General features: G+C 43.3%; 55 protein-coding genes (1 of these 55 cut by a window edge). 15 read left to right on the top strand and 40 right to left on the bottom strand.

Annotated features, from left to right (window positions below):
• Positions 1 to 114 carry the final stretch of a bifunctional 2-polyprenyl-6-hydroxyphenol methylase/3-demethylubiquinol 3-O-methyltransferase UbiG gene (locus LZG73_RS22725; RefSeq protein WP_233854812.1) on the top strand. The gene continues 657 nt to the left of window position 1, outside the view, so only the last 114 of its 771 coding nucleotides appear in the window; its start codon lies beyond the left edge, outside the window; the stop codon is at positions 112 to 114.
• 11 nt (positions 115 to 125) lie between these two features.
• On the opposite strand, the gene LZG73_RS22720 is transcribed toward LZG73_RS22725, so the two are convergent.
• Positions 126 to 1004: a PIG-L family deacetylase gene (locus LZG73_RS22720; RefSeq protein WP_233854811.1), complete on the bottom strand. Its 879-nt coding sequence runs from the start codon at positions 1002 to 1004 to the stop codon at positions 126 to 128.
• 54 nt (positions 1005 to 1058) lie between these two features.
• Between LZG73_RS22720 and LZG73_RS22715 the strand changes: the two genes are divergently transcribed.
• The 3 genes from LZG73_RS22715 to LZG73_RS22705 all read left to right on the top strand — a co-directional run bounded on the left by LZG73_RS22715 (position 1059) and on the right by LZG73_RS22705 (position 3569).
• The gene (locus tag LZG73_RS22715) at positions 1059 to 1853 is read left to right on the top strand and encodes an SDR family NAD(P)-dependent oxidoreductase (protein WP_233854810.1); all 795 of its coding nucleotides are present in this window, start codon (positions 1059 to 1061) and stop codon (positions 1851 to 1853) included.
• 85 nt (positions 1854 to 1938) lie between these two features.
• Positions 1939 to 2517 carry a TetR/AcrR family transcriptional regulator gene (locus LZG73_RS22710; protein ID WP_233854809.1) on the top strand — a complete coding sequence of 193 codons (579 nt, stop codon included), beginning with the start codon at positions 1939 to 1941 and terminating at the stop codon, positions 2515 to 2517.
• Positions 2518 to 2567: 50 nt separating this feature from the next.
• On the top strand, positions 2568 to 3569 hold the full coding sequence (locus LZG73_RS22705) for a quinone oxidoreductase (protein WP_233854808.1): 1002 nt from the start codon (positions 2568 to 2570) through the stop codon (positions 3567 to 3569).
• 2 nt (positions 3570 to 3571) lie between these two features.
• On the opposite strand, the gene LZG73_RS22700 is transcribed toward LZG73_RS22705, so the two are convergent.
• From LZG73_RS22700 to LZG73_RS22635, 14 genes are all read right to left on the bottom strand, one after another.
• A complete protein-coding gene (locus LZG73_RS22700; protein WP_233854807.1) occupies positions 3572 to 4957 on the bottom strand; it encodes a sodium:solute symporter family protein in 1386 nt (461 codons plus the stop codon).
• Between the two features lie 9 nt (positions 4958 to 4966).
• Positions 4967 to 5938: a hypothetical protein gene (locus LZG73_RS22695; protein WP_233854806.1), complete on the bottom strand. Its 972-nt coding sequence runs from the start codon at positions 5936 to 5938 to the stop codon at positions 4967 to 4969.
• Positions 5939 to 5970: 32 nt separating this feature from the next.
• Positions 5971 to 7380: an MBOAT family protein gene (locus LZG73_RS22690; RefSeq protein ID WP_233854804.1), complete on the bottom strand. Its 1410-nt coding sequence runs from the start codon at positions 7378 to 7380 to the stop codon at positions 5971 to 5973.
• Positions 7381 to 7387: 7 nt separating this feature from the next.
• On the bottom strand, positions 7388 to 8581 hold the full coding sequence (locus LZG73_RS22685; RefSeq protein WP_233854802.1) for a cytochrome P450: 1194 nt from the start codon (positions 8579 to 8581) through the stop codon (positions 7388 to 7390).
• A 45-nt stretch (positions 8582 to 8626) separates the two neighbouring features.
• Positions 8627 to 8875, bottom strand: coding sequence for an acyl carrier protein (locus tag LZG73_RS22680; RefSeq protein WP_233854800.1), 249 nt, complete (start codon positions 8873 to 8875; stop codon positions 8627 to 8629).
• 108 nt (positions 8876 to 8983) lie between these two features.
• A complete protein-coding gene (locus LZG73_RS22675; RefSeq protein ID WP_233854798.1) occupies positions 8984 to 10627 on the bottom strand; it encodes a fatty acyl-AMP ligase in 1644 nt (547 codons plus the stop codon).
• A 75-nt stretch (positions 10628 to 10702) separates the two neighbouring features.
• On the bottom strand, positions 10703 to 11002 hold the full coding sequence (locus LZG73_RS22670; RefSeq protein ID WP_233854796.1) for a hypothetical protein: 300 nt from the start codon (positions 11000 to 11002) through the stop codon (positions 10703 to 10705).
• Between the two features lie 221 nt (positions 11003 to 11223).
• Entirely contained in the window at positions 11224 to 11523 is a 300-nt protein-coding gene (locus LZG73_RS22665; RefSeq protein WP_233854794.1) for a Dabb family protein, read from the bottom strand.
• Positions 11524 to 11552: 29 nt separating this feature from the next.
• On the bottom strand, positions 11553 to 12644 hold the full coding sequence (locus LZG73_RS22660) for a cell wall metabolism sensor histidine kinase WalK (protein ID WP_233854792.1): 1092 nt from the start codon (positions 12642 to 12644) through the stop codon (positions 11553 to 11555).
• A gap of 205 nt (positions 12645 to 12849) precedes the next feature.
• Positions 12850 to 14124: a Glu/Leu/Phe/Val dehydrogenase gene (locus tag LZG73_RS22655; RefSeq protein WP_233854790.1), complete on the bottom strand. Its 1275-nt coding sequence runs from the start codon at positions 14122 to 14124 to the stop codon at positions 12850 to 12852.
• Positions 14125 to 14414: 290 nt separating this feature from the next.
• Entirely contained in the window at positions 14415 to 16229 is a 1815-nt protein-coding gene (gene typA, locus LZG73_RS22650; protein WP_233854788.1) for a translational GTPase TypA, read from the bottom strand.
• Positions 16230 to 16551: 322 nt separating this feature from the next.
• Positions 16552 to 16878 (bottom strand): hypothetical protein, encoded by a 327-nt coding sequence (locus LZG73_RS22645; RefSeq protein WP_233854786.1) that lies wholly within the window; start codon positions 16876 to 16878, stop codon positions 16552 to 16554.
• A gap of 170 nt (positions 16879 to 17048) precedes the next feature.
• Entirely contained in the window at positions 17049 to 18146 is a 1098-nt protein-coding gene (locus LZG73_RS22640) for a T9SS type A sorting domain-containing protein (RefSeq protein ID WP_233854784.1), read from the bottom strand.
• 22 nt (positions 18147 to 18168) lie between these two features.
• Positions 18169 to 20544 carry a hypothetical protein gene (locus LZG73_RS22635; RefSeq protein WP_233854782.1) on the bottom strand — a complete coding sequence of 792 codons (2376 nt, stop codon included), beginning with the start codon at positions 20542 to 20544 and terminating at the stop codon, positions 18169 to 18171.
• A 575-nt stretch (positions 20545 to 21119) separates the two neighbouring features.
• Here LZG73_RS22635 and LZG73_RS22630 point away from each other — a divergent pair.
• Positions 21120 to 24677, top strand: coding sequence for a histidine kinase (locus LZG73_RS22630; RefSeq protein WP_409014353.1), 3558 nt, complete (start codon positions 21120 to 21122; stop codon positions 24675 to 24677).
• A 30-nt stretch (positions 24678 to 24707) separates the two neighbouring features.
• A complete protein-coding gene (locus tag LZG73_RS22625) occupies positions 24708 to 25100 on the top strand; it encodes a hypothetical protein (RefSeq protein ID WP_233854778.1) in 393 nt (130 codons plus the stop codon).
• A gap of 37 nt (positions 25101 to 25137) precedes the next feature.
• On the opposite strand, the gene LZG73_RS22620 is transcribed toward LZG73_RS22625, so the two are convergent.
• Entirely contained in the window at positions 25138 to 25680 is a 543-nt protein-coding gene (locus LZG73_RS22620) for a T9SS type A sorting domain-containing protein (RefSeq protein ID WP_233854776.1), read from the bottom strand.
• A gap of 167 nt (positions 25681 to 25847) precedes the next feature.
• On the bottom strand, positions 25848 to 27341 hold the full coding sequence (locus tag LZG73_RS22615) for a tail fiber domain-containing protein (RefSeq protein WP_233854775.1): 1494 nt from the start codon (positions 27339 to 27341) through the stop codon (positions 25848 to 25850).
• 323 nt (positions 27342 to 27664) lie between these two features.
• On the opposite strand from LZG73_RS22615, the gene LZG73_RS22610 reads away from it, so the two are divergent.
• The 4 genes from LZG73_RS22610 to LZG73_RS22595 all read left to right on the top strand — a co-directional run bounded on the left by LZG73_RS22610 (position 27665) and on the right by LZG73_RS22595 (position 31318).
• A complete protein-coding gene (locus tag LZG73_RS22610) occupies positions 27665 to 28432 on the top strand; it encodes a hypothetical protein (protein WP_233854774.1) in 768 nt (255 codons plus the stop codon).
• Between the two features lie 7 nt (positions 28433 to 28439).
• On the top strand, positions 28440 to 28664 hold the full coding sequence (locus tag LZG73_RS22605) for a DUF2158 domain-containing protein (protein ID WP_233854773.1): 225 nt from the start codon (positions 28440 to 28442) through the stop codon (positions 28662 to 28664).
• A 183-nt stretch (positions 28665 to 28847) separates the two neighbouring features.
• On the top strand, positions 28848 to 30440 hold the full coding sequence (locus LZG73_RS22600; protein WP_233854772.1) for a M28 family peptidase: 1593 nt from the start codon (positions 28848 to 28850) through the stop codon (positions 30438 to 30440).
• 14 nt (positions 30441 to 30454) lie between these two features.
• A complete protein-coding gene (locus LZG73_RS22595) occupies positions 30455 to 31318 on the top strand; it encodes a TraB/GumN family protein (RefSeq protein WP_233854771.1) in 864 nt (287 codons plus the stop codon).
• A gap of 2 nt (positions 31319 to 31320) precedes the next feature.
• Here LZG73_RS22595 and LZG73_RS22590 read toward each other — a convergent pair whose 3' ends face one another.
• Entirely contained in the window at positions 31321 to 32778 is a 1458-nt protein-coding gene (locus LZG73_RS22590; protein WP_233854770.1) for an NADH-quinone oxidoreductase subunit N, read from the bottom strand.
• Positions 32779 to 32880: 102 nt separating this feature from the next.
• On the opposite strand from LZG73_RS22590, the gene LZG73_RS22585 reads away from it, so the two are divergent.
• Positions 32881 to 33546: a hypothetical protein gene (locus LZG73_RS22585; RefSeq protein WP_233854769.1), complete on the top strand. Its 666-nt coding sequence runs from the start codon at positions 32881 to 32883 to the stop codon at positions 33544 to 33546.
• 80 nt (positions 33547 to 33626) lie between these two features.
• Here the strand turns inward: LZG73_RS22585 and LZG73_RS22580 are convergent, their stop codons facing one another.
• The 7 genes from LZG73_RS22580 to LZG73_RS22550 all read right to left on the bottom strand — a co-directional run bounded on the left by LZG73_RS22580 (position 33627) and on the right by LZG73_RS22550 (position 39342).
• Complete coding sequence (locus LZG73_RS22580; RefSeq protein ID WP_233854767.1) at positions 33627 to 34127, bottom strand: hypothetical protein; 501 nt, start codon at positions 34125 to 34127, stop codon at positions 33627 to 33629.
• A gap of 42 nt (positions 34128 to 34169) precedes the next feature.
• Positions 34170 to 35492, bottom strand: coding sequence for a signal recognition particle protein (gene ffh, locus LZG73_RS22575; RefSeq protein WP_233854765.1), 1323 nt, complete (start codon positions 35490 to 35492; stop codon positions 34170 to 34172).
• Between the two features lie 132 nt (positions 35493 to 35624).
• Positions 35625 to 35954 (bottom strand): DUF6787 family protein, encoded by a 330-nt coding sequence (locus LZG73_RS22570; protein ID WP_233854763.1) that lies wholly within the window; start codon positions 35952 to 35954, stop codon positions 35625 to 35627.
• A 142-nt stretch (positions 35955 to 36096) separates the two neighbouring features.
• Positions 36097 to 37227 (bottom strand): cytochrome-c peroxidase, encoded by a 1131-nt coding sequence (locus LZG73_RS22565; protein ID WP_233854761.1) that lies wholly within the window; start codon positions 37225 to 37227, stop codon positions 36097 to 36099.
• Positions 37228 to 37242: 15 nt separating this feature from the next.
• Positions 37243 to 38061, bottom strand: coding sequence for an MbnP family protein (locus LZG73_RS22560; RefSeq protein ID WP_233854759.1), 819 nt, complete (start codon positions 38059 to 38061; stop codon positions 37243 to 37245).
• A 172-nt stretch (positions 38062 to 38233) separates the two neighbouring features.
• The gene (locus LZG73_RS22555; protein ID WP_233854757.1) at positions 38234 to 38875 is read right to left on the bottom strand and encodes a hypothetical protein; all 642 of its coding nucleotides are present in this window, start codon (positions 38873 to 38875) and stop codon (positions 38234 to 38236) included.
• Positions 38872 to 39342, bottom strand: a complete 471-nt coding sequence (locus LZG73_RS22550; RefSeq protein WP_233854755.1) for a hypothetical protein — start codon at positions 39340 to 39342, stop codon at positions 38872 to 38874. The genes LZG73_RS22555 and LZG73_RS22550 overlap by 4 nt, the downstream gene beginning before the upstream one ends.
• Before the next feature lie 264 nt (positions 39343 to 39606).
• On the opposite strand from LZG73_RS22550, the gene LZG73_RS22545 reads away from it, so the two are divergent.
• Together LZG73_RS22545 and LZG73_RS22540 are read left to right on the top strand one after the other, a co-directional pair.
• Positions 39607 to 40287 (top strand): MotA/TolQ/ExbB proton channel family protein, encoded by a 681-nt coding sequence (locus LZG73_RS22545; protein WP_233854753.1) that lies wholly within the window; start codon positions 39607 to 39609, stop codon positions 40285 to 40287.
• A gap of 97 nt (positions 40288 to 40384) precedes the next feature.
• Positions 40385 to 40777 (top strand): biopolymer transporter ExbD, encoded by a 393-nt coding sequence (locus LZG73_RS22540; protein ID WP_233854751.1) that lies wholly within the window; start codon positions 40385 to 40387, stop codon positions 40775 to 40777.
• 3 nt (positions 40778 to 40780) lie between these two features.
• Here the strand turns inward: LZG73_RS22540 and LZG73_RS22535 are convergent, their stop codons facing one another.
• The 12 genes from LZG73_RS22535 to LZG73_RS22480 all read right to left on the bottom strand — a co-directional run bounded on the left by LZG73_RS22535 (position 40781) and on the right by LZG73_RS22480 (position 52275).
• The gene (locus tag LZG73_RS22535; protein WP_233854749.1) at positions 40781 to 41806 is read right to left on the bottom strand and encodes a Gfo/Idh/MocA family protein; all 1026 of its coding nucleotides are present in this window, start codon (positions 41804 to 41806) and stop codon (positions 40781 to 40783) included.
• 135 nt (positions 41807 to 41941) lie between these two features.
• Positions 41942 to 43036: a M56 family metallopeptidase gene (locus tag LZG73_RS22530; RefSeq protein ID WP_233854747.1), complete on the bottom strand. Its 1095-nt coding sequence runs from the start codon at positions 43034 to 43036 to the stop codon at positions 41942 to 41944.
• Complete coding sequence (locus tag LZG73_RS22525) at positions 43033 to 43308, bottom strand: hypothetical protein (protein WP_233854745.1); 276 nt, start codon at positions 43306 to 43308, stop codon at positions 43033 to 43035. The genes LZG73_RS22530 and LZG73_RS22525 overlap by 4 nt, the downstream gene beginning before the upstream one ends.
• A gap of 24 nt (positions 43309 to 43332) precedes the next feature.
• Positions 43333 to 44640, bottom strand: coding sequence for a M56 family metallopeptidase (locus LZG73_RS22520; protein ID WP_233854722.1), 1308 nt, complete (start codon positions 44638 to 44640; stop codon positions 43333 to 43335).
• A 14-nt stretch (positions 44641 to 44654) separates the two neighbouring features.
• A complete protein-coding gene (locus LZG73_RS22515; protein WP_233854720.1) occupies positions 44655 to 45026 on the bottom strand; it encodes a BlaI/MecI/CopY family transcriptional regulator in 372 nt (123 codons plus the stop codon).
• Between the two features lie 143 nt (positions 45027 to 45169).
• Positions 45170 to 45748 carry a Uma2 family endonuclease gene (locus LZG73_RS22510; protein WP_233854718.1) on the bottom strand — a complete coding sequence of 193 codons (579 nt, stop codon included), beginning with the start codon at positions 45746 to 45748 and terminating at the stop codon, positions 45170 to 45172.
• A gap of 212 nt (positions 45749 to 45960) precedes the next feature.
• Positions 45961 to 47400 (bottom strand): pyruvate kinase, encoded by a 1440-nt coding sequence (gene pyk, locus LZG73_RS22505; protein ID WP_233854716.1) that lies wholly within the window; start codon positions 47398 to 47400, stop codon positions 45961 to 45963.
• A gap of 26 nt (positions 47401 to 47426) precedes the next feature.
• The gene (gene priA, locus LZG73_RS22500) at positions 47427 to 49919 is read right to left on the bottom strand and encodes a primosomal protein N' (protein ID WP_233854714.1); all 2493 of its coding nucleotides are present in this window, start codon (positions 49917 to 49919) and stop codon (positions 47427 to 47429) included.
• Between the two features lie 17 nt (positions 49920 to 49936).
• Positions 49937 to 50404 (bottom strand): type II toxin-antitoxin system VapC family toxin, encoded by a 468-nt coding sequence (locus LZG73_RS22495; protein WP_233854712.1) that lies wholly within the window; start codon positions 50402 to 50404, stop codon positions 49937 to 49939.
• Complete coding sequence (locus tag LZG73_RS22490; RefSeq protein WP_233854710.1) at positions 50404 to 50631, bottom strand: hypothetical protein; 228 nt, start codon at positions 50629 to 50631, stop codon at positions 50404 to 50406. Before LZG73_RS22490 ends, LZG73_RS22495 begins: the two co-directional genes overlap by 1 nt.
• 65 nt (positions 50632 to 50696) lie before the next feature.
• Entirely contained in the window at positions 50697 to 51299 is a 603-nt protein-coding gene (locus LZG73_RS22485; protein WP_233854708.1) for an aminotransferase class IV family protein, read from the bottom strand.
• Positions 51277 to 52275, bottom strand: a complete 999-nt coding sequence (locus LZG73_RS22480) for an aminodeoxychorismate synthase component I (protein ID WP_233854706.1) — start codon at positions 52273 to 52275, stop codon at positions 51277 to 51279. Before LZG73_RS22480 ends, LZG73_RS22485 begins: the two co-directional genes overlap by 23 nt.
• 124 nt (positions 52276 to 52399) lie before the next feature.
• On the opposite strand from LZG73_RS22480, the gene LZG73_RS22475 reads away from it, so the two are divergent.
• Complete coding sequence (locus LZG73_RS22475; protein WP_233854704.1) at positions 52400 to 53407, top strand: YpdA family putative bacillithiol disulfide reductase; 1008 nt, start codon at positions 52400 to 52402, stop codon at positions 53405 to 53407.
• On the opposite strand, the gene LZG73_RS22470 is transcribed toward LZG73_RS22475, so the two are convergent.
• Entirely contained in the window at positions 53408 to 54532 is a 1125-nt protein-coding gene (locus LZG73_RS22470; RefSeq protein ID WP_233854702.1) for a YCF48-related protein, read from the bottom strand. It lies immediately after the preceding gene.
• A 57-nt stretch (positions 54533 to 54589) separates the two neighbouring features.
• On the opposite strand from LZG73_RS22470, the gene LZG73_RS22465 reads away from it, so the two are divergent.
• Positions 54590 to 54892: a YtxH domain-containing protein gene (locus tag LZG73_RS22465; RefSeq protein WP_233854700.1), complete on the top strand. Its 303-nt coding sequence runs from the start codon at positions 54590 to 54592 to the stop codon at positions 54890 to 54892.
• Positions 54893 to 54955: 63 nt separating this feature from the next.
• On the opposite strand, the gene LZG73_RS22460 is transcribed toward LZG73_RS22465, so the two are convergent.
• Positions 54956 to 55504 (bottom strand): DUF4136 domain-containing protein, encoded by a 549-nt coding sequence (locus LZG73_RS22460; RefSeq protein ID WP_233854698.1) that lies wholly within the window; start codon positions 55502 to 55504, stop codon positions 54956 to 54958.
• Positions 55505 to 55528: 24 nt separating this feature from the next.
• Entirely contained in the window at positions 55529 to 57535 is a 2007-nt protein-coding gene (gene dnaG, locus LZG73_RS22455) for a DNA primase (RefSeq protein WP_233854697.1), read from the bottom strand.
• Between the last annotated feature and the right edge of the window lie 136 nt (positions 57536 to 57671).

The raw sequence follows: 57671 nt of genomic DNA, 5'->3' as shown, positions 1-57671 counted from the left end.
CCAGGTGCGTTAGTCAATTCTGTTTTGAAAGGCATCACAAAAGCCGAACAATTGCTCATCCCGAAAGCGCCTTTTGGCAGCTCCTTGTTCATGACAATGACGCCTGAAAACTGATCGGAACAAGTCTATTTTTTTGAAAATCCGGAGTTATTTATTTTATCAAACAACTCTTTTACTTCCCCAATCCGTGCGGCGCCATTCATGTCGAAATAGATGAATGTTTCCAGATCGCCGCGGTGCATGGCCTGGTTCATATCGCCGCTCTGCGACTTGTGACAGGCTTTGACCCAATCGGCAACGATCATATAACTGTGCTTTTTATCTTCGCCAAAACCATAAGTCCGGTCAAATTCAAAAATGGGCGCTGTCAAATTTACGGCCGTTTCTGGATAACCGTCTAGCCGAGTGAAGCCGGGCGTGTAACCTTTGTTTTGTGCTTGGCCACCGAGAATGATCGGCTTTTTTGCACCCTTATAACGTTGCACTGCCCTAATGGCGCTGATGGAGGCGGTTTTGTGGTGTGCATGCTGGCTCTCGCTTGGGATCAGACAAAAGACAAAATCGTAATTTCCGCGTTCCAGAATTTCGTCCAGCCGACTTTCTACGAATTTAATGTTCCAATTTCTCCCTTCCAGATAAGGCTTCTCGTTTTTGTTATAATAATCGTCGCGCTGGTCGAGGAAGAAAAAGTTGCCAATGCCGAGCACGTCGCCCGCTGCTAAAATTTCCTTTTTCCGGATTAAAGGCAAATGCTTGCGACCCACAACAGAATCAACTAGGTTCATGCCATAATAGGACGAGGCAACGAGCCCATTATAACCGCCCGAAGCGTCGGTGATCAGGGCAAGATCGGCTGAACCTTTGAGCTCGTGCGTGATTTTGAAAATGGTGACCGGGAACATTGTTTCATCGTCAGGATGCGCGGTAACAATCAGAATTCTTGGACTTTGGGCAAACGTTGACAGAGAAATGATTAAAAATGCGAGAAGATAAATGTTTTTCATGCGGACGATTTTTTAAAGTGGTGTGTTATAATGCCATCAAACATTTATAACCATATGGATTTACAGCTTAAAGGGAAAACCGCATTCATCAGCGGTTCTACCCAGGGAATCGGGTTTGCCATTGCCCAAAATTTATTGAAAGAAGGCGCAAGCGTTGTAATCAACGGCAGAACCGCCTCCAAAGTGGACGACGCCGTAAAACGCCTCCAAGAAAGTGTCCCCAATGCTAACGTATCTGGCATAGCGGCAGATTTTTCCAAAGTTGAAGAAATTGATGCATTGCTGCAAAAGTTGCCGGAAATTGACATTCTCGTTAACAATGCAGGAATATTTGAGCCCAAGGCATTTACCGAAATTGCTGATGCAGATTGGTTCAAGTTCTTCGAGGTCAATGTGTTAAGCGGCGTGCGTTTGTCGAGACATTATTTTCCAAAGATGCTTGCAAAAGATTGGGGCCGCATCATCTTCATTTCGAGTGAATCGGCGGTGAATATTCCGGAAGAAATGATTCATTACGGCATGACAAAAACGGCGCAATTGTCCATCAGCAGGGGATTATCAGAGCTGACCAAAGGTTCAAATGTAACAGTTAACTCGGTATTGCCCGGTCCAACCAAGTCGGAAGGCGTGGCGGATTTTGTGAAACAGTTGGGTGAGGCTAATCAGGTTACTGCGGAAGAAGCCGAAAAGGATTTCTTCAAAAACGCAAGGCCAAGCTCATTGCTGCAACGTTTTGCGTCTGTTGAAGAAGTCGCAAACCTAGTCACTTATGTTGCCAGCCCGCTATCATCCGGGACCAATGGCTCCGCATTGAAAGTAGACGGAGGCGTCGCCAAGTTTATTCTTTGACGGTTCAGATCTCTTGTCTTTTCAAACTCAATGCACAAAAGCACGTTTTCTGGAACATTCATTCTGAAATAATTGTCTGGTTACTATGGCACGAAGCAAATCATTTGAACCGGAAGAAAAGCTTGAAAAGGCAAGAGATCTTTTTTGGCAAAAAGGCTATCAGGCAACCTCCATGCAGGATCTGGTGGATACAATGGGCCTGAACCGCGGGAGCATTTATGACACATATGGCGACAAACACAGCCTGTTTCTCAGGTGTTTGAAAAGTTATGCGGACGATCTGCTTGAAGAATATGTAAAAGCAGCGGATGCAACCAAGTCGCCATTGAAAGCCATTGAAAAAATTGTAAAACGGGCAGCGCTTCGGACCATTGAGGAAGGGAAAACCTGCATGGGCGTGAAATCCGCCTTTGAATTGGCTTCGGTGGATGAAGAAGTGCACACAATTTTGAAAGACAACACGACAAGCATTGTGAGCGTGTTGAAGGAGTTGATCAAAAAAGCGCAAAAAGCAGACGAGGTCAGCGCGAAACGTGATCCCGCCATGCTTGCGAATTTTATCGTTTCAAATTTTACAGGTTTCTGGCAGCTTTATCTCGTTTACAATGATGCGGATTTAGTCAAGCAGCAAGCAGAATTTTTGGTAAAATCAATAAAGAAGTGAATTAAGCAGTCAATTATTGAATGCTCATTCAATAATTTCAAGTTAAGGTTATGTTAGATTTAAATAAAGAAGAAGCATATAGATCAAGCGCTATACACATTGACAGGCAAGGGGATCCATCTGTACTCACTTATACTGAGGATCTTATCGGTGAACCCGGTCCGGGAGAAGTGCGGATCAGGCAAGCGGCCATCGGGCTGAATTTTGTAGATACATATTTTCGCAGTGGCGCATTTCCTGTTAAAGCATTTCCATACATTCCCGGCATCGAAGCAGCAGGTGTTATAGAGGCAGTGGGGTCGTGGGTTACGGATTTCAAGGTCGGTGATCGCGTTGCTTATCATTTCATTCCGGGCGCTTATGCGGAGGTCCGCATTGTTGGAACGCACCAACTGGTGCATGTCCCGGATGGTGTGACGCTTGAAGAAGCCGCAGCATTGCTGGTCAAAGGATTTACAGCCAGAATGCTGGTTAAGGAGACTTACCAGGTCAAGCCAGGCGACATTGTGCTTGTGCATGCGGCTGCGGGAGGCGTGGGATCATTGGTCACCAAATGGTCCAAATCACTGGGCGCAACGGTTATTGGAACGGTCGGCTCTGAAGGTAAAAAACAGGCTGCACTTGAAAATGGCGTGGATCACGTCTTTCTTGTCGATTGCGAAGGTTTTGGGAAATCGGTCGCCGAGATAACGAAAGGGGAAGGCATTAACGTCGTTTATGATGGCGTAGGCAAAGATACATTTGCAGAGTCCGTCGGACAGATTCGCAAAGGCGGAAAGATTGTGCTGTATGGATCATCATCCGGCCAGCCCGAGCAGATCAATCATGCAGCATTGCGTGCCAGGTCCATTAACATGCTTACGCCTGTGCTGAACGCCTACATTACAGATTATGAAAGCCTTCAAACATTTGCTCAGGACACATTCGCCGCATTGCAATCGGGCATTTTCGGTAAGCTTGCCATCACCCAATATCCACTTTCACAAGCGGCTCAGGCGCACAGCGACATGGAGTCCAGAAAAACAACGGGGTCGGTGATCCTGGTGCCGTAACATCAGGAAGCCACGCGCTGCGCAACGACTTTCTCCCATAAAATTCCAATGATCATTCCCGTCAGACTGGCCAGCAGGCCGTAAATCAGCGGAGGATATTCGGTTGCGATATATGCGCAACCGAGCCAGGCAATAAGTCCGGAAATCATGGAAAGCATGCAGCCCAGCTCATTGGTGGCTTTCCAATATAAGCCCGCCGCCAGGGGAATGAACAGCGAAACAAGGCTAAATGCAGAGGACTCGGCAACGAGATCGAAAATGCTGTCGCTCCGCAAAGCCATGAAAATACAGACAATTGTAATGACGACGATGCCGAGGCGAATGATTTTTAAAAGCTGCTGATCGGACATTTTCGGGTTAAAAAATTTAAAGATATTTTCACCCAAAACAGCGGCCGGCGCCATGATTGCGCTGCTGGTTGTGCTCAAAATTGCCGAAACGAGCGCGCCAAAAAAGAGGATCTGCAAAGGAACGCTCATGTGCTTTAAAACCATGTTAGGAATGATCAGCTGTCCGTCGTGATCCGATTCCGGATAAAGATGGTGGCCGCAAAGTCCTATAAAAAGTGGAAGCAGCGCAACAGTGAGATACATTAGCGATGATAACAATGTTGCCTTTACGGAAACACTCGCCGATTTGGCAGACATAACCCTTTGAAAAACATCTTGTTGCGGAATTGATCCCAGTCCAATGGTGATCCAGGCGGCAAAATATTCGACGGACGCTTTGAAGGTGAAGTCTGGATAAAATTTGAAAAATCCCGGCGGCGCAGCTTTAATAAGCGGCGTAAAGCCACCCACTTTTTCATAAAGCACGGCAGCAACAATGAGCAATCCGACAATGATCATGATAGTTTGCATAAAATCGGTGATCGAAATGGACCACATGCCGCCCCAGATCGTATAAAGGATCACGACGAAAGAACTGCCTATAATGCAGGTCACCAGCGACCAGCCAAGCACAACTTTCAGCACAATGCCCATGGCGAGCAATTGAGCTGCGATCCAGCTGAAATAGGAGGGGATGATCAGGATTGCGGATAAGAGCTCTGCATTGCGCCCATAGCGTATCCTGAAAAAGTCGCAGAACGTGATAATGTTCATTTTATAAAACCGCCGCGCAAAAAATAATCCGACCAGCAGCAGGCATAAGGACGCACCAAAAGGGTCCTCAATTACGCCCAGAAGGCCATTTTCTACAAATTCTGTGGGAGCGCCCATGATGGTTTCGGAGCCAAACCAGGTTGCGAATGTTGCCGATGCAGCCAGCACGAGTGGCAAGCGCCTGCCTGCTAACACAAAATCCTGCGTGGTCGAAATTCTTTTCGAAGCCCACAATCCGATCCCGAGATTTGCGAGGAGATAAGCAAGAATTGCAAAAGCAAGCATAGAAGTCGGTTATAAAACGTGCGATTTTTGGATGAACTGCGCGTGCAGATAAGTTGTGTAAATGGCTGATCCTTTCATATTGAGATGGTGCGGATCAAACAAATTCACAGGCTTGAAGATAGCGTCCATTCGGGAATCTTTGGGCAGCGAAATCAAATTTGCTTCAGGAATGTATGGCATCACGTGTGACAATGTCTCGAATTCGCCTTTCGTAAAATTATTTGGCATGAAGAAAACGACCGATTTTCCATGACTCCGGGCCAATGCAATGATTCCATTTATTCTGGAAAGATAATATAGGTTTGGCGTAGACTTTCTGTCCGTAGTGATCAGCTTTTTTGTATAAAACTGGTTGTTAATCAGCATTGTATTCACGCCCGTTAATGTGTCAACGACGATTTGGAAGCCATTGTCTTGCAAATGCGGTGGGCCTTCGATGGGATCTTTTACGGGTTTGACAAGTTTTTTGATTGCTGCAATTTGAGGAGCAATGGAAAAGATTTGAAAGAGGGTCAGGTTGAGGTCGGTCAGGAATTCACTTACTTTTTCCTTGTCATCCATGTTTGAGGCAAAGCCAGTCGCTCGGCTCCTGAAATAGACATCCTGGAAAAGTTGATTGGGCGTCAGATGCATCGTGCTGTAATCCAGGGCACTTAATTCAATGAAAATCGTATTCGTTTTCCGCTCGTTTTCAATCAGATTTTCTGCGATTTGCAAGGCGTGCGCAAAGGAAATGCTGAACAAGCCCATGTTATAGCTGCGCGTTTTGCCAGCATTTAACGAATCAAAAAGGGCGGGATTGACACCGTATAATGTGCGGCTGGTTCCAATGAAGACCACATTGGGGTCAAACTTTTGGCACAGGCGCTCACGTGTTGCAATGTCACGCCGCGGATCGAGGCCCAGTTGCGCAACCACCAAAACGAAAAGTAACTTGAAGGTGAGAAACAATGCGATCCATTTCAATATCTTTTTGACCATTCTCTATTCAGATTTCGCGGATGGATCAGGTTTTAAAACTGAATGTAATAGAAATTTGCAACCGAAGTTTGCCCGAAAATCAGTACGAGCTGCGCTAAAACAAGGAATGAAACGTTTCGCTCCAAAGCGGGTCGTTTCATCATAAATGATGCAATGTCTTCTTTTTCACCCATTTGATAGTTGATAAAATCAAGCACTAAAAACAATGCGATCGTCAGGCCAAAGCCGGAAGTAAGAATCGAAACTGTGCCTGAGCCGAAGCCAAACATTGCGCTGTAAAGCCGTAAGCCGCTGTTAAGTTCCGCGGCCCTGAACCATCCCATGATCAATGTTCCTGTTAACAAGCGAATGATGATCCGCATCACTGTGTGTGTCGAAGAGCCGATCGTGAGGCCGGCGCCGCTGTAAAATCGCTCCCAAAAATGCTTTGTCCTGATCTCAAAATTGATGTAAGCCCATTGCAGAAATCCCCAAATGACGAATGACCAGCTTGGTCCGTGCCACAATCCCGTGATAACAAATGTAAGTAAGCGGTTGAATTCCAGCCGGGTTTTGTTGGTGACGCCTTTGCTAATGTTGAAAAAGACATAATCGCGAAACCAGGAAGTGACTGTAATGTTCCATGAATTCCAGGATTCAGTGCGCGACGGCGTAAAATAGTAACGGTTTGCAAAATTTTTACTGAGCCTGATGCCAAGCAAGCGCGCAGATCCGGTGGCAATGTCGGTGTAACCAGAAAAATCGCAATACAGCTGAATGGAAAAAAGCAGAATGCCCAGCGTAACTGAAAATGCCGTGTATTTTTCGGGTTGATCAAAAACTGGATTGACGTGATCCGCGAGTCTAGCAGCTAAAACCAATTTCTTAAACAATCCCCAAACAATGAAGTAAATGCCCGCCCTGATGTTGTCGGGATCGTAGTCAACGGGTTTTTTCAGCTGCGGAATCAATTGCCTTGCACGCTCCAACGGCCCGGCCAGCATGGTCGGGAAAAAGCCGAGATACAATGCTAAATAACCGAAATGATTTTCAGGTTTGATGTATTTGCGATGCACATCGGTGAGATAACCAATGATCAGAAACGTGTAATAGGAGATGCCGATGGGTGCCAGCCAATTCAAAACCACGGGCGAAAACGAGTTGTTGATCGGGATCAAATATTTAAAAAACAGGAGCGGAAGCAGACAAACGATAATCGAAATGGTGAGCAGCGTTTTCTTTCGTGTTTTGGAATGCAGCGGATTACCCAGATATTTTCCTGCTGTGTAACAAATTACGGTAAGCCCAAACCACACAAAAACGTAATATCCGCTCCAACTAACGTTAAACAATGTGCTAAGAATCAGCAAAAGCACCCATTTTTTATTGTGTGGCGTTTTGTAGTAAGCCACAACGATAATGAGAAGCAGAAGGAAATAAGTGAAATCGGTAAATTTGACCATCGTGCTCCTATTTTAAAAGCACGGGCAAATTCTTGTGGCCTCGGAAAAACACTTTTGAATCCCATTCGCCAGGCTTGTCGGGATGCAGCCGGATGTTTGGAAAAGCGGCCATAAATTTTGGGAGAAACTTTTGAAGTTCAAATCGCGAGAGCCTTGCGCCCATGCAATGGTGCAGTCCAAAGCCAAATCCAATGTGCGGATTGGGTTTCCGTGTGGGGATAAACGTTTCCGGATTCCCAAAAACAGCGGGGTCGCGGTTCGCGGAAGCAATGCCCAGCAGAACGGTTTTCCCTTTCCTTACCTGCAAACCTTCAAATTCCATGTCCGCTTTTACCTGCCGTGGAATCCAGTTGACAGGACTGACGTAGCGAATAAGCTCTTCTACGGCAATCGCGCAGCCGTCGTGCGTATCCCAGTTTATCTTTTTGTCGCGGTTTTCAATCAATGCAGCAATGCTTCTGGTAAGCAGCAAAGTGGTCGTTTCCGTAGCAGCATTCACAAGAAACTCCCAGGTCCCGATCAATGCATTGATCCTTGAACTGCCCATAATGTCCTTCATTTCAAGCAATAAGCCTTTAGTAAGCTCTTTTTCCTGCCGGGTCAGGGTTTCGCTCATGAAGCCACGAAACTCGCGTGACATTTCAGCGCATATAAGCAGATCTTTTACATTGAGTGTTTTTTCGAAAATCAATGTGATGACGTAGGAGAACTTTTGAATAAAATCATAGTCTTCACTTTTCAAACCGACGATTTTACTGAGAACCAGAAAGCTGAATTTTCTGGAAATTTCTACGAGATCAGCCTCTTCAAGATTTTTATATTCCGTTATCACGTCCTGAATTGCATCAAATGTAATCTGCTCGTAATTGGCCTCATAAAACTTTTTGTTGACCAATCTTCGATGTGCTGCGTGCTGCTCGCCGTTCATGAACAAGAGCCAGTAACGCAGGCTTTCACCAAACTCCGCAAGCACAGGATCGTTGTTGGCGATGGCTGAAACGACCTTAAATCTCTCCGTAAAATCGAAGTTTTGGAAGTTTTCAGAATCGGAAAAGATCTTTTTGACATTTTTATAATCCATCACGACCAAGTCGCCGAACAGATTTAAATGAACAGGATTGGTTTTCCGAATGTCGCCGATCAGTTCTGTGTAATTCTCGCTGACCTTGTTTTGGGAGGACCAAATTGCCGATACGGACATAGGAAATTATTTCTAAATCGTTGAGCTTGTTATTATTAAGTGAAATCAGGCTTCCTGATTTTCCAATATCCATTCGGTTGTGGCAGCGATTGTGCCCATTTCCCAAAATATAGAAGGGCTGAGTTCCATGCCGAGCCATTCTTCCAGCTCCGACGTAATGTTGACCATCAGAAGCGAATCTATGCGGAGACTTGCAATTTCAGTGTTGGCGGTAATTTCGCTGGAAGGCAATTGCGCGTGATGTGCTATACGTTCGATAATCCAATCAGAGATTTCGGTATATGTTTTGTTCATATCAGGTAAAGGAGCGTTGGCAATTTGTATTTTGTGAAAATAAGAATTTTATCTCGGCTTAAAGATATTAATGCCTGCAAATGATTGAATGGCCGTTTTTAATACACCTTAATTGTCATAGAAAACTTCACGTGCCTTCAACCGCTGGATTTTCCCGCTTGACGTTTTGGGTAATTTACCAATGCTCGTAAGCACAATTTTATGCGGCACCAGTCCAAATGCAAGTCCAATGCTGCTGACAATGCTGTTGTGGATTGCGCTAACTTCAATGTCATTCTGCGAGGCGCGACGCACTTCACTTACAATCATCAGTTCTTCACCCTGTTCCGTCTCAATAGAAAATGCGGCTGTCGCATGCGGTTGAATGTCATCATGGCACGCGCTCACGACTTCTTCAATGTCCTGCGGGAAATAATTGGTGCCGCGAATGATGATGAGCTCCTTTTTGCGACCGGTGATGAACAATTTGCCATTTGAAATAAAGCCCAAATCGCCCGTTCTGAGAAATGGTCCATTTCCACAATTTGTAAAAGCCTGGAATGTGGCCAGTGTGGCGGCAGGATTTTCCCAATAGCCGAGCGCAACACCCGCATTCTTAACCCAGATTTCGCCGATTTCACCTTCGCTTTGAATGGTTAACAGTTCAGTATCAACAATCGCGACCTCTGTAAATTCAACCGGCGGGCCGCAAGCGACAACGGTTTTCGGATTTGAGGCTGATATTTTTTGATAAACCATTGGTGTGCCGTGCAAGTGTAAACTCACCGCCAATGTGGCCTCGGCCAGGCCATAAGCCGGGACAAGGCTTTCTCGCTTAAAGCCAGTCATCTGCATTGTTTCGGTAAAGTTTTCCAAACTGGAAATTCGAATAGGCTCGGCGCCCACATATAGAACGCGTAATGAGCTGAGATCCAATGTTTCCAGTTGCTCAGGTTTTATTCTGGAAACACAATGGTCGAGCCCGAAACCCGGTCCGCCGCAAACGGCTGCTTTGTATTGGGAAATGGTTTCGAGTAATAAAATCGGTTTTGTAATGAAGAGGAGCGGAGCGATTACGTAACCGGTTCCGCCGGTGAAAATGGGTGATAAAAGCCCGTCAACAAGCCCCATATCATGATAATGCGGAAGCCACGTTACGGACGAATCCATTTCCGTGCGCCCGAAGCAATTGTTGATCGCGTTGAGGTTGGCGACAAGGTTTGGGTGACTGATCATGACGCCTTTGGGATGCCCGGTTGAGCCAGATGTGTATTGTAAATAAGCAGGTTCGTTGTCGGCAGTTGATCTTGAAATTGGGTTAATAAGATCCGCTTGTTCAAGAAGGTCGTCTGTAAAAAACCAGCTGATGTTCCGATCTTGCAATGCTTTGGAGGCAGCGTTCTGACGCTGAAAAAGCATTTTGTAGGTTTTTCTATTTGTAATGATGACAGATGCGCTGCAATCTGAAATGATGTTCAGAATTCGGTAAATCGCGGGTTCTGAATAGCCAATGGGACAAGGCACGGCAATGAGGCCGGCTTGCAGCGAGCCTAGGAAAGTTTGGATGAATGCAGCTTCGGCTGGCAACAGGATTATGGCTCTTGAACGGCTGGCATAAGCGGCTTGAAACTGCGCTGAGGCTGCCAATGTCGTTTCGAATAATGCTTTGTAAGTCAGCGTTTGTGTGAGATCGCCATCTTTTCCTACAAAACCATATGCAAGCTTGTCCGAAAATTGACCTGCATAGAATTCAAGTTTCTGAATGATATCCATGAAACCAAATATATGCAAAAAGCCGTATGACCAGGATTAATCTTGATCATACGGCTTCAAATTTATGCACGCTAATTATCTCGGACCTCTGGTTCTGTTGCGTTGTCCGTAATGGTTGCCATTACTGCTTTGTCTCCTGTAAGCTCTGTCGTTATAACGGCTTGACCTGTATCGGTCTGCATGAATCACTCTCGGACGATTTGGCTGCACAACCACCACTCTTGGAGGCGGAGGCGGCACGCGATAATATCGGCGACCATATCCGTATCCGTAGTCATAACCAGGATTGTATGATGATCTGTATGTGCAGGAAGAAATGCTTATCGCTGCAATAATCGTTACGATAACTGACAGCAGGACTCTGTTTGATCTCACGGCTTTTGTTCGTTTTGTACTAATATTAAAACGATTATTGCCAATGAATAGTGCCTTTTAGTAAGTGACTGCCCGAATCGTCAAAACGCATTTTTAAAGTTATCCACAGCGGTTTCAGCATATAAATGCATTATAATTGGCTCAAAACGCAGTAAATACAGCTTTGTTAACAAGTTATCCACAGCGTTATTGTGGATAACTTGTTAACAAACATTAGCAAACTAAGCTTCGACATCGTAAATCAAAACACGCTCCCAAAGATGCGCGCAATCTTCCACGAATTTCTTGTGCAATGGGTGAACCTGATATACATCATGTCCGGCTTCATCTGCGAAAACCAGAATTTCAGCAAAATCGTAAGTCGCATCGATAACCGGGCGACGTGTCGCTGCTGGTGGTCCAATGTAAACGGATTCGATGGATTCTATGGCTTCTAGTGACTTGATGCCTGCAAGCAATGCCTGACGCGCTTCTTCGTTGTCTTTTTCTTTTAGCCAAAAAAATACGTTGTGAACAAACATGGATAATTGTTTATGAGTTTAAAGATAAATTAAGGATTCATTTGATTGAGCGCACTTTCCGGCACATGTTCCGAAACAGGATTGACATAAGCTTTTTCCAATTTGAAAGAAAACGTCGTCCCCTTATCGAGTTTGGACATCACCGCGATTTTGGTGTCGTGGCCGTTTAGAATGTGCTTGACGATGGCCAACCCGAGTCCCGTGCCGCCAATTTCTTTGCTTCTGCTTTTGTCAATGCGGTAAAATCTTTCAAAAATACGGTTCAAGTGCTCATGCGGAATGCCCGGACCATTGTCCCGGACAGCGATTTCAATGTATTTCTTGCCCTCATTGAAATGGACAATCACTTTTCCACCCTCATTCCCGTATTTGACAGCGTTTTCTATCAAATTCAGCATCACCTGCTCCATGCGGTCCGCATCTGCCAGCACCCACACTTCCGGCATGTCATCAGGCTTGACTTTCAATGCGACATTGCGATCTTTTGCGATATTTTCCAGCCTGCTGAAAATGCTCATAACCAATGAACGAATGTCCAATGGTGCAATATTCATCTTAATGTCACCCGTTTCCATTTGCGAAAGCACAAGCAGATCTTTCACAAGGACGTCCAGACTGTCGAGGTTTTTAGCAGCTTTTATCAGAAAGCGTTCCCGCACATCTTCGTCATCCATTGCGCCGTCGAGGAGTGTGTGGATAAATCCTTGTGCGGCAAAAATGGGTGTTTTAAATTCATGCGAAACATCCGCGAGGAATTCCCGACGAAACAATTCCAGCTTTTTCAGCTCATCAATCTCTTTCTGTTTTTTTGTGACATAAACAAAAATCTCGTCGTTGATCGTTTTCAGCGGGTTGGATTCCGTGATAAGTTTTTTACGTGGGGCCAGGTTAAAATCCTTCATTTTGAGCTTGTGGATCGTCCTGTACATTTTGTTAACCTCCCTGAAAACAAGAATGTCGACAGCATACATAACCAAAAAAAATGAGGAGATAAATGCTGAAATGGCAGAAACAAAGAGCATTCCCCTCGATACACCTTCTACAAAAGCCAGAAAAGAAGTTGTAATGAGTGAAATTAGAAATGCCAGTATGAAGGCAATAAAACGCGGGCTCAGTGACATGATTTTTATTTGTAAGGCTTGTCGACAATTAGCTGTCAGCCATCTTTTTCATGCCTTAAAGTTAACATTCTGTTTTTTACAAAACCCTATCTGTCGTGTAGGCATTTGCTTTAAATCCATTCCTTAGCAATCTGAATTGATTCAGCACAAAAAAAATGGACAGCCTCTGGTTTGAGAGCTGCCCATTTTTTTTATAAAAGGTTGATTAAAAACCTCCGCGAAACTTATACGTGCTCGAAACTTTGTCAATGGCGACAATGTATGCCGCAATCCGCAACGACACTTTATATTTCAATGACGTTTCATAAACCTTATCGAAAGAATCCTTCATGATCCGGTCTGTGCGGCGGTTAATGCGTTCCAATGTCCATTTATATCCAATCCGGTTTTGCACCCATTCAAAATAAGAAACCGTTACGCCGCCTGCATTGGCAAGAATATCAGGCACAACCATGATTCCTTTTTCGTTGATAATGTCATCCGCTTTGAAAGAAGTCGGCCCGTTTGCTCCTTCCACGATCATCTTGGCTTGGATTCCTTCGACGTTTTTGCGTGTGATAACGTCTTCCTTCGCAGCAGGCACCAAAACGTCCACAGGCAATGTCAGCAAGTCATCACCTGGAATCTGCTCAGCACCCGAAAAACCCTGCAATGAACCATTATTCGCATCGCGATAAGCGACTGCAGCGGCAACGTCGATTCCTTTGTCGTTATAGTAAGCACCCGAAATGTCGCTGATTGCATGGATCGCAACACCTCGCTCGCGCAACAGCAATGCAGCGTGTGAGCCAACATTTCCAAAGCCCTGAACCACAGCCGTCGCGCGATAAGGATTAATGCGCAACTTTTCCATGCCCGCAAGTGCCGACACCATCACACCGCGGCCCGTCGCTTCCGTGCGGCCCAACGATCCGCCCAAAACTAATGGCTTGCCGGTAACAACCGCCGGAATGGTCATGCCCTTTGATTTGGAATATTCATCCATTAACCAAGCCATTTCCCTGGGTCCTGTTCCCATATCGGGCGCAGGAATATCCTGATCCGGGCCAAAAACGTCGAGAAGGGCTGTGGTGTAAGCACGCATTAAGCGTTCGATTTCGCCGGCAGACATTTCGCGCGGGTTGCAAGCAACTCCGCCTTTTGCACCGCCATACGGAATGTCAACCACTGCGCATTTCCAGGTCATCCAGGCAGCCAGGGCTCTTACTTCGTCCAGGTTCACATCCGGATCAAAACGAATGCCGCCTTTGCTCGGCCCGAGAATCGTGGAATGTATAACGCGATAGCCTTCGAAAGTCTTGATTTGTCCTGAATCCATCATAACTGGCAGACCCACAATGACTTGCTTTCGTGGGACTTTCAGGATGTGATACATTTCTTCTGATATGCCGAGGAGGTCTACGGCTTTGTCAAATCTTTGCATCATTGACTCCAAGGGATTTTCTTTATCCTTGATTGGGGCCGGTTCTATATATGACATTTTTAATTATTTAATGTGTTGATATTAAGAATGTTAATGAAACTGTTCGCTTCATCTATGCAAACATAATGGATTATATTTGATAAAAATAAAATCTATTTATTCTTGAAATAGTATAATAAATTGTTGTGCGTAGAATGTTTCAAGTGAATGCGCATCTTTAAAATTATGCTTATATAATTTACCCATCTTCCAAATTTCCTGGAAGCGATCTTGCAAAAGATGAAATCGTGAAAAACAAAAAAAGGAGGCATAATTTATGCCTCCTTTCTGTTGATGTTAAATCGATATTACGCCATTTCCATTTTACCGGAATTACGCTTGCGATCATTTTCTTCGAGATAAATCTTGCGCATACGCATACTTTGCGGCGTTACTTCAAGATATTCGTCTTTCTGAATATATTCCATAGATTCTTCCAAAGAGAAGTTGATTTTTGGAGCAATGCGAAGACCGTCATCTGTTCCGGATGCGCGCATGTTCGTTAATTTCTTGGCTTCCTGCAAGTTAACAACGATGTCATTCGGACGATTGTGTTCTCCAATCACCTGGCCACCATAAATTTCATCACCTGGTTCAACGAAGAAACGTCCGCGATCCTGCAATTTGTCAATGGTGTAACCCGTAGCAGGTCCAGTGTTTTTCGAAATAATCGATCCGCTGATACGGCCTGGAATTGGTCCACGGAACGTTCCGAATTCTTTGAAACGGTGTGTCATTACAGCTTCACCTTGCGTTGCAGTCAATACATTTGAACGCAAACCGATCAAACCTCTTGAAGGAATTTCGAATTCAAGGTGTTGCAAATCGCCTTTCGGTTCCATGATCAACAACTCACCTTTACGTTGTGTTGCCAATTCGATCACTTTTCCAGCTGTCGATTCAGGAACGTCCACAACCAATGTTTCGATTGGTTCAAGGCGTTCACCTTTTTCATCTTCTTTGAAAAGAACCTGAGGCTGACCAAGTTGCAATTCGTAACCTTCGCGACGCATTGTTTCGATCAATACAGACAAGTGAAGAATACCACGTCCGAAAACGAGGAATTTATCTTCTGTGTCCGTTGCTTCAACGCGAAGTGCAAGGTTCTTTTCAGTTTCTTTCATCAAACGGTCACGAAGGTGGCGTGATGTCACAAACTTACCTTCTTTACCGAAGAATGGTGAATTATTGATCGTGAAGAGCATGTTCATCGTTGGCTCATCCACTGCAATACGTGGAAGTGGCTCAGGATTTTCGGCATCAGCAAGTGTATCACCGATTTCGAAATCTTCAATTCCAGTCACTGCGCAGATATCGCCGGCAGTAACTTCCGTTACTTTCACACGACCCAGTCCTTCAAATATTTGTAACTCTTTAATTTTCACTTTTTTGAAAACGCCATCCGCTTTGCAAAGCATCATGTTAGCGCCTTCCTTCAACACACCGCGTTTTACACGACCGATTGCAATACGACCTACAAATGCGTTATAGTCAAGGGAAGTAATCTGCATTTGTGCATTTCCTTCGTCTATTACAGGAGCTGGAATAGACTCGATTATTGTATCCAAAAGGAATGTAATGTTATCGGTTGGCGTTTTCCAATCCGGGCCCATCCATCCTTGTTTCGAAGAACCATAAACTGTTACAAAATCCAGCTGGTCTTCCGTAGCGCCAAGGTTGAACATCAGGTCAAATACATTTTCCTGAACTTCTTCCGGGCGGCAGTTTTCTTTATCAACTTTATTAACAACCACGATTGGTTTCAAACCAAGGCCGATTGCCTTACCTAATACGAAACGGGTTTGTGGCATTGGACCTTCGAAAGCATCAACAAGCAACAAAACGCCATCCGACATTTTAAGTACGCGTTCCACTTCACCACCAAAGTCTGCGTGACCTGGTGTATCAATTACATTGATTTTTACGTCTTTGTAACGCACCGATACGTTCTTAGAAGTGATTGTGATTCCACGTTCCCTTTCAAGATCATTATTATCAAGGATTAGGTCATCAAACTCCTGGTTATCGCGAAATAACTTTGAAGCGTGAATGATTTTGTCAACCAATGTAGTTTTACCGTGGTCAACGTGCGCAATGATTGCGATGTTACGAATGGCTTGCATTGTTTTATATATCAATTGTTTACGACTTTCGTTCGGCGGCTTAAAACCGGCAGATCACCGTTATGCTTTTAGTTTGACTGTTTTTTTGTCAAATAGGGTGCAAATGTACGGACTTTTTCTGCTGAAAGACAGTATTTTACAATTAATTTATTGTTGCCAGCGGAAATAGGCGCTTTGCACTGAGAGAAGTGCAAAATGTTATTTTATTTATTGGATGGTTACAATTGACGTTTTCGGGCAACATTGCACATAAACAAGAAAAGAGGCGCCAAGCCTGGCGCCTCTTTATCGAACTTCACACACTTATAATGAACGACGGAGTTTATTTTCTTTTGAGAACAATCTGATCAACCCCTTCTACTTCGAGAACAATGGAGTCGCAAGTGTTGGTCAAGGATGCAAAAGAATAAATTCTGCTTCCTTTATCTTTAAATATGCCTGAGATTTTGAGCGAATCTCCTTTGGCAGTCCAACTAAGTGGAGACTCATTTTGGTTTCCAAAAAGCAATCCATCTGTATCTTCAAGTAAGCCCATGTCTAAGAACGAAACGTGTTGCTTTATTTTTGGATTAGACTTATAACTTCCTATCCACGTTCCAATGATATTTTTGTTGAAAGCAGGAGCAACGCAATGTTCGATTTTACTCATGTCGCAGGACGAAAGGACAAGTATTATAACGCAAAATATTTGAATCTGCTTTACCATAGTATTACAAATTACTTGTGTGGGCTCAGTGAATTTGTGACCTTTAATGAGGGTTTATCAAGGCCAAACCCACTTTCAAAAATGTGTTTGGCCAAAATTAACTTATTCACCTGCTATTTATTTACCATAATCTTGTATGCAGTTTCCGATCCGTTCGTGTTTGTTAAACGCACCACGTATATGCCGTTACGGAAATTCCGGACATTTACATTGGACGAGGGCTTGCCAGAAGAGCGGTAAACCACTTCTCCGTCAGATCCGAATATTTTAACATTGGCTATCTTGCTCCAATCTGCGGCCTTGATAGTCAACTCTTCTGAGACAGGATTTGGATATATGCTTGTTGCAACATTTTCAAGCTTTACACTCCGAACCCTGCTATATGCACTGGTTCCGTCCTTATCTATCATATGCAATCGATAAAAGTTGTTGCCCTCAAACGGCTCACTGTCAACGGCTAGATACTCAGCTATTGAATTACTCTCTCCTCGTGCAGCGACTGTCTGAATTGTTTTCCATTCTTTTCCATTCGCACTGCGCTGAACATCAAAACGTTCGCTATTTGTCTCGGCTGTTGTTGCCCAGGTCAAATTAACCATAGAGCCCTCATTACTCAGGTCAAAAGACGTTAAGTTTACTGGAAGGCTTTGATTAACTGGGAATGTTTGGAAGATTCTCCTGATAACCGAGCCGTCCAGGTTAGCCCAGAATGAAGTAAGCGCGCCCTGCAACTCAGAAATATCAAAAGGGCGAACAGTTATTGTGTTTGAAGCAGGCACAGCACCAGAAAACTTGATTGTAACGGTTCCCAACATACAGCCAGTGCCGGCAGGAATATCACTTTGATCCTCATCCCGAAGAAGGTTGATACTGAAACTATTTTTATCTGGTACTACGTTTCCCGGCGCTGGGAACGATACCCCTCCTAGCGATGTAAACGTCGGATTTCTGACAATTGAAGCAGTCGTGATTGTCACGCCGACAGGTACATTAACATCGGCACGAATATTCATTCCCTGCCAGTTACTCTCATCAGGGTTAGCAGTATTGTAACCCTGGCCTTGGAACACCCATAAGTCAAATTTATAGGTTAATCCATCCGGAGACATAGACGTATTTTGAAATTGGAGGTCAATTGTCTGTGCTCTGAGCATGTTTGCGAATAAAATGAGTGCAAACAGCAACGATGTTCTTTTAAAAATCAAATTCATATTAATAGTGTTATTGGTTGTTTTAATTAGATAAGTATTTGGTTATGCTTGAATAATAGCCTGCTTTAAAGTTGTTATTGAAAATGGTTACATCTGCGCTATCAAGAAAACCATCCAAATTCAAGTCAGTATTATGATATGTCTTGTTTAAGCTTGCTTTAAAGGCGTTCTTGAAGGAGGGAACATCACCCGAATCGATAAAGTAGTCCGAGTTAGCGTCAGCAGCAATCATACACCATACGCCATTTTTCAAAATCATTTGTGGCTTTGGCACAACTTGATAAGCCTTGGACAAATCCGCAGAAAAATCATAATTAACAGTTCCAGCATTGAAGGAAACCAAGCCAAGTCCAAGGACACCCAAGTGGTTCCTATGCTTGACCGCTATTCGAACGCCTCCAAATTGTGGGTTAAACTTAGGAGCCAGTCCATCGACATCTAAGACTGTTCCGTCTGTTCGAAGCAAGAGGCTTTTGGATTCCAGAATGATTGATGGATTCTGCATACTACGAATCTCCACCTTCACCCAATCGACAATTTGGTTCTCATTAAATGTGCCATTAATATCAGGATAAGATATGCCGCCACCATAAGGATCTTGTGTAGGGAGCAGACCGAAAGTGAAAGGGCCAGTTGGATAAACTTGCAAATCATTCCGCATGGTTGCTACGCCGTTTTTTTGCGTCGTTGGACCTTGGAGGAAGACTTTCAGATTAAGTGAAACTTTGCCAGAAGGGCAATTCGTAATGTTTACTAATACATTTGAATCGTGAGCTGAGCCATAGCAGTCATTTACAGCATCGTAAAAGTATGCATAGTACGTGCCAGGTATTGAAACTTTCGTTGGATCGGGCACTGGGGAACCGCTGTGCGTCAGATTGTCAAACCAGACTATTGTTTTTTGAGCTCCATTTGTTACGAGACTATTTAAATTTGCCGTTTGAGCTGGGCAGACATTGCTCAGAATATGATCTGAAAGCTGGACAACGCCGATCGAACTGCATGGCATTTCACAAGCCGCCCCTGTTACCGTCACTTTCGCAGTGGATAGATTAGTATTAAAGCAGTTTGCAACAGCATCGTAAATGAAACCATAGTAAGTGCCTTGACCTACTGCAGTTGGATTTGGGACAGCGTTAGTATGTGCTGCATCAAAAAACCATTTGTAAGACGTTCCTAATGGGGCGCTTGAATTGATTGCTGATGCTAAATTGATTGTTGCTGGGCAATCCGCAGTAAATGAAGAGCGACGTAGAGAGACTTGTGACGAACCAGCGTTACATGCGACAATAGGGCACGGTGCAATTGAAACAGTCACCTTGGCAGTGGAAGAAGTTGCACTATATTTGTTTGTTAGTGTATTCAAAAAGAATGCGTAGTAAACGCCGGCCCCTACTTTGCCGGGGTTTGGTACCATATTATTTGCAGTTGGAAATAAAGAGCTTGTATGCCAGACTAAAGCATGACTTCCAGGAGGTAGAGAACCAGTAAAGGCGCTCCATAGATCAGCTGTTGTTGCTGGACAAACATTTGTTAATGTCGGCGTGACAGTTGGCTGGCAGGAGTAGCTAACATCTACTATTGCGGTAGAATTATCTGTGTTATAACAATCGTAAGCGATGTCTCTAAAAAATGCGTAATATTTTCCAAAACTTACTGCACCTGGATTTGTCACTAATGTACCAGGTAAATGATTTGAACTCGTATACCACTGGACAAAGATGCTTCCAGATTGGGGGGAGCTAATGAGTGCCTTTGTAAGGTCTGCTGTTGTAGAGGGACATACAATGTCAATGCTTTTTTGTTTTAAAATAACCTGAGAGCTCCCTGCTGGGCATAAATCTTCAATCGCACCATTCTCTAAGTCAATATTTACAAAGGCACCGTTTTCTTGCAAAACTTTGTTTTTAAAAGTAATATTTAGTTCATCGTCCATTGCCGTGAACACAAATTCCCTTTGAATCCAGACATTTTTTACGGGAATTTGTACGTTGTCTGTTGTGATCGAACCAAATTCAATTGATAAATCAGCTGCGTAGTCTGATATACCCAACTCTGTCTCTGCTTTTGCGGTCATTACAGCATATCTCAGCTTGTACTGATGACCTGGAACCAAACCAGTTGCCGTGGCACCGGCTGCGCTTTCGTAATTTGCCCTCGAATATAGAGTCATAAAAGAGGTGAAACCAGACGGAGTTGATGGAACTGGATTAATCCATGGATATGCACCGCCAGCTTTCTGAGCATCTGAAAACCACACATCAGAAGACCAGCCAGGCACATTACAGGCCAACTTGCAGGGTGCGAAGTTGCCAGTCACCGGGAAAGATTGTCCATTGACAAAGGCTTTGCAAAAGAGCATTAGCACAATAAATATCACGCAAATTTTTTTCATCATCTTATCATGTTTAGTGTGTCAGGTTTGTAGCCTGGAAAAATTTAGATTGGTCATATATCAATTTATAAGGAGGTAAATGTTAGGCTGCAATGCTTCTTGGCCGGCGCTTTCATTCACTGGAATGAGCGCGGCAATCGGGTGGGTTTTCTTCATGTGTGTGTCTTCATAATGGAGTGATGATTAAGTGTTGAAAATTGAAACAATGATCCGTGGTGACGAATCGAGGCTTGAAATTGGAGGCAATCTTTGAGATATGAGAATGCGTTGAGCGAAGGGTGGGTGCGGCTGAATTAACGGTCAAATTTCCGCTATTTGCTTGATGATCAATGCTTAGTATTTCTAGGGGATGTTGGCTAGCTGGCAAATTATTGTTTGCGGTTAGCAGAAATTACTTTTGGCGGTTTGACCCTTCCCAATAAAACTAAAATTTAGTCCATTCGTCTTTTCGTGTAGAATTTGTTCGTTTTTGCCGGGTCGTTTTCCCTTTTAAAAGATGGTCGCCGCCGTTAAATAACTTGTTTGCTGTCTTCTTTTAAAAAGCCAGTAATTCAATTTTATTCTTGTTTTCGACTCCCATGGTGTATAGAATCTGCTTTTTGGTCTGTCTGTTTCCTGGCATTATTAAGGCTCAGTTTGTCTTCCAAAACCTGCGGTCTCATGATGGGCTTAGCAGCAAGGTGATCAGATGTCTATATAAGGATAGTGATGGTTTCCTTTGGATTGGGACCGCCAGAGGACTTAATCGATATGATGGTGCGATTGTAAAGCAATATAGAAGCGAAGCGGGGGCGAAAGATCTTTATATAAACGCAATCAAGCCTCTTGGAGAAAACGAAATTATCATAGGAGCGAGAGAGGGATTAAGGATCTTTAATAAGCAAGCGGGAACGTTCAGATCTGATCCGAGATTTGGAGCTCTTGAAAACCAGGAAATTATTCATATCAAATCTGACCCGTACAATAGGCTGTGGATATTGACTAAGTCAAAGGTCTACATATTTACACAAGGCACACTGATTTCTGCTGAGGGAGAAATCCCGGAAGCCAAAATTTTGCAAAACGGCGAATATGGTCTTTCCGTGTTAGTCTGGGATGATAAGCGCAAAGGATTTTGGCTTGGAGGTGTGAAAACTTATTTTATTGATTGCGAAAACAAAGCAGTTTATCACAAATTAAATAACCCCTTTAAGTATCCAATTCTTGAAAGTATCAATGTATTTTCAGTTGCTATTGATAAGAATTCGAATGTATGGTATGGATGCAACAGCAACAAATCGCTCAACTACTGGGATCATGAAACCAACCAAATCAAATCATATTTCGAAATGGCTGGAAAGAAAACGGAGGGGTGTAATTTTCTTTTTATCGACACAAAAGACAGGTTGTGGATCTCCACCTGGTCGTTCGCAGCGTACATAAAGGAGCCGAATGAAGAGATAAAAAAGATACCGTATAGCCAAAACCGTAGTTACTCAATAGGTTATGGTTTTTTTCTTGACCTTATCGAAGATCAACAGGGGAATCTGTGGTTGGGAACAATCAATGGAATTAGTAAAGTCCAGGCAAATGCGCCCATAAGCGCAATATATCAACTTCCAAGTTTTGAATATTTCCTGCAGACCGGGTTCGCGCACGCCAATTCTATTGTCATCGACGACGGCAAAATTATGGCTTCCAAGGAAGAGGGGATGGTTTTGTATGATATGAATAAGAGGACTTACAAGCGATACTTTGTGACTGATGGCCCGGATTTGGGTAAAAATAGATTTTTGATGTCTGTAAAATCACGCGATACTTGGTGGTGTGCGAGTGCCGATGGAGTTTTTCGTCTCAATGAAAATTCAGGTACATTACAGAAATTCAAGAAGGTTAAATACAATTCAGGCAAAAAGTATGTCGACTTTATTTTCTTGGATAAAGCGGAGCATATTTGGTTTCAAATAAGAGGCGATGCGATTTACCGCTACAATCCTGAAACAGATAAATGTGACCGGTTTGACGGCACAGACGCAGACTACGGAACATTTAAATTCGCTGACAGCCAAAGTTTTCTGGTCTGTCAAAATGGAGATATTCTATTTGCAACTTATGGCATCGGCTTTATAAAATTTGACGCAATCACTCAGCAGTTTTCCACGATCAAAGTGAGTAATGCTGGTAAATTTCTGGCCTACGGTTTGGCAGAAGACAATACAAGAAATATTTGGGCGGTTGTCGCTGGCAGAGGTGTTTTTAAATTTAATGCGCAGCATAAACTCATTGATAGCCTCAATTCCAGCAATGGATTTTTATACGATCAAGCGAGCAGCATCGCAATTGATAACTTAGGCAAGATTTGGGTTGGTGGAGATGAGGGGCTTATGTTTATCGATCCCGTATCGAAGTTGGTCACAAAGGTTGAAATAGATCTTGGGCAAAATTTGCAAGACTTTTGGAATGATATCTATGTCGCTAATCGGCGGGTCTATGCAGTGATGCTGGATCATGTTCTGGTATTTGATCCGTCCAAATTTGCATCTCTAAAAGTAAAAAGTGCTCCTCATATTACTTCGGTAAAGATTTTTGGAAATGAGAAAGATGATTTCGGTAAATACCCGATACTAAACTTGCAGCCGGATGAAGATTATCTGACCTTTCAATATGCCTCTCTTGATCATCGGGATGTTCCTTCATTAAAATACAGTTATCTCCTCGAAGGATTTGACAACAAGTGGATCAATGCTGGGCGTTCATTGGTTGCGTCCTACAAAAATCTTCCGTGGGGCGAGTATACATTTAAGGTGAGGAGCACAGATGAGCATGGAAGGTGGATGAAAGAAGCGGGAAAGTTGAGTTTTTTTATTCAACCGCCATGGTGGCAAACTTCCTGGTTTCTCATTTGCGCTACAATAATGGCGATTTTGCTTGCGGTAATTATTTATCAGATGAAGTTGCGGCGCCAGCGAAAGTTGCAAGCGGAAGTTTGTATAGATTATTTTGCCAATTCAGTTTATGGCGAAAATTCAGTTGACGAAATATGCTGGGATATTGCCCGGAATTGCATTTCACTGCTTCAATTTACAGATTGTGTCGTTTACCTTTTAGATGCTAAAAAGAATGCACTGGTTCTTAAAGCAGCGTATGGTGTAAAGAATCCAAAAGGAACGGAAATAGTGAATTCCATTGAAATTCCGGTGGGAACAGGCATCGTGGGAGCAGTTGCAGCCACGGGAAGGCCGTTTCTGATTTCAGATACGTCACAAGATCCAAGATATGTTGTAGATGAAGTGAGGCGTTTTTCAGAACTTTCTGTTCCAATTTTGCATGATGGCAAAGTGATCGGGGTGGTTGACTCGGAGCATCCGGACAAAAACTATTTCAAGGAAGAGCATTTAAGGGCATTGTCTATCATTACAACGATCAGCGCTGGGAAAATCGCTGAGGCATTGGCGAGAGCCGCTACGAAAGAAAAAGAATTTGAGCTTCTAGAAATTAACAAAATACTTGCCGAGAGCCAACTTATGGCGCTGCGGGCTCAAATGAACCCCCATTTTGTTTTCAATTGTCTTAATAGCATTCAAGAGTGTATCGTGACAGAGAAATTTGGCGAGGCGAGCAAGTATCTCAACCTGTTCTCCAAACTGTTTCGCACTGTGCTTAATAACTCCGGGAGGAAGCTTGTTACAATGGAAGAGGAGCGAGATGTGCTCGAACTCTATCTCAAATTAGAAGAAATGCGTTTTGAAAGGAGCTTCACGTATGAGGTCATTACGGACGAAGATTTGGAGGATGAAGAGATTTTGATTCCTTCTATGTTGGTTCAGCCTTATGTTGAAAATGCGATTTGGCACGGATTACTACATTCAAAGTCCGAAAGGAAGCTTCTAGTTGAATTCAAAAGAATCAATGAGGAAATATTCCAATGCAGAATAGATGACAATGGCATTGGAAGAAAGAAGTCGTTTGATATAAAAGGATTGAACAGTAAAAGCCGGCACCACAAATCCATGGGCCTTCAGATCTCAGAAGAGCGGCTTAATGTCATACGGCGCCAAGGTTATCATGCAATGGTCAATTTTATTGATAAAGAATATCCGAACGGCGACGCCGCTGGGACGACCGTTGTGGTTGAACTATCGACTTTTTTGAAATAAAATATTAACCCACTAAACAAACCTGACAAGATGTTAATTATTTATTCAATTTTCGATAACGCCTACATGCATATAGCAATGATTGTCGGCGTGTCTGGTGTAATGTTGTTTGTTCTATTTCTTGTTTGGTCATACGTTGCTGCTAGTCGCAAAGCCAGCAAAATAAAAGAAATTCTGGATTTTGGAATTGAATCGGAAGCCACTGTGCTAGCAACCATTTCGATTCGGAACCAGCGAAAAAGGTCAATCGTCAACTTAAGAGTTCAGGTAGAGCCTTTATCTGGCAGAAATTATGTTACTGACATAGAAGCGTTCCGTTATGAGAAAGACAAGTCATTTAGATCAGGAGATAAAATTTTGGTAAAGTATTTGTTAGCTAAGCCAAAGGATCTCGTTTTAGTGAAAGTTATAAAACAGTATTAATCATTTTTGTGCATTTAAGGCTGTCGAGAAATCATTGTCAATATCGAATGTTGTTGACAATCAATGTCTTGGAGCCTCCCTCGGTTTCTACTTTAAGCAGGAATGATCCAGCATAAGGCAGCTTTATAGTTTGCTCGTTAAGTGGGTTTGTTTGTTTCAGAATGATACGACCCGATTTGTCAGATAGGAGCATTGAGGTTGCCTTAGTCGGAATTCTTACTTTTAGAACGCCATCCGTTGCCGGATTGGGATAAGCCAATAAATAATTTGCATTTTCTTTTTCAGGGATAACCCGGACGATACGGCTGAGTGTAAACTTGCCGTCAAAATCCATCTGTTTAAGCCTGTAATAACTGGTTGTCTGCAAATCTGTATCCACGAATTGGTAAACTTTTGTATTTGAAGACTCCGCGGCACCATCAACCCGACCAATTGGCGCAAACGTCTTTGCATCGGTTGATTTTTGAATTTCAAAGCCTGCATTGTTGGTTTCCTCTGATGTTTTCCATTCCAATTCCGCTTGACCCGAAGCTGTCAGGATAGCTTTGAAGCTGATCAGGACCACTGGTAAGACCGACATTTCCGTAGATGCTCGCAAGTTGCCGAGGATCCAACTCACGCTAACTCCACCGGCCGAACTGGTATTTGATGCTGCGTATATACCACAGGGTGAAATCTTTTGCGCAGAGAGAATTTGACATGAGGACAAAAATATTATAAGGGTGACCAGCTTGGTTTTCATATCATTTAGTTAGAGTCGGTTGATAATTTTTGTTGCAATTGATCCAATTTTGCTTCTATCATTTTGATAGCATCGTTAGTCTTCTCCGTTTCAAACTGCATTTTTTGATTGCTAGATTTTAACAGATCATTTGCCTTTTGCAATTCTTTTACCGCTTCAATCAAATGAGGAACCAACCCAATGTAGTTGACGGACTTGAAGCCTTTATCATCCGTCTTGACCAGTTCAGGAAAAAGCGTTTCGACCTCCTGCGCTATCAAACCGGTCTGGATCGTCTGATCTTTCAATGTGTCTTTCCAAAAATAATTGTAGCCTTGAAGTGCACTAAGCTTGCTGAGACTTTCAGAGAGTGAAGTGAAGTTTCGTTTCAAGCGGCGGTCGGACGTTTGAATGAGTGCTCCGCCCAAATAGCCATTGCCTTGACTATTGACCCAAAAGCGCCATTGACTGTTTAAGTAGAAACCGATTTGCTGATCGTTCATCATACCAACAAACCCTTGGGGTTTGTGCTCCGAATTATCCAAATAAAATCCGGCGGTAGACCCGTTATGTTTAATACGAGCGCGTCCGCCCACATCAAGCACAAATCCTGGCTCGGTAGCATTGTTACCAATTCCTATGTTACCGTTTCTCAGTACCGTTAAAGCGTTAGATCTGTTATCTTCACTTCCGTTTCCAATTTGAAAAAGTCTGTCCGTCGGTTGCTCAAAAGAAAAGGGACTATCTGTTATGTTGTTGTAAATTCCGATAGAGAACCCATGCAATGCTTTTGAGATAACTCGAAACCCCATTGAAAAGGAAGCGCCACCAGAAGATTCGGATTCATAACCGTGGGCAAGTGAGAATGCACCGATTGCCTTTGTTTTACCTCCCAGTGCAACACTCCCAAGTCCCTTAGCTGTTGTTGAGGTTCCACTGGCAAATGAGCTGACACCTATATTAATCTCATTCCATTCATCGTTAATGACTTCACCCACTCGAAATGCTGCCTTGCGGGGATACCAAATTAATTTGGGTCCCTTTGGGCCTAGATCGGTCATAATGGGGCTCTGATTAAGGGCACCAGATTGTATAACGGGATATTGTTGCACCCATTGACTTGCCTCCTTTGCGTGGAGGGAATATGGAACGCTCAACAATTGAGTTGCTCCCAAATCAACAAAGTTACTGCCGCCTTCTGTATCGATTTCTAATTGAAGAAAGTAATCTTGTGCGATCCAAGCAATTTGTTGAAATGATCCGTTTAAGATTGAGCCTGCTCCAATGTCTAGATTAAATATTCCGTTATTGTCAGTCAGCGCTTCATGCGTTTCACTATACACATTTTGACCTGCTGCATTACCCTGACGAATAGTAGCGCGAAGCGTTATGTTCTTTTTGAAGAGGATCTTCCCAGCCGCATCTCGCGCGACGCCCTGGAAACTGAATTGTTGAGGGGCTTGGGCCAATAATGTTGTCACGCAAAATAGCAGCAGACCAAGAACGAGAGATTGTTTCATTTAAACGACATAGTGTTGGTGAGTACTTTTCAGGAAAGTAACTGTATTCCGATGTGTTTGTACTAATCCAATTATTTTCAGGACGCTATCGATGAATAAACGGTGCTAAGCAGCATTTACAAAGGCGGATTCTGGCTTTTATGACGCTTTGCAAGTGCCAGAAACTATTGTACGGGAAATAGGAAGGGCATTTTCCATAAAACTGACCGATAAATAATTGAGTGAATGCCGTTAGTTCAATGGATGCCTTAGCCGTACAGCTGAAAAGATCGTTCTGATTTATAATTGCAGGTCGGAACACTATTAAACATCATTTAAATCGTATGAAACGTATTTCTCTCCAATTCGCAGGACTGCTCGCAGCCCTCTTTCTTTTTGCCTTTTCCTGTCAGGATCATGTTGCGCCGGAACCGGAAACCCCTGTTCAAACGCCGAAGGTTCAAACTGTCGCACTTTCCATTGAGAATCAAAATCTCTATTTATACCGCTATAAACTGAATGTCGAAAATGTGGGCAATGTGCAGATAACCGGATTTGGGATCGTCTATTCAGTTGAATTCAATAGTGATGCGCCTTTCACAAAGACGCCAACTATTGCCGACAATAAGGTGGTCTTTCCATTGCCAATTAGTAAAGGCGAAAATTCTAAAGTCGATGGCGCTCCGCTTGTTGGTTATAAGACTATTTATTACAGAGCTTATGTTACTTATGGCGTGAATTCCGTGGCTTATGGGAATGTATTGGAATTTTCGCCTGAAAATCAGAAGATTTTGGCTTCAATCAAAACAAATGCAAACTCAGGGAGTAATCCTACTGATATGACAGTAAACATTTTGGAAGTGGGCAATATTCCAATTGAAGAATATGGGATTGTTTACTCTACTCGAAAAGACCGATATACAGAACCGATTAATGACAAACCAACGATTGCGGATTCAAAGCTTTTGTCAAGTGAGTCCAAAACAGTCGGATTTCATTATGTGACCTATGATTTCTTGTCGTCCAACTTTGCAGATGTATATTATCGTGCATACTTGAAGCATACAAACGGGGATATCGTTTATGGGGACGTGTTGTACTATGTTAAATAACCCAGTTATGAATCAGGAAGAAATCCAAGTAGGCGATGTGGTTTGGCTTAAATCTGGGAGCCCGGCGATGACGGTTGACGGCTTTCATCAGACATCAAAAAATTTTTACAGATGCTTTTGGTTTAACGCTGAGCGAAGCGCCGTTTCGGAATATTTTAATCAGCTAAGCTTAACGAAGGAAGAGTCTGAACTGAAATTGCTGCTTGATAAGACGGAAGGTCAATCTGCTTAATGCAATGTTAGTTTTTTAGCAAATAACATATCAATGGAAGCAAGTCCCTGATATTTCAATCTACGCGCTGTGGTGCGGGTCTGAATGTCAGGGATTTTTAAATGGAAATCGATTCTGTTCAAATTTTGCAATGGCTAAGTCGTTTAGTTTCTTTGTGGGACATGAATTTATTTAAGCTTTGATATGAATAGAAATTTGCTGACAGGTGTGTTCCTGTCGATTACTACATTAAGTTTTGCACAGGATGACGCAGCAAAATATGCAGAAAGCATTACACCTGAGGATCTTAAAAAGCATTTGACAATCATTGCGTCGGACAGTTTGGAAGGCCGCGATACAGGTTCAGCGGGTCAAAAAAAGGCTGCCGAATATGTTTCAAAATATTATAAGCAATACGGTCTGCAACCTGTGGCAACGGCTGCGGACGGTTCAAAAAGCTTTTTGCAAAAATATAATCTGTATAAGAGGAGTTGGGGTAAAGTGTATGTGAAGGCGGATGGCAAGCAATATGTGTTCAACAAGGACTTTTATGTTAATGGAATCCTCAATGTTCCACACGAAGCCAACTCGGAAGTGATATTGGCCGGTTACGGAATTGACGAGCCAAATTATAGTGACTATGCCAATCTTGACGTGAAAGGCAAGTCGGTTGTGATATTTGAAGGTGAGCCAAAGGATGCCGACGGAAAATATCTGGTCAACGGAACCGCGGAAAAGACGAAATGGAGTGGGCCAGTCTCCTGGCAGGTGAAAGCCCGCACTGCTATTGATAGAGGGGCAACCTATGTGTTCATCGTTACGGAAAAGACTGGTGAGGATCTAGATAAGGAAATCAGGCAACGGGCGGTGATGGCAAAACGTTTCAGTGCGCCCACCTTGAAACCAGTAATTGAAACGTCCAAAAGCATTGCAGCAATTGCGGTCTCTGCTGATATCGCCGCCAAGATTCTAAATACATCTGCCTCTAAATTACTAAAAGAAAAGGCTGCCATAGATAAATCGGGCAAGCCGAGCGGGAAGCATTTAACAGGAAATGTTGCGGTAAAAGCTGAACGGGTTAGTGAAACGGTTGAAACTGAAAATGTTGCAGCCTACTTAGAAGGTTCGGATAAAAAAGATGAAGTGCTGGTTATCAGTGCGCACATTGACCATATCGGCATCTCTGATAATGGAGAAATCAACAATGGTGCGGATGATGATGGCTCGGGGACTGTTTCCTTACTCGAAATTGCGGAGGCATTCAGTAAAGCCAAAGCAGAAGGGAAAGGCCCGAGACGAAGCATTTTATTCTTGAATGTTACGGGCGAGGAAAAGGGACTTTTTGGTTCTGAGTTCTACTCGGAAAATCCACTGTTTCCATTGGAAAACACGGTTGCAGACTTGAACATTGATATGATCGGACGTGTGGATCAGGCACATGCGAATGATCCTAAATATGTGTATTTGATTGGCTCTGACAAGCTGTCGTCCAAATTACACGAGATTAGCGAAGAAGCAAATAAGAAATATGTCAACTACAAATTGGATTATACATTTAACGATCCAAAAGACCCGAACCGTTTTTACTATCGTTCGGACCATTACAATTTTGCCAAAATGGGCGTTCCGGTGATATTTTATTTTACGGGCGTTCATGAAGATTATCATAAGCCCGGGGATGATGTCGAAAAAATATTATTTGACAAACAGGCTCCGATTGTGAAGCTCGTTTTTCACACAGCTTGGGAATTGGCTAATCGTGAGGAGCGCATCAAAGTAGACAGCAACAAGCAATAAAACGCAAATCCGTCATGAAGACATTGGTTTTGAGCGTTATCATCTTTTGCGTATCTACGTTCGTTGCCAATGCTCAGGCACCGACGGAGAACACATTGCTCTGGGAAGTGACTTCGCCCGGACAGGCAAAACCTTCCTTCTTGTTTGGGACAATCCATTTGATTTGTCCCGCTGATTTTTCATTAAGCGACTCACTCAAAGCCACATTAGCACGCACGGAACAGGTTGCGCTGGAAATTGACATGGACGATCCGAACATGATGGCTGGGATGATGAAGACGATGAATATGTCGGATGGCAATGAGTTAAAGAAATTGCTGAGCGAGAAGGATTATGCCCGGCTGGGGCAGTTTTACAAGGACTCGGTCGGGATGGGGCTGGCAATGTTTGAAAGAGTCAAACCTTTCGTATTGATGGGGCCACTGTTTAATGCGGTCCTTTCGTGTCAGCCGCAATCGTATGAAATGGCCCTTGTCCAGTTAGCGGCGAAACAAAAATCCGAGGTGATTGGCATTGAAACTTTGGAAGAGCAAATGGCGATTTTTGACACCATTCCATACAAGGAGCAGCTCAAAATGATCATGACCATGATTGACAGCCTTCCGCAAGCACGCAAAGAGTTCACGAATTTAGTTGCATTGTATAAGTCGCAGAAAGTGAATGACTTATACAGCTTAATGATGCAAAGCGATTATGGCATGGAGGGAAATGAAGAGGTAATGCTTTTTGCAAGAAATCGGAACTGGGTCCCGAGAATCAAAAGAATAGCAGCTGAAAAGCCTACTTTTTTTGCCGTAGGAGCCGGTCATTTGGGAGGCGATCGTGGAATTATTTCATTGCTGCGCAAGGAAGGATTCAAGGTCCGTGCAGTGCAGTAAATTCAAAATGCGGAAATCCATTTTGTGATCAACCCGGGGTTAAAGAATAGCAGAATAATGGTTATCACCAGCATTCCAGCAATGACCTTACCCGTTATGCTTTGATTAGAAGGCGCTTTTTTCTGATTCAATGCTTTGAAAAACAACAAATAAGGGATTCTCAGATAATAAGCGAGGGATATGGCTGCATTCAGGATTCCGCCGATGAGCAGCCATAACATCCAGGGGAAAGCCTGCTGGCGATAACTTTCCCAAAGTGCCGAAAACACCAACAACTTGGATGTGAAACCTGCTGTGGGCGGCAAGCCTGCCAATGCGATCATTACAATGGTCAGAATACTGGAAACCCACATATTTCGGCGACCTAACCCTTCAAATGCGGTTAGATTTGTGTTGGAAATGGGTTGCAAAAGATCAATCAGAAAGAAAACGGCGAGATTGATGACAAGATATGCCGCCGTGTAAAAAACAGCCGATTCAAAACCAAAGCGGCTGTAAGCAGCAATTCCGACAAGGAGATAGCCGGCCTGGGCAATGGATGAATAAGCGAGCAGTCGCCTGGCATTGGTTTGAAGCAATGCGGCAAGGTTCCCAATAGTCATGCTGATCAATGCAATTCCACCTAAAATAGGGAAATATTGAGCGGGCAAAATCCCGGCCAGGCGCATGAGCACCAGCACGACTGCGGCTTTCGGCGCAACGGATAAAAATGAGACTAGAGGAGTAGGAGCGGCCTCGTAAACGTCCGGCGTCCAGACATGAAATGGCACGAGGGAAAGCTTAAAAAGTAATCCGGCAAGCATCAGTACAATGGTTACCGTTATCACCAATGGCGGATTGTTCATCAGACCGGCAGTCATTGCCTCGCTCGTAATGTCCATTGTTCCGGTCAGACCATAAATTAGTGAAATTCCATAAAGCATTACTGCTGAGCTTGCTGCGCCAAAAAGCAAATATTTAATGCCTCCTTCGGCTGCTTTCTTGTAAGGTGAAATGGAAACGAGTAAATAGGAGCTGATTGAAATCAATTCTAATGACAAATAAATGGTCAGCAAATGTGTCGACATTGTCAGCAGGTTCATGCCTAAAACGGCCGCAATCAGCAATGCGTTAAACTCGGGAGGGAAGTCGTATTTCAATACGCGAACGTGGATCAGGGTAAAAATCCAGGCGAGCGTGATCATGATTTTGAAAAAAACCGCCTGCCTGTCCAGGAATAGAAGCGGTTGGAATCGGAAGGCTGGTTCGGCGTTCCATTGTCCCAGAATCAGCAATAATGTGACAATGCTGCCTGCCAGGGCTATGTTTTGCAGATAGGAAGCGATTTTTTCTTTTTTGAGCCAACGCAAAAACACAAGTTCCGCAAGGAGGAAGAAGCAAAAGAGCAGTGCCAGAAAAATCTCAGGAGTAATTCCTGCCAGACTTCGGCGTATATGTATGAGCTGGTCGTTAATATCCAATTTGAGCGGGTACAATTTTTTTGGCAAAAGTACAGAAAGATGCCAGCAATCTAAATTCTCGCATTATCAGTCTTCGAACTTATCAAATTAACCAACTTTATCATGAAATGTGTACTAAGATTTTTTATGCTCTCTTTCTTTCTTTGGAGTAATGCTTTGCTTGCGCAGGATTCAACGGGATTAGCGGGAACACCTTACCAGGAAACTGCAACTGCCGATGGAGAGAGCTCACCCTATCTCTTTAAAGACTATTATTTGGGCACTGTCCGCACAAATGATGACATTGTCCACGATGGTGTAAAGATCAGATACGACCTGAAAAAAGACGAAATCGAATATAAAGCTGACTCGGGTTTGTTCCGGGTTTCTACGGGTGTGAAAGAGTTTACGATTCCGACCGGCACCGACCTTTATATTTTCAAAAACGGTTTTCCAGCCGTGGCGGAACAAACTGACAAAAGCTTTTACAGGGTAATTTATGACGGTAACACGAAGCTTTTGAAAAAATATGTGGCGCCCATAAAAGTCGAAAAGGCAAGCGCCACACGCACGATGGAGCCGACTGCGAAGTTGTATATTTTGAAAAATGATAAGCTCAACCCAGTTCAATTGAGCAATAGGAACAGCTTTTTGAAATTGTTGACCGACGAAAAAAATAAGATGAACTACATTATCCGTGAATCGCAACTGGATTTCGCTGGTGACGACGATTTGAGGACACTTTTGGAAGAATATGATTCCTACAAAGCTGGCCGCGGAGGAAACTAACGCTTAACAAACAAAAAGAGAAAGCTCTCAAACTCGGCAACGCGCTGAATTTGAGAGCTTTCTCTTTGTAACAAGTATATTTAAGGATTTAAAGCAGGTTCAGTAACCGGCTCTTCTTTTTTTCGTTTACCAAAAATATAAACGAGCCCAAAGTGACTTTTCAGAACACCGCTGGCAAAATCATCTTTAACATAAGGATTAAGCTCCACTGCAATTTGAAAACGTCTGTTTTGCGGCAAAGGCGAAATCCGGGCGCCAAAGTTTACCGAATAACCGTCAATCGTGATCAGATCGGCATCGGCATCTGCAATGCGATAAAGTGGATTTAATCTCAAACCGCCGCCCAAATACCATTGCACCACTTCGCCTCTTTTCAAATTAATCATGGGTAAAAGGTCGACACTCAAACTGCTGAAAAGCGAATTCGTTTGAAAACGTGCGTCCAACCAAACCACTTTCTTGGAATTTGTGCTGATTGTCAGCAAACTGCTCCACGGATAATATCCAACCGAAGCCTGCGCGCTTAGTTTTTGTTGATTAAGAAAGAGAATTAACGTCAGTACAAAAAAAATCCGTTTCATTAACGAGCGATGAGTGAGTAAAAAGACTTGCGGGTTTTTGAACTAGCGGCGCATTGCTTTGCCCAACTTGCCAGCTGCCTGCATGGTGTTCATTTTCTTCATCATCTTACGCATTTCGTCAAATTGCTTGATCAAGTTATTAACCTGCAAAATTGATGTTCCACTTCCGGCTGCAATGCGTTTTTTTCGGCTTCCATCGATCATATCGGGATTTTCCCGCTCCTTTTTGGTCATCGACTGAATGATGGCTTCGATGGGTTTGAATGATTCGTTATCAATGTCCATATCCTTCATGGCACTGCCCATTCCCGGGATCATGCCGATCAGATCTTTCACATTTCCCATCTTCTTGATCTGCTGCAATTGGCCTAAGAAGTCGTCAAAATCAAATTTGTTCTGACGCATTTTGGCATTAATGCGTTTGGCTTCATCCTCGTCAAACGCTTGTTGCGCACGCTCAACCAAAGAAATAACGTCTCCCATCCCCAAAATCCTGCTCGCCATACGGTCAGGATAAAAGGAATCGAGCGCTTCCATTTTTTCGCCCGTGCTAATGTATTTAATCGGCTTGTCAACAATTTGACGAATCGAAAGGGCTGCTCCACCACGCGCGTCACCATCCAATTTGGTAAGAACCACGCCATCAAAATTCAGGCGCTCATTGAAAGTCTTGGCCGTATTAACCGCATCCTGACCCGTCATGGAATCGACCACAAACAGGATTTCAGAAGGCTTAACCGCAGATTTAATGTCCTCAACCTCTTGCATCATGACCTCATCCACAGCCAAACGACCGGCAGTATCGACAATCACGATTTTCTTGCCAACTTTTCTTGCATGAGCCACTGCATTTCTGGCAATGTCAACCGCATTTTTATTTTCTGGCTCCGAATAAACTTCTACACCAACTTGCTCGCCAAGCACTTTCAACTGTTCAATCGCAGCCGGACGATAAACGTCGCAGGCTGTTAGCAAAACCTGACGGCCTTGTTTTTTGAGCAATGTTGCCAGTTTACCGGAAAAAGTCGTTTTACCTGAACCCTGCAAACCTGCAATCAGGATCACGGCCGGATCACCTTTAATGTTGATGCCTTCCGCCTGGCCGCCCATGAGCTCGGTAAGCTCTTCCTGAACGATTTTGACAAACATTTGGCCCGGTTCAACAGAGATTAGAATCTTTCTGTCGAGCGCTTTTTCGCGAATCCGGTCTGTAATTTCCTTGGCAACTCTAAAGTTAACGTCGGCATCAACAAGTGCTTTGCGGACTTCCTTTGTGGTTGCAGCAACATTTATATCAGATATTCTGTCCTTTCCTTTTAGTGTGCGAAAGGCGTTGTTTAGCTTGTCCTGTAAGTTTTCAAACATGGAATGATATGTATGATTCTAAACTTTAATTGAAATAAAATACAAAGGTATAAATAAAATAAGGAGTACAGGAAGGTTAATTCCGGCACTCCTACAATATTTGGTTTGAAGCCCTGGCTTCGGAAATGACTGTTATTTAGCAAATTTCGCCTTTATCCAGCGGAACATTTTCTTTTCTTTTTCCCAAAAAAACGAGAACTGGCCTAGCAAAAAGCCGTACATCAGTAACAGCGTTTGATAAGTTGGAAAAATAAAGAGAATGTATGTAATCGTTTTCAGCCACATTGGAGTCAGTTCGTCGTAACCCAACAGGAAGAAAAGCCCTTTTCTAAGCCAGACCACGGATGAACCCGCCAAGCTAAAAACTGCTAAAACCAAAAGAACCTGTCTGGTTGTCTCCAATCCCCACTTTTCCTGCATTTTTCCCAACCAGGGCTGTGCGTTTTTTTCTCCGCTTTGCATATTTTATATTAATTGGCAGCTTTTAAATTCGTACAAAGTAACAATGCATCGGGCAATATTCCTCTATTTTAATGAATGTTTAATCATGGTTAAAGACATGATAAGCGTCATTTTTACTGTAAGGAAAATTTGCTTCCGCGACCTACAATGATGTGCCGATGCCAGGGTCCGAAAAGCGTTTGTCGTTGATGAATTGCTCGTCGTTTAATGTTTTCAAAAAAGCGATAATCGACTGTTTTTCATTCGCAGAAAGCTTAATTCCTCGTTTCTGACCAGCTTTTTGCAGCAACGGATCCAGGGTTGGCGAGACAAAAATGCTGTCTTTGCTTCCGTTCTGATCATTGGCATAATGGTTTAAGACCTGTTCCAAAGTTGTGAAACGGCCGTCGTGCATGTAAGGCGCAGTGAGGCCCACATTGCGCAAACTTGGGACTTTGAATTTCAGCCGGTCAGCTTCATTCAGTGTGATCGCATATCTTCCCTGATCGTTGATTTTATTGGGAATTAAACCGTTATTTCTGAAACTTAAATCTGTAAAAAGCTCGCTGGCGTGACAGGAAGCGCAATTTTGTTTAAAAAGGGTCAAACCCTGCTTTTCCAAATCGGTTAATGCAGATGCGTCTCCTTGCAAAAAATAGTCATAGCGAGAAGTGGCTGAAACCATAGTCATCATAAACTGCGACAGCGCTTTCATCATCCGATCAGCATTGATTTCGTCGGTTCCAAAAGCTGCATTGAACATTTTGGGATAATTCACCTGCTTAGCCGCGCCGGCAACGGGCGTTTTGCGCAATTTTTCAACGACATTTCCCACACGCTCGCCCATTTCAACCTCATTCTGAATGGGAACCGGCGGAACAAGATCCAGATCGTGCACGCCGCCGTCCCAAAAAAAACTTGAACTGAACGCCATGTTCTGCACAGAAGGCGAGTTTCTTGTTCCCAGCTGATCGTCGACGCCGTGACTTAAATCGTGACCGTGGTGTGTGAATGCAGCTTGTTGCTGATGGCAAGTTCCGCAGCCAATTTTGTCAGTGCGAGAAAGAATGCCGTCATAGAAAAGGAAGCGCCCGAGTTCAACGCCTTCGACTGTTAAGGGATTTTTTGACAAATCGTAAACTGGATCGGGGAAATACGCTGGTTTTTTCCACTCCAAGGGCGTTGGCGTGTTTTTGGCAGGCTCCGGTTTAGGATTTTCGGAGGTTTTATTGCAGGAAATAGTCCCTTGAAACAGGAGCAAGAGCACAACAAAAAGCCAAATCGCCTTTTTCATATCCACCGAACTGCCTTACTGGTTGTTGATTTGATCCAAACTGAACATGCGCATATAATTGTCAGCGATATTTTTGGAAAATGGCATAAACATCACACTCGTGTTTTCCTTAATGCTCAATTTCGTCGGGCCGTTGAAGACTTTAAGAATGTCCGCTTTCAGATTGATTCTGGTTACTGCATTTTGCGACACAGTGGCTGTTTGACTTCCAAAATCGATTTTTGCTACGCGAATGTTGTTCAATGTCTTCTCTGTAAGGCCCCCAAAGCCGCCGATATGATAGTAAAATTTGCCATTTGCGGAAGTTGCAGAATCGGAATTTCCTTCGAGTTTTAAAAAGATGTAACCCGGATTCCAATCCCAATACATGGCTTCTTCATTAGTTGGACCTGAATCCTTGTCTAGAATCCCGGTCCGTTTGGAAGCATCCGAAACGCTTCTAAGGCTGTCAATCCCAATGACGAATTCGATGCCGGTGTAATTGCCTGCCGGAACATGATTAATTGTAATTTGCTGTGAATCAACATTCCCTTCCCTGATCAGGAAATAACTCGAATCTTGCGGGACAGTGAAATTGCTTCCCGCCGCAGCGATTAACTTGATGTTAGAGACGTAATAATTGAGTTTGCTAACCGTAAAATCTTCCCCGGCCGCATTGGTATACGTGTCGGTGTCGAGCTTTAAATCTTTTGCGCCCATCACATTATCGAATTTCAATTTGACACTGCCCGTAGTGGTTGGAAGTGGCAAGGGATCATCTGTGCAGCAAATAATTGCAGCGATGAAAACAACTGTTACCGTCGACAGCAACAGATATGAGAATGTTTTTTTCATGCCATTCGAATTTAGAGGAATGATGGGCGCGGACGCGCTTTTCGAAACACAGCGTCTGTTCAGCGTTATCATTGAGCAATGTTTTTCTGTAAATTCTAAACAGAAAAATGGTTGGATTTATGCGAAAATAGTGCGGTTGAACAGGAAAATAAATGTTTTCAAATATGCGGCATTAATTGATCCGATAATACAACTGGGTAGCGAAGCCGCCGGAAACGAGAATGTTATCAATTCCTTTGTTGTAACCAATGCCTGGGAAATATTGAATGTACATATTGCTGCTTGGATGTGTTGCAACTGAACCTCTTAACAGCAAGCGCAATGCAATTTTTTTGCTTACCCGAACATCATAAGAGAAATTTCCTTCGGCGCCGAAAGCAATCCGTTTCTCGTGAACGCTGCCTTCGTAATCTCCAAAAACAGGTCCTTTGAATCGATAATTGCCATTGAAGTCAGACAGGGAAATGATCGGACCAATGCCAATATGCATGGGTCGGTTTAAATTTTTAACTTCATAACTGGCTTTGATATAAAAGCCTCGGAAGTTTTGAAATGGAATTTGTTCACTAATAACCTTTGTCGTTCCCTTTGCATAACCTGCACCAAACACAACACTTTTTCGAGAATCCTGCACGTCCATACGAACCAATGGTTCAATGATAAAAGTGTTTTTCAAAACGAATTTATTTGGAAGGACATAAGAGGGAATGCCTTTAAATGCATCCAGGCCAATATACCAATGATTTTTCGCCTGCTGGGCATTGACATTAATCGCTAAAAAAGACAGTAGCAACATTAAAGAAAGCTTTCTCATAATTCTACAAAAATTGAGATTCCATCGCTGCCTGTCACTCCCCACTTGCGTCTTTCCTTGCGAACATATGGCTCGTACGAAATTCCAGCTTTCTTGAATGTAGATTTGACTTGGGTCGCCGATGCGGGCGCATGCGCGTCTACTACAAATCCGCATCCGTCTTTGTAGTAAAAATCACGTTTGTAAAATACTGTCAATGTATCTGTCCGGGTTTCGTAAGCGAATATATAAGTTGTGCTGTCGGCCAGCAATGAGATCGGCAAGTCCAGCCGTCTGAAACCTGAGGTCGTGTTGCTCACTTGTTGCTGAAAAACCGTTTGATCCAATGCGCCTATGGCCGAAACTGAATCGAGTTGTAGTGAATCCCGCTGAATATCAATTCTCAGGCTAAGTTCTTTCTGTGGTCCGCAATGTTCGCAGCTGATGAGAGTAACAAGCAGGAAGAGAAGGGGTAAAGTGTTTTTCATTCGGAGAGCGCGTTTGATTTACAGGACAATGTTAACGGACATTTGGTTGTCTCGGGAATGCGGTGCTATGAAAATTTTGACCAAGTGATTTTTAATTGTGCAAAGCTGCTTATGACGGCCTTCATTTATCGACTCGCAAAGAGTAATTTTCCTATATTTGCCCTTTAAACAATAAGGGGGCATAGTCTCCGTTTATGTTCAAAGCCGTTTTTCGACCGAATTGACCTCTATTTCATTAGCTTAACATTCACTTTTACAACCAATATGATGCTGCTACAAGCACTTGCTGATTCTACTTTGGCCGCACCCGTTGCCGATCAGGGGCTTTCTGTTATTGATCTTCTTGCAAAGGGAGGCTGGGTAATGTTGCCGCTCGGACTACTTTTTCTGGCAACACTCTTCCTTATTATAGAGCGTTTTCTGGGCATTGGTGCCAATGGGAAAATTGATCCGGGAGTGATTGACAGTGTGAAAGATTTTATTCAGCAAGGAAACCTGAAATCTGCCGAATCGCTTTGCCGCAACCAACGCAATGCTGCGGGCCGAATTCTGGAAAGAGCCATCGGACGCATCGGTTACCCGATCAAAGACATTGAAACGACAATCGAGAATGCAAGTCAGATCGAAATTCAGCGTATGGAAGGAAATCTTCCTTATTTGGGCGTTATCGCGGGTATTGCGCCAATGCTTGGTTTCGTAGGAACAATTTCAGGGATTATCCGTATTTTCTACGACATTTCTATTTCTAATGACTTCAATATCAGCACCATTGCGGGCGGGATGTACGAAAAGATGATCACGTCAGGATCTGGTCTTATCATTGGTTTGATCGCTTACGCGGGCTATCACTTGCTAAATATGAAAATTGACCGTTTTGCTTTGAAACTGCAAATGGCTGCTTCTGATTTTATCGACGTATTGCAGAAGCCTGTCGCTGCAAAGTAATCGCCTAGAGACTTTCCAAGTTTTGAAGATCTATTAATCCCGGGCTTTCCGGTTATCAAACTTGGAAAGTCCGACCAATTAAATATCATTTCTAAATATGAAAATACGTCGTAAGAGTCGTTTTGCCCCCGAGGTGTTCACGCACTCGCTGAACGATATTATGTTTTTTCTTCTGCTGTTCTTCTTGATCATCTCCACGATGTCCAATCCGAACGTGATCAAGCTTATGTTGCCAAAAGCATCAGCAACGCAGCAAATGTACAAGAAGCAAATAACCCTTTCTATCGATGACAATAAGGGTTATTTTATTGATAAAGAGCCGATTCCATTTGATCGTCTGGAAGCGGAGTTGCAAAGCATTTTCGCCAATGTGGAAGACAGGACAATCGTGCTGAGAGTGGATAAAAACCTTGCTGTTCAGGATCTTGTGGATGTGCTGGAACTAGGTGCAAAAAATGAAATCAAAATGGTAATGGCGACTGCAAAATGATGATCATTTTGCAGCGCTTTTATAAATCTCTTCCACGATTTTTTGCAAAATAGCGCCTTCCGATGCATTACAAATGTTACTAGATTTTCCCTCACAGGCATCCAGAAAGGCAGTTGTATTTTTAAGCTGAATATCAGTTTCTTCCAAATGCGGAAATTCCATATCGACGAGCTCGCCATCCACTTCGCTGTAAATTGCTAATGGGTTCAGCAGTGCGCCGGCCCTTGTTCCAAACACTTCGAGGTTAACGTTCTTCTGGATTTTTGTATTCAATGCAAATGATGAGGACAATGTTATACTTGCATTGTTTGGGAATGATAAATGGGCAAAGCACGCATCTTCAACCTCAAATTTTTCAGCGTCCCAACTCCCCATAAGTCCTTTCCCACCCGCTTTTCCAATGAAGTCATAGGTGTTGGCAATGATTCGATTAGGCTCGCTGTAATCAAGCAAGCCAAGCGCAAGATCCAGCACATGAACTCCGAGATCGATTAATGCGCCGCCTCCTTGAATGGTTTTGTTTGTAAAATTTCCCCAACCGGGAATGCCCCTTCGACGCAGGAAGTTCGCCTTAATGTGGTAAACTTCGCCAAGTCGCCCGTTTTCCAAAAAACGTTTCAGTAAACTATATTCCGGGGTGTGCCGGAGCTGGAAGTTATACGCAAGCACTTTCCCTTTTTGCGCAGCCAAATCGGCCATTTCAGCCGCCTGAGCCGCATTCATTGCCGGTGGTTTCTCGCACAACACATGACAGCCATTTTCCAGAGCCTGCATTGTAAATGGATAATGCAGATTATTAGCCGTACAATTAATGACAATGTCGGGCTTGTTATCACTTTCAAACATCTCTGTCGCATCGTCGAAAGCCAAGGGAATTATGTGCTTGTCGGCGAGCGCTCTTGCCTTGTTAACGTCGCGACTGCAAATAGCAATGACCTCAACACGCTCTAAAAGCGCTTTTAATGCAGGAATGTGATTTTGATCAGCGATATTTCCGCCGCCGATGATGGCCGCTTTGAGAATTGACATAGGTGAATTTCGGAATAGAAGCCAGGAAGGCAAATGTATCAAATCGTTCCGAAATGTCTAACGAAAAAGCCCGGAATCAGCCGGGCTTTTAGTGTTTTAATGTGTGAAGTTTAAAAGAAAACCGCTGGCTGCGCGTTACTTTTTGGTCTTGATAATGATAACACCCTCTGTTCCTTCCGAACCATATGCCTCGATTGCGCTTTGCTCCTTTAAAACGCTAATCGATTCAATTTGATCGGGAGCAATTTGTCTATATCCCATTGATCCGCGTTCTTCCTGTTTTACGCCGTCCACAATGATTAGCGCCTTGCTGCCTGGGGCTTTGTTACTCTTGATTGTCAACGTCTTTCCGATTTTTGGAAGGGAATCTAGTTTGGCAATCGGGCCGATATTTGCGGCGTAACGATAATTGGTGAAAGTCGTCTTTTTTGATGGTTCAGGAGCAGTATCCTGCGCCGTGGCCGTGTAGGATTCACTTGTTGTAAGCTGAGCATTCAATTGCGGCGGTGCCTCCCTTTTCAGTGAATTTGACATTTGCTTCTCACGTTTCGGTTCGCTGTCAGCCAACACTTCTGCTTTGTGATTTTGCACTTCACCTTTATTCGCTGTGATTTCTGAAATGATCAAAGGCACTTCTGCTTTTGAGAACGTCGAAACTTTTTCACGTGCAGCTGTCATGATGGCGACAAAGCAGATCAAAGGCAGAATGATAAAATATTTGCTGCGCAACCACTCAGAATTGCGGTTTTTATAAATCATTTTAATCCTGCTTTTTAACAATGGTCCATTGAAAAAATGGTTGGTTAAAGACGCTGCGGGCGTATTGAATGCATAAGCAACCAGAAACCTGGCATATCCGTCTCGGTCAGGCGCATGCTCGTCGGCAAGAAATTCGTGCACTTCCTGAATTGATCGTTTGTAAAACCAGACGATGGGATTAAACCAAAACACAATTTTTAAAAGCTCGATCAAAACAATGTCAATGCTGTGCATTTGACGAATGTGCACGGACTCGTGTCTTAATATCGGCTCGAAATTCTGCGCATAATCGACTTGATTGATGACAAGCCATTTGAAAAATGAGAATGAACCAACATTGCTATGGGGAAGTAACACAAGTTTGAAGTTATCCAGGTCAATCAGCTCGCCTTTGTTAATGAGTGCAATCAAGTCTACAATGGATTTGGTAAATCGAATCAGCAAATACAATGAACCTGTCGCTAAGATCATACACAGCACATTCTTCCAATCAGAAAGCCAAAAACCTTGCTCAGCTGTCGCAGTGTAAATTGGAAATTTGACGTTGTATAAACGACTGGTTGCAAGTCCATGACGGAAGGTGGTAGAATGATCAGAGGCAATGCAAATGCTGTCAATAACGACCCGATCAAATAAATGCGGTTCCAAACGAAGAATGTATGGTTACTCAGCAACAGCCTGTAAATCAGGTAAAATAGCACCCAATACAAATTCACCTTCGTGAGATACAGCAATGTTTCCATCTTTGTTTAATGAATGTTGGCGTGTTAGTTGATCTTGCCATAATGCACCACAGTCGGCATTAATTTGCCTGTTTCGCTGCTAGCACTTCCATCATCGCTATCCTCCATTAAAAAGTTGATCGGTAAAGTGAATTTCACATTGACGGGCTTGCCGTTTTGTCTACCCGGCTTCCATTTTGGGAAAAGCGCCAGCACACGTGCAGCCTCTTCATCACAATCAAAGCCTAAGCCTTTTAAGACCGTAATATCTCTGACATTCCCATTTTCCGTTACAATGAATTGTAGGAAAACTTTGCCTGATACATTCGCTCTCGCAGCCTTCGTCGGGTATTTAATGTTTCTGCCTAGGAACTGAAACATAGCTTGTTGACCACCTGGATATTCTGGCTGCTCTTCAACAACAGTAAATATGGGTTTGTTTAATGACGACTGATCTTCTCTGAGTTTCTCATTTTGCACAGCAATTTCAGCCTCATTCTTTTCCGTTTGCTCACATCCAGCAACAAAAAGTGCAGTGCTGCCAATCATTGCTAGTGCAACGACGTAAGTGCTGAGCATCCATTTCGAACTTCTGTTTTTGTAAATCATACGAATCCGATTTTTAATTTGTGACGGTTTAAAAAAATGATTTGTTAAAGACGTAACGGGTGCTTTTAAAGCATAAGCTACAAGAAACCGCGCATAATTGTCCCGATTAGGCGCCTGTGCATCAGCCAAAAATTCATGGATTTCCTGCATGGAGCGCTTGTAGAATAACAGAAACGGATTGAACCAGAACAAAACTTTCAAAATCTCGATGAACAATATGTCCAAACTGTGCATTTGATGCGTATGGACCATTTCGTGCCGAAGAATAGCGTCAAAATGTTGTTCATAGTCGTTCCGGTTAATGACGATCCATTTCAAAAAAGAGAAGGAGCCAGTTTCATTGGAATCAATTAAGACAACCGTGCAATCATCAAGCTCAATCGTTTCACCAGCATTTAAGAAGCGCTTTAATTGAATAATGTGCTTAAAAAGTTGAAAAGCAGCGACCAGAAACCCAATGCTATAAATAGTCCAGCAAAGCTTTGTATTCGTGAAAACCGTAGTCGCTTCAATCTGACTCGACCCAACCGTGAAAGCCGCGGAATTGATTTGATACACGACCGGAATAATCGGCGCATTTTCAGGATAAATCATCAAAGGCAGTGCAAATGCAACAAGCAGAGAACCAAGAAGATAATAACGGTTCCACGCAAAGAATGTGTGCTTACGCAGCATTAAGACATAACACCCGAACAGCAAAATCCAATACAGGTTAACTTTTCCAATGTACAATAGCATTTCCATGGCTAACGGATTTGTTACTCGTTTTTATGCTGGTTAATCAGTTTCATAATCTCGTCCAGATCCTTGGTTTTTAAGTCATTGTCTTTTACGAAAAACGAAACGAGATTAGGCAGAGAATTATCAAAATAGTTGACCATAAGCTGCTGCATTTCATGGCGTTTGTATTCTTCCTCACTGATTAGCGGAAAATATTCATGCGTTTTCCCGTAAGCCGTGTAGCCGACAACTTCTTTCTTCTCCAAAATTCTGATGATGGTAGAGACCGTGTTGTAAGCAGGCTTCGGCTCCGGCATTTCGGCCAGAATATCTTTCACAAATGCTTTTTTCAACTGCCAAAGGATTCTCATAATCTCTTCCTCCGCGCGGGTCAATGTGCGTATTTCCATTTTCGTATCGAATTCGTATTGTTTGAAGCTTCAATTCAAAGTTAATACTATTTGTTTAGTTTCAAAACTATTTTATTAGTTATAAAAGAAAATAAAAAAGCGAAGAAGAATATTCTCCGCTTAAAAGTCATAAAAATCGATAATCAGGCAAACTCCGAGCCCTTTTCTTTCAAATATTTGCCAACATTGCAGCTGATGCCATCGAGCACTTCGACATCCCGGTCCCAATCAAAGGTTTCCCATTCCCGGTCTTTCGTCGCGACCATCACTTTCTTAGGCTCCGTCAAAAACCAGATTACTTTTTCGGTTCCGAAGTCAAGGAGTTTTTGGGTTTTAATGGTGATATAGCCTTTTTTAGTAAAAGTCTCTAATTCAATGTCGAGGTCCATTTCGATGGAAATCTTTGGATGCACTTTGGAATAATGCTTGTCAATTTTATTAATGGTGAGAATATCCTTGTCGAAAATCACAATGTCGCCGGACAGATTATTTCTTTTATCAAGGTGCAAACCGGCCTCATTTGTGCCTATAATGTACTTTTCCCTGTTTATGGCGGAGTAAAGAATGCCAAGAATGTAATCAATAATAAAAAACTGCAATGAACTGCAACCCATAATGTCTTCAACCGTTTTCGTTTTGGCCAATACGTCTCGGTAACCCTTGCGATACAAGGGAATGCCGTCAATTATTTCATGGATCAGAACGTCAGGTATATTTTTCACAGCGATCTTTGATAAAACGTTGTGCGAATTTGAAGAAGCTATCATGTTACTGGTTGATTTGCTTGTAAGTAAATATAGTCAATTTTACATTCATGCTGATGGGGAATGTCCCATCGGTTAACCTGACTTCTTAACCGGAATTAACAGCCTTAAAGTGCGAAAGCAGCGGAAGTTGTCTCCCACTGCTTTCGCATTTATTTTTACTAGAAACGTTATTCTACAACACTCAACTTCACCGTGTTAGTTTTGCGCTGTCTTGAAACCGGAATGCTCAATGTATTAATGAAAACATCACCTTTTTGCAATTCTCCTTTGTCAACTAAAAACTGCTTGATATCTTCAATCAGATCATCCGTAGAAACGTCCTGATCGCGGTCGTAATAATATACTTTCGTGCCCCAGTACAATGCTAGTTGATTCATTAACACTTTGTTAGATGTGAAAATCAGCAAGCCAGCCTTTGGGCGGTGATGCGAAAGGCGGAATGATGTGTAACCCGAGCGCGTGATCCCGATAATGGCTTTTGCCTGGGTGTCACGTGCCAATCGGCAAGCGCTCATCACAACATAATCATTCAATTTATTCACGCTTGTGCTTTCACTTACTGCGGCGTGATTCCTGAAATAAATGCTGTTTGTAGATGACTCAACGCGTTCAATTGTCCTCGTCATGCTTTCAACGGCTAGCAACGGATATTTTCCGGAAGCAGTTTCAGCACTAAGCATTACTGCGTCGGCACCATCCAAAACCGAGTTTGCAACGTCATTCAGCTCTGCGCGTGTTGCACGGGGACTGTCGATCATGCTCTCCAGCATTTGCGTTGCCACGATTACCGGCTTTCCTGCTTTGTTACATTTGTCAACGATCATTTTCTGGATCATAGGCACTTCCTCAGCGGGAAGCTCCACACCCAAATCACCGCGGGCAACCATAATGGCGTCCGTTGCTTCAATGATTTCGTCAATGTTTAGGATCGCCTCTGGCTTCTCGATTTTAGCAACCAGTCGCGCCGTTTTGCCTTTGCTGGCAATATATTCTTTTACTTTGATCAATTCTGACGCTGTGCGAACGAATGATAATGCCACCCATTCCACATTGTTTTCAAGACCAAAATCCAGATCTTCGTAATCTTTCGCTGTTACAGAAGGCATTGAAACCTTTGTGTTTGGCAGGTTAACGCCTTTTTTGGATTTCAAATAACCACCATAAATTACTTCCGTGATCACGTCACTTCCGTCCATTCCGGTTACAAGCACTTCCAGTTTACCGTCGTCCATCAGGATGCGGTCACCGATTTTGACGTCGTTGTACATTCCGTCGTAAGGCGTGCTCACTTTTTCAGCTGTTCCAAGCACTTCTGTGTTGGATAATATCAGTTTTTTACCCGCTTCGATCAGAACGCCATCTTTTTCGGCAACCATTCCGATACGAATTTTGGGACCCTGCAAATCTTGTAAAATAGCGAGATTTAAGCCGTGTTCTTCGTTGATTTCCCGAATAGTAGTTAATCTTTGAAGGTGATCAGCGTGAGAACCGTGAGAGAAGTTTAGGCGAAAAACGTTTACCCCGGCTTTGGCCAACGCATACAATGTTTCTTTTGTTTCGGAGGCTGGACCTACGGTAGCAACAATTCTGGTTTTTTTGGAAGACATAGATTAATATGCAGTAAATATGATTTTTATGAACAGTCCACGTCAATCACGACCTGGATGCTTTTGAGTGTCTTATCGGTTAAAATATCAATAACCTTTTCTTGTATAAATGACTTTGCCGCCTTAAAATTAATCTTTTCTCGTTCAAGTTTGATGAGAATGTCGAACAAAAACTGATTTCTTACTCTTTCCACCAGCGGCGGCTGTGGCCCGAGAACCCGGCTGGCTCCCAGGTTGGCGGTCAATTTCTCAGCTAACACCTTCGCAGCCATGCTGGAAACTGCTTCGTCAACGTGCTTAACGGTTACTTTGATGAGCCGCGTGAATGGCGGATAATGAAATTTCTCACGCTCCTCAATCTCAGTGACATACATGCCTTTATAGTCATTGTTAATGATCTTTTCGAGCAATTTCTGGCCTGGATTATTGGTTTGAATAAGCACTTTTCCAGGCTTTTCAGCGCGTCTTCCTGCACGTCCGCTTACCTGTGTGAGCATTTGGAACGCCCGTTCCGAAGCGCGGAATTCGGGGAAATGAATGATTCGGTCGGCATCAAAAATTCCGACCATGCTAACATTATCAAAATCAAGTCCTTTGCTTACCATTTGCGTACCGACCAGAATGTCGATGCCACCTTCCTCAAACGCTGAAATAATCTGCTGGTAAGCGTTTTTTGCCCTTGTCGTGTCCAGATCCATCCTCTGCACACGCGCTTCCGGGAACATCAAATGAATTTCCTCTTCGATCTTTTCAGTCCCGTAACCCATCGTTTTCACTTGCGTAGAACCACATTGCGGACAAGTGCGCGTGACTTCTTCCTTGTGACCGCAATAATGGCAGCGCAATTCGCCCACTTTCATGTGATAAGTGAGGCTCACGTCGCAATTCGCACATTCGGGGATCCAGTTACAAACCTCACATTGCAGATAAGGCGAGTAACCGCGCCGGTTTTGGAAAAGGATCGTTTGCTCTTTATTTTGAAGATTAAGTCTTAAATGATCGATCAGGACAGATGAAAACTCGTTTTTCATCTTCTTCGACTTCTTCTCTTTTTTTGTATCGATTAATTCAAAAGTCGGCAATGCTGCATTTCCGAAGCGCTGATTCATTTCCACAAGGCCATATCTGCCCGTTTGTGCGTGATAATAGCTTTCTAATGAAGGCGTTGCAGAGCCTAGGAGCGTTTTTCCTTTGTGCATGTAAGACATGATCACGGCTACATCGCGCGCGTTGTAGCGGGGCGCGGGATCATGCTGCTTGTATGAAGTTTCGTGTTCCTCGTCGACGATGATCAGGCCAAGATTATCAAAAGGAAGAAAAACGGCAGATCGCACACCAACCACGAATTGGAATTTGCCGTCCAAAATCCCTTTCCAGACTTCAACACGTTCGTTATCAGAAAACTTGGAATGATAAATCCCCATTGTGTCGCCAAAAACTTTCCTTAACCGGACGACAATTTGCGTGGTTAAGGCAATTTCGGGTAATAGAAATAAAACCTGTAAGCCGCTTTCCAGGACTTGTTTGATCAATTCAATGTAAACTTCGGTTTTCCCGCTGCCTGTAATTCCATGCAAAAGCACGACTTCCTTTTCCGCAAATAGCGCGTGGATTTGTTTCGAAGCTTCTTTTTGTGTTTCGGTTAATGTTATGACCGCATTGCTCGCCGGAATGTCATCGAATCTTGAAATGAAAATCTCGAATTGATCAAAAACTCCTTTCTTAATCAATGTGTTAAGCGACGCATCCGAAACATTTTCATCCTGACTGAAAAACGATTTATCTAGTCCTTTCTGGTTCAAATCAGGATTGTTGTAAACCGGAATGTAACTCAAATATTTGAGCAGAATTTCCTGCTGCTTTGGCGTTTTTTCCAAAGTCGCAGCCAATTTCGAAAGCGCGTCATTAGAAGTGTAGGCGGCATTTAATCTTACTTTTCGAACAACTTTGGGCTTATAACGCTCCTTAACTTCCTCAAACAAAATCACAGCACGCTTTCCTACAAGCGACTTAATAATCGCTGTAATATTCGAGCGCTGCAAAAGCCGCTCAACTTCTTCATAGGAAAGCGTTTGGTGCTTTTTTATTTCGTCGATAATGATGCGTTCCTGATCGGTTAGCAAATCATCGTATTCAAATTCAGGATTGAGCTGTATTCTCGACTGGCTTGTAATTTTCAATCCGGCCGGCAGCGCAATGTTGAGGACTTCGCCAATGTTGCAGAGATAATATTCTGACACCCAATTGAAAAGTTCAAGCTGGCGCTTTGTGACAATGGGTTCATCATCAAGGAGTTCGAGAATGTATTTGGCCTGATATTTGGCAGGCGGGTTGGAATGAATGTTGGCAACAACGGCCGTAATCACCCTTTTTTGACCAAACTGCACAATCACCCGTGCACCCACCTTAATCATCCCGCTCATTTCCCGTGGCACCCTGTAAGTAAACAAAGAAGGAATCGGAACCGGCAAAATCAAATCGGCAAAAAAAGTAATTTCTTCCTCAAAAAGGGAGGCCATTGGCTGCGGGGGAATGTTTAATTTTTATGGAAGAAGGGCAGAAACTTCCTCTGATCAATTCTTTTTACATCACAAAAAACGTCATGCAGATGATCAAAATCCGAATCAGTAGTAACTAGTTCAAGCCCTAAAAGTGCAGCAAGCGAGGCAATCCAAAGATCATTCTTGCCCATATTTCTTGGAGTTGTGAAAGGATACTTCTTAAAACTTGGATTGCGTAATTGAGAGTATGAATCAATTTCCGAATAAGTGTCTATTGCAACATTCGCTACATCTACAACAGTAATTTGATTCAGCAGACGCTCCAAAGCATTAGTCTTGTTACTTCCCCATTTATTTTGCAGCGCAAGCGATTTGATCTCTCCTTCTGAAACTATGGAAATGTAAACTTTACTATTTGCAGGATTAACATATTTAAGTATCCCAGATTGATCTCCTGCCCTGACAATTGCTATTAAAATGTTGGTATCGAAAATAACACCCATTATTTAGTCGCCTCAAGCTGTCGCAACAAATCTTCCCATTCTTCCTTTGTAAATGGCTCAATAGCAGGGCCATCTTGAAGCGCTTGAATGATTCGTTCATTATTGTTCCCATTCTTTTCGCCAAATGCATCGGCTCCACCAGCTGCTAAAATCTCTTCGGCAGAATAGGATTTATGAGTGCGAAAAATATTAAAACTTGTGTTCGGCAACTTGATATCAGCTTTCATAGTGTATATAATTGGTTAGTCAAATATACGATTTTATTTGCAGAAGGAAAACCGACAAGGCTGGTTTAAGCAATGCATCCAATGTCCAGCTCCACCGCATTTTCCCAATCCAACATTGCATTAAACAGCTTCACACGACTAAATTTCCTTAAATCACTTTCCCTGATATCAGCTTCCCTAATAACTTCCGAATCCAGCAAAAAGGCCCGCTGCGTGCCTGGGAGCAAAGGAGAGCTAGGCGTGTGCCAGACATTTCCGTCGAAAAAAGCAACATTGCAATAAAGAGAATCAGTGACGAAGCCATTCTTAATGATCAGGATTTCGTCGGCGTCTTTTCTTTGGGCGAAAAGTGCGTTGAGCTCGTCGCGATTCTCATATTTGAAACGATAATCAATGTTATCGTGATATACACGTTGGACTTTGCGGATGGTTCGGATGGAGTAGGGTTCCCATTTGATTTCTTCAATTTCTTCGCCGTATGAGACTCTGCATTTGTGCAATGTGTTGTCGATGCTTTCGGGAACGGCGAGCAGTTCGGTGAGATTCCAGTGATCTTCAAAACCCATTAAATCACGACGCGTCTTGTTGAGCCGTGCTTCGTGATAGGAGAGATTTTTCAACGTGCGATGTTCGACGCAAATCGTTTCAAAACATAGCGTGTGGGACATGGGCGAATGGGAGGTAGACTTTGTCAATTAATTCCTGATATTCATTTTGTGCATTGCTGCGCGCCGTAATCCCGCCGCCGCTTTTGAAAACTAAATTTCCATTCTGATTTTCAATAAACCGGATCATTACGGCGCTTTCGAAGTTTTCGCCATCAAAATAACCCATCACACCCGTATAAAATCCGCGGTCATAATTTTCAGCAGCCTCGATAATTTGCAATGTGCTCGGTTTGGGTGCGCCGGTTATAGAGCCAGCGGGGAGCATTTTTAACAGCAAATCGCCATATTTTCCATCAAAATCATCAGGTAAAATTCCTGCTATTTCGGAGCTTACTTGCAGCAATGTCTTGTCGTTTGTTTGAATGCGGTCAATGTAGCGATATTTTTCAACCCAAACTTTCCCGGCAACCATGCTTAGATCATTGCGGATCAAATCAACAATCGTCGCGTGTTCGGCGGCTTCTTTTGAATCAGATAAAATCACATTTTCAGCATTCGGAACAGAGGCGTCAATGGTTCCTTTCATCGGAAATGATGAAATCCGATTGCCTTTTATTTTGATGAAAATTTCGGGGGAGAAGCAGATGAATTCATTTTTATACAAAAACCGATAAGGCGCCTCGCTGTGTGCGAAAATGTCAGACAAGCTCAAATTCGTCTGAATGTTGGTGGGGACAGAAAGATTTACCAGAAACGAATTTCCCGCCTTCAAATTTTCAACCACGTAATCAAATTTCGCCTTGTAAGCTTCGAACGAAACAGGTGATTTTCGAAAATAAAACTCAGAAAGCTGTGGTTGGCTGTGAGCATTGCTTTTAAAACCATTAAGATCAAAACGCATTTCGCTGAGCGCTTTGTCGTCCAATGTCCAGGCCAGCGGTTTTTTCATCTGGTAATCTACAAGAAAAACGAAGGGAGTTTTGGACTTTCCCCATGCATTCAGCTTTTCTGCAAATCTCCGTTTGGGATCTTCCAAATCTTTGTTTCAACTACATTATGAACATTTTCAACAGCCAGCTAATTTACAAAGTTCAGAAACCAATATCTAAATTAGGGGGTTAATGGGGGAGAATGAACCAATTTATAAGCGAATTCAGACAATGCATATATATGATGTAGTCGTTATTGGTGGCGGGCCTTGCGGGCTTGCAATGGGCGTGGAACTGGCCAAAAGCGGTCTTGATTATTTGATTCTTGAAAAGGGAAATTTAACAGAATCCATTCGCCGCTATCCAAGGCGCATGCGGTTTTTCTCGACGGCCGAAAACATTGAAATCGGCGGGATTCCATTTGCGATTTCCGAGGTTAAGGCCAATCGAAACGAAGCATTGCAATATTACAGGAAAGTCGCGGGCTATTATCACCTAAATTTCAAGCTGTTCGTAGATGTTGACCGGACTGAAAAGCAGCCTGATGGAACATTTTTGACCTATTCCAATGATGGGCAGATTTTTCAATCCAAGAATGTCGTTTTGGCGACGGGTTATTTTGATGTGCCGCGGTTGTTGAATGTGCCTGGTGAAAATCTCCCGCACGTTTCGCATTATTATGATGAGCCTTTCAAATATTCTTACACCAATGTGGTCCTGGTAGGCGGTTCAAATTCTTCCGTGGAGGCTGCATTGGAGCTTTACCGGCACGATGCGCACGTAACAATCGTGCATAAGGAAGCGGATTTTCGAACAAAAGTGAAATATTGGCTCGTTCCGGATGTAAAAAACCGGGTTAAGGAAGGGAAAATCCAGACGCGTTTCAACAGCATTACAAAGTCCATTGAACTAGGCAGAATCGAAATTGAAAACATTGAAACTGGCGAAAGAGAATGGTTGCCAGCGGATTTTGTCTTTTTGCTCGTTGGTTATTTGCCGGATGAACATTTGCTATCTCGTTGCGGCATTGCGCTGGATCCGGTTACCAAAGTGCCAACATATGACACGGACACTTTTGAAACCAATGTCCCAGGACTTTATCTTTGCGGAACCGTTCTTGCGGGTGTTTTTACCGAAAAAGTTTTCATAGAAAACGGTCGCGATCATGCCGCTGCAATCGCCGATCACCTGTCTGGCAGGGAAGTTCGTGTGGTCAAAGAGTTGATCGACAGGATCTAATCATTCCTCAACAAGGGCCAGCTTGCGTTTCTTCCTTTTGGAGAATTTCTCAATTTTCCCGATCAAGCCATTGGCCCCGACACCGTAACCGACGCCTCCTGCGAAACTCGTGGCGTGGAAACCTTCTTTGCCTATTTCATACCAAGTCTTCCCCCAGTTTTCTGAAAAACTGCTACCCGACGGACCACTGGAAATTAATGCGTACCTGTCGGAACGGACCTGCGTATTCCCATTCCATAATGCATTCGTTTTGTGAAATAAGGAAACGCTTTCTTTCAAACCAGCCGGTTTAGCCATGGCTGTCAACTTCCAGCTAACACCGCCATCCTTGGTTATTAGCACGTTTTGAGAAGAATCTGCGGTCTTTTTATAATCTCCGCCAACAGCCATTCCATCATTTTTTGACCAAAATGTTAAACCAAAAATGCCGCTCGTAGGCCCTGTGGGCATGGGAGTTGCGGACACTTCCCACGTTCTTCCGAAGTCTGCGGATCGAAAAACGCGCGCCATTTTGCTGCCGCCAGTTCCGATGAAAGCTTTGTTTTTTCCAGTTGCAATAATTGAAGTTCCGCTTGCTGCGAAACATGCTTCGCCAGGTTCGGCAACGGGGCGTTTTTCTAAAGGCAGTTCCTGCCAGTTCTTTCCACCGTCATCTGTGGTCAAAATGAAGAGCCTTCCATCGATAGGGTCGCCCAGACAAATGCCTTTGTTTTTGTCCCAAAAGTCGATTCCATCCAGAAAAACCCCATTTTGTGTAGTTTGGTACACAAGCGACCAGCTGATTCCACCGTCTTCCGTCCGGTAGATTTTAGCCTTATCCTTTTGAGCCTCGCCCGCACTCATGGCAATGGCAACATCCTTATTAAACGCATGGATGTCCCGAAAATCAAGTGAATCTGCGCCGTCGACCCGGGAAGTGAGCCAATCTTTTCCTCCATTCGTGGTTCGCAGCACTGTTCCTTTGGTGCCGCCAATCCAGCATGTGGTGGGCGAAACTGCGTGAACAGCGCGCATATGAATGGTCGTTTTAATGTTAATGACCTTCCATTGGGCAGCTGCCAAATGCGGCGCAATCCAGATCATGATCAGGACTGCCAATTTGTGATGAGAGATGCGTTGTGGCACAATATTTTTATTAGATTTGAATTCTAACGTATTATTCTCACAAAATAAGAAATTCATATGAACAAGAACCAAAAATTTCTGATTGGCGCAGTAGGGGCACTTTTGACTGGTATTGCAATTGGCCTTTTAGTTGCTCCAAAGGATGGAAAAGACACTCGCAACCTGATCAAAAGCAAGGCAAATGATCTTGGCGGAAACGCAAAAGACAAATATGAAAAAAGTCTTGAAGAGTTGTCAGTTTTAGCCGACAGGTTGAAAGAAGGGTTTTTGAAAAATGTTTCTGCTGCGAAGGATAAAGCTGGTTCAGTAGCAGACAATGTGAATGAAAGAGTACGTGGTGTAGTTAACAACAACGCATAATTTCGACATCAACAATATTGAAAAGGGCTGTTTCTGAAAAGAAACAGCCCTTTTTTTAATAGGTTAGCGAGGGATTTTATCAACTATTTCCGCAATAGCCTGATTGATTTCGGCTGTAAAATTCTTGCTTTTCTCTGGAATAATGCCTTCCGCACCGCCCTGCCAGACCATTTTGTTGGTCGCTGCATCCACAAGGTCAATCATAATAGTGCCTTCCCGATATTTACCTACAACAACTTCTTCACTTTTCCAGGAATAGCGGCGTTGCCCCATATAACGTGGCAGACCGTCGGTTCGAAAATCTGTTTGCCGGGTTTGTAATTCCTCTTTTACGTTCAGCGCAATATTAACTTTCAAATTCGAGTCGCGCGCTTCGTCAAGTCCTTTTGCCTGCAAGTTTTGCGCAATTGCAGATCGGATAATGTTAACATTCTGCTCGAATTTTTCGGAAACCGTATCACCTCGCGCCTCAATGTCATAAAATCCGAAAGTGGCGTAGTTGGACAACCTGAAATCGTCTTCCTGTTTCGCGTTAAGTATTTTGTACGGCGCTTTACAGCCAGAAAAAGATGCAATAAAGAGGATAAGGACTGAAAACAGGAAAACTTTCATTGTTCTGATTGGTAAGGTTACAAATCACCCGATTACGCTACCCAACTCTTTTGCAGCAGCCATGCTGATGCTTTTGTAATGCATAAATTCACTCATGACGGCAGTTTGCTCTTCTTCTGTTTTTGCATGAATGGCCTGCTGCAAACAAACTTTCATTTTCTCCTCAATGAATGCTTTTTTAAGCCGAAGAATGTTGATAAAGGCCGTTTTATCTAAAACATCCGTTTCAAACGGAACAAATATCTCGTATTTTTCAGACCATAATTCGCTGAGTTCATACTTGTTAGCAAGCCAATCAATGGTTAAGTTTCGGATCCCTGGTTCGTGGTGATGCAGAAAATAATCCGTAGGCAGCACTTGGTTTCGGTTAAAATGCTCACGAAATAATACGAGCAAATGATGGAAAACGGTGTCCTTAAAATCTATGCCATCTATCTCACTTAGAACATATTGGCACACCGTGATGGAAGGTTCAAGCTCCCGCGCCCCATGGACAACCAGAAGTCTGATAAATGCTTCTTCCTGATAATATAACTTGCTGCGTTGCGGAAGTTCCGACTGCTGGGTTTGCGGAGCAAAAAGATCCGCTGGCGACGCGTCATTGCCACCTCGATCGTCTCCGGAAAACAATGCATCAAGATCACCAGGGTTTTCAGGTGCCTGAAAACTTGGCCGGGCAGAGCGATCTTGCGGCTTTTGCGTGTGCAGTTTTCGCAGGAGTTTATTCCCCTCCGTTATCAGCATTTGTTCATCCACTTTCATCATTTCTGACGTGCGGTGGAAGAAAACCTGCCGCTTAATGGCATCTGGAATTTTCACAATGCTGTTGACCACCTCGCCAATTACAGCAGCCAACCGAAACGGATCGTTGCCGGCGTCCTGCAACAACATTTCGGTTTTGAAAGTGATAAAGTCCTTCGAATTGTATTTCAAATAGGTCTTAAATGCCTCAGCACCCACCTTTCGCACGTAACTATCCGGATCATCTCCATCCGGGAACAGCACGATGCTAACATTCAATCCTTCCTCTAAAACCAGATCCAAACCGCGTAATGCAGCTTTAATTCCAGCAATATCGCCATCGTATAGTATTGTCACATTGGGCGTAAAACGTCCGATCAGCCTGATTTGCTCAACGGTCAGCGACGTTCCGGATGAGGCAACCACATTCTCAATTCCGCCCTGATTTAATGAAATAACGTCCGTGTAACCTTCAACCAGATAACAATGATCCTGTTGCCGGATTGCATTTTTGGCCTGGAAAATGCCGTATAGGACATCACTTTTATGATAAACCTCCGTTTCCGGGGAGTTCAGATATTTGGGTTGATTGGCTGCTTTACTCTTGTCAGATTTGAGAATCCGCGCGCCAAATGCAATTACTTTTCCTGCAACATTATGAATTGGGAAAATGACCCTTCCTCTAAAACGGTCATAACCAGCAGTTTGACTTCCTTCTTTATGGATTAGCAAACCTGCTTTTTCCAGCAATTGAGATGAATAGCCTTTCTCCAACGCCACTTTTGAAAAAGCATCCCACGTGTCCAGACTATATCCAAGCTCAAACTTCTTACGAATTTCACTCGTAAATCCACGTTCCTTAAAATAACTGAGACCGACCGCTTGTCCCTCATCGCTTTCGTGAAGCTGCTGCACATAGAAGTTTTTTGCAAAGTTCAGGATAATGTAAAGGCTTTCCCGCTCATTTTGACGAAGCGCTTCTTCGTCTGTAACTTCCTCTTGCTCAATCTCAACGTTATATTTATCAGCCAGATAGCGCAATGCTTCTCCATAACCAACGCCGTCAATGTCCATGACAAACTTGATGGAATCGCCAGCCGCGCCGCAACCGAAGCATTTATAAATTTGCCTGACCGGGTTTACATTGAATGAAGGCGTTTTTTCATTGTGAAAAGGACAGCATGCCGAGTAATTGGCGCCCTTTTTTTTCAGCGATACAAAATCCCCCACCACTTCCACAATGTCAGCGGTTTGTTTGATCCGTTCAACGGTTTCGGGATTAATGCGCATGTTTTTGGGTTAGATGAGAATACTTGGTCGTTTTTAAACAACAAAAAAGATAAGCTTTAAATTTTAGAGGACGGATGATTATTTATCAGAAGGCGTTTTTTACTTAGCGAATGTAACCAGTAATGCAACTTTGGGA

Source organism: Dyadobacter sp. CY326 (assembly GCF_021390515.1).
Taxonomy (GTDB): Bacteria; Bacteroidota; Bacteroidia; order Cytophagales; family Spirosomataceae; genus Dyadobacter.
Note: the sequence above shows the minus strand (reverse complement) of the source record. Positions and strands in the feature narration are given on the sequence as shown.

Excerpts from the sequence above, each read along its gene's own strand:
- LZG73_RS22720 (WP_233854811.1), bottom strand. The coding sequence starts at position 1,004 with ATGAAAAACATTTATCTTCTCGCATTTTTAATCATTTCTCTGTCAACG.
- LZG73_RS22715 (WP_233854810.1), top strand. The coding sequence starts at position 1,059 with ATGGATTTACAGCTTAAAGGGAAAACCGCATTCATCAGCGGTTCTACC.
- LZG73_RS22710 (WP_233854809.1), top strand. The coding sequence starts at position 1,939 with ATGGCACGAAGCAAATCATTTGAACCGGAAGAAAAGCTTGAAAAGGCA.
- LZG73_RS22705 (WP_233854808.1), top strand. The coding sequence starts at position 2,568 with ATGTTAGATTTAAATAAAGAAGAAGCATATAGATCAAGCGCTATACAC.
- LZG73_RS22700 (WP_233854807.1), bottom strand. The coding sequence starts at position 4,957 with ATGCTTGCTTTTGCAATTCTTGCTTATCTCCTCGCAAATCTCGGGATC.
- LZG73_RS22695 (WP_233854806.1), bottom strand. The coding sequence starts at position 5,938 with ATGGTCAAAAAGATATTGAAATGGATCGCATTGTTTCTCACCTTCAAG.
- LZG73_RS22690 (WP_233854804.1), bottom strand. The coding sequence starts at position 7,380 with ATGGTCAAATTTACCGATTTCACTTATTTCCTTCTGCTTCTCATTATC.
- LZG73_RS22685 (WP_233854802.1), bottom strand. The coding sequence starts at position 8,581 with ATGTCCGTATCGGCAATTTGGTCCTCCCAAAACAAGGTCAGCGAGAAT.
- LZG73_RS22680 (WP_233854800.1), bottom strand. The coding sequence starts at position 8,875 with ATGAACAAAACATATACCGAAATCTCTGATTGGATTATCGAACGTATA.
- LZG73_RS22675 (WP_233854798.1), bottom strand. The coding sequence starts at position 10,627 with ATGGATATCATTCAGAAACTTGAATTCTATGCAGGTCAATTTTCGGAC.
- LZG73_RS22665 (WP_233854794.1), bottom strand. The coding sequence starts at position 11,523 with ATGTTTGTTCACAACGTATTTTTTTGGCTAAAAGAAAAAGACAACGAA.
- LZG73_RS22660 (WP_233854792.1), bottom strand. The coding sequence starts at position 12,644 with ATGTCACTGAGCCCGCGTTTTATTGCCTTCATACTGGCATTTCTAATT.
- LZG73_RS22655 (WP_233854790.1), bottom strand. The coding sequence starts at position 14,124 with ATGTCATATATAGAACCGGCCCCAATCAAGGATAAAGAAAATCCCTTG.
- typA (WP_233854788.1), bottom strand. The coding sequence starts at position 16,229 with ATGCAAGCCATTCGTAACATCGCAATCATTGCGCACGTTGACCACGGT.
- LZG73_RS22645 (WP_233854786.1), bottom strand. The coding sequence starts at position 16,878 with ATGAGTAAAATCGAACATTGCGTTGCTCCTGCTTTCAACAAAAATATC.
- LZG73_RS22640 (WP_233854784.1), bottom strand. The coding sequence starts at position 18,146 with ATGAATTTGATTTTTAAAAGAACATCGTTGCTGTTTGCACTCATTTTA.
- LZG73_RS22635 (WP_233854782.1), bottom strand. The coding sequence starts at position 20,544 with ATGATGAAAAAAATTTGCGTGATATTTATTGTGCTAATGCTCTTTTGC.
- LZG73_RS22630 (WP_409014353.1), top strand. The coding sequence starts at position 21,120 with ATGGTGTATAGAATCTGCTTTTTGGTCTGTCTGTTTCCTGGCATTATT.
- LZG73_RS22625 (WP_233854778.1), top strand. The coding sequence starts at position 24,708 with ATGTTAATTATTTATTCAATTTTCGATAACGCCTACATGCATATAGCA.
- LZG73_RS22620 (WP_233854776.1), bottom strand. The coding sequence starts at position 25,680 with ATGTCGGTCTTACCAGTGGTCCTGATCAGCTTCAAAGCTATCCTGACA.
- LZG73_RS22615 (WP_233854775.1), bottom strand. The coding sequence starts at position 27,341 with ATGAAACAATCTCTCGTTCTTGGTCTGCTGCTATTTTGCGTGACAACA.
- LZG73_RS22610 (WP_233854774.1), top strand. The coding sequence starts at position 27,665 with ATGAAACGTATTTCTCTCCAATTCGCAGGACTGCTCGCAGCCCTCTTT.
- LZG73_RS22605 (WP_233854773.1), top strand. The coding sequence starts at position 28,440 with ATGAATCAGGAAGAAATCCAAGTAGGCGATGTGGTTTGGCTTAAATCT.
- LZG73_RS22600 (WP_233854772.1), top strand. The coding sequence starts at position 28,848 with ATGAATAGAAATTTGCTGACAGGTGTGTTCCTGTCGATTACTACATTA.
- LZG73_RS22595 (WP_233854771.1), top strand. The coding sequence starts at position 30,455 with ATGAAGACATTGGTTTTGAGCGTTATCATCTTTTGCGTATCTACGTTC.
- LZG73_RS22585 (WP_233854769.1), top strand. The coding sequence starts at position 32,881 with ATGAAATGTGTACTAAGATTTTTTATGCTCTCTTTCTTTCTTTGGAGT.
- LZG73_RS22580 (WP_233854767.1), bottom strand. The coding sequence starts at position 34,127 with ATGAAACGGATTTTTTTTGTACTGACGTTAATTCTCTTTCTTAATCAA.
- ffh (WP_233854765.1), bottom strand. The coding sequence starts at position 35,492 with ATGTTTGAAAACTTACAGGACAAGCTAAACAACGCCTTTCGCACACTA.
- LZG73_RS22570 (WP_233854763.1), bottom strand. The coding sequence starts at position 35,954 with ATGCAAAGCGGAGAAAAAAACGCACAGCCCTGGTTGGGAAAAATGCAG.
- LZG73_RS22565 (WP_233854761.1), bottom strand. The coding sequence starts at position 37,227 with ATGAAAAAGGCGATTTGGCTTTTTGTTGTGCTCTTGCTCCTGTTTCAA.
- LZG73_RS22560 (WP_233854759.1), bottom strand. The coding sequence starts at position 38,061 with ATGAAAAAAACATTCTCATATCTGTTGCTGTCGACGGTAACAGTTGTT.
- LZG73_RS22555 (WP_233854757.1), bottom strand. The coding sequence starts at position 38,875 with ATGAGAAAGCTTTCTTTAATGTTGCTACTGTCTTTTTTAGCGATTAAT.
- LZG73_RS22550 (WP_233854755.1), bottom strand. The coding sequence starts at position 39,342 with ATGAAAAACACTTTACCCCTTCTCTTCCTGCTTGTTACTCTCATCAGC.
- LZG73_RS22545 (WP_233854753.1), top strand. The coding sequence starts at position 39,607 with ATGATGCTGCTACAAGCACTTGCTGATTCTACTTTGGCCGCACCCGTT.
- LZG73_RS22540 (WP_233854751.1), top strand. The coding sequence starts at position 40,385 with ATGAAAATACGTCGTAAGAGTCGTTTTGCCCCCGAGGTGTTCACGCAC.
- LZG73_RS22535 (WP_233854749.1), bottom strand. The coding sequence starts at position 41,806 with ATGTCAATTCTCAAAGCGGCCATCATCGGCGGCGGAAATATCGCTGAT.
- LZG73_RS22530 (WP_233854747.1), bottom strand. The coding sequence starts at position 43,036 with ATGATCTTAGCGACAGGTTCATTGTATTTGCTGATTCGATTTACCAAA.
- LZG73_RS22525 (WP_233854745.1), bottom strand. The coding sequence starts at position 43,308 with ATGGAAACATTGCTGTATCTCACGAAGGTGAATTTGTATTGGGTGCTA.
- LZG73_RS22520 (WP_233854722.1), bottom strand. The coding sequence starts at position 44,640 with ATGGAAATGCTATTGTACATTGGAAAAGTTAACCTGTATTGGATTTTG.
- LZG73_RS22515 (WP_233854720.1), bottom strand. The coding sequence starts at position 45,026 with ATGGAAATACGCACATTGACCCGCGCGGAGGAAGAGATTATGAGAATC.
- pyk (WP_233854716.1), bottom strand. The coding sequence starts at position 47,400 with ATGTCTTCCAAAAAAACCAGAATTGTTGCTACCGTAGGTCCAGCCTCC.
- priA (WP_233854714.1), bottom strand. The coding sequence starts at position 49,919 with ATGGCCTCCCTTTTTGAGGAAGAAATTACTTTTTTTGCCGATTTGATT.
- LZG73_RS22495 (WP_233854712.1), bottom strand. The coding sequence starts at position 50,404 with ATGGGTGTTATTTTCGATACCAACATTTTAATAGCAATTGTCAGGGCA.
- LZG73_RS22490 (WP_233854710.1), bottom strand. The coding sequence starts at position 50,631 with ATGAAAGCTGATATCAAGTTGCCGAACACAAGTTTTAATATTTTTCGC.
- LZG73_RS22485 (WP_233854708.1), bottom strand. The coding sequence starts at position 51,299 with ATGTCCCACACGCTATGTTTTGAAACGATTTGCGTCGAACATCGCACG.
- LZG73_RS22475 (WP_233854704.1), top strand. The coding sequence starts at position 52,400 with ATGCATATATATGATGTAGTCGTTATTGGTGGCGGGCCTTGCGGGCTT.
- LZG73_RS22465 (WP_233854700.1), top strand. The coding sequence starts at position 54,590 with ATGAACAAGAACCAAAAATTTCTGATTGGCGCAGTAGGGGCACTTTTG.
- LZG73_RS22460 (WP_233854698.1), bottom strand. The coding sequence starts at position 55,504 with ATGAAAGTTTTCCTGTTTTCAGTCCTTATCCTCTTTATTGCATCTTTT.
- dnaG (WP_233854697.1), bottom strand. The coding sequence starts at position 57,535 with ATGCGCATTAATCCCGAAACCGTTGAACGGATCAAACAAACCGCTGAC.